The organism is Aeromonas sp. 2MA4, assembly GCF_029237305.1.
Lineage (GTDB): Bacteria > Pseudomonadota > Gammaproteobacteria > Enterobacterales > Aeromonadaceae > Aeromonas > Aeromonas salmonicida.
Genome location: NZ_JAACFY010000022.1, coordinates 1 through 57,232 on the forward strand (window position 1 = coordinate 1; position 57,232 = coordinate 57,232).

General features: G+C 59.3%; 54 protein-coding genes, 2 tRNA genes and 1 pseudogene (1 of these 57 cut by a window edge). 29 read left to right on the top strand and 28 right to left on the bottom strand.

Translation table 11 applies throughout. The features are described from left to right. The coding region (locus GWQ31_RS18605) for an integrase core domain-containing protein (protein WP_265421721.1) at window positions 1–127 on the top strand (127 nt) is incomplete at its 5' end. A 10-nt stretch (window positions 128–137) separates the two neighbouring features. Here the strand turns inward: GWQ31_RS18605 and GWQ31_RS18610 are convergent. After that, window positions 138–644 carry a zinc ribbon-containing protein gene (locus GWQ31_RS18610; RefSeq protein WP_005317324.1) on the bottom strand — a complete coding sequence of 169 codons (507 nt, stop codon included), beginning with the start codon at window positions 642–644 and terminating at the stop codon, window positions 138–140. 145 nt (window positions 645–789) lie between these two features. Here GWQ31_RS18610 and leuS point away from each other — a divergent pair, with 145 nt between their 5' ends. The 17 genes from leuS (at window position 790) to GWQ31_RS18695 (ending at window position 17,241) form a co-directional block, all read left to right on the top strand. Then, entirely contained in the window at window positions 790–3,588 is a 2,799-nt protein-coding gene (gene leuS, locus GWQ31_RS18615) for a leucine--tRNA ligase (protein ID WP_275909994.1), read from the top strand. 166 nt (window positions 3,589–3,754) lie between these two features. Next, complete coding sequence (gene lptE / locus GWQ31_RS18620) at window positions 3,755–4,237, top strand: LPS assembly lipoprotein LptE (protein WP_275909995.1); 483 nt, start codon at window positions 3,755–3,757, stop codon at window positions 4,235–4,237. Between the two features lie 13 nt (window positions 4,238–4,250). After that, a complete protein-coding gene (locus GWQ31_RS18625; RefSeq protein ID WP_275909996.1) occupies window positions 4,251–4,397 on the top strand; it encodes a DNA polymerase III subunit delta in 147 nt (48 codons plus the stop codon). Next, the gene (holA, locus tag GWQ31_RS18630; RefSeq protein ID WP_005317335.1) at window positions 4,397–5,428 is read left to right on the top strand and encodes a DNA polymerase III subunit delta; all 1,032 of its coding nucleotides are present in this window, start codon (window positions 4,397–4,399) and stop codon (window positions 5,426–5,428) included. Before GWQ31_RS18625 ends, holA begins: the two co-directional genes overlap by 1 nt. A 76-nt stretch (window positions 5,429–5,504) precedes the next feature. After that, window positions 5,505–6,149, top strand: a complete 645-nt coding sequence (gene nadD / locus GWQ31_RS18635) for a nicotinate-nucleotide adenylyltransferase (RefSeq protein WP_275909997.1) — start codon at window positions 5,505–5,507, stop codon at window positions 6,147–6,149. Window positions 6,150–6,334: 185 nt separating this feature from the next. Further along, window positions 6,335–6,676: a ribosome silencing factor gene (gene rsfS, locus GWQ31_RS18640; protein ID WP_005317340.1), complete on the top strand. Its 342-nt coding sequence runs from the start codon at window positions 6,335–6,337 to the stop codon at window positions 6,674–6,676. 19 nt (window positions 6,677–6,695) lie between these two features. Further along, on the top strand, window positions 6,696–7,163 hold the full coding sequence (gene rlmH / locus GWQ31_RS18645; protein ID WP_017411988.1) for a 23S rRNA (pseudouridine(1915)-N(3))-methyltransferase RlmH: 468 nt from the start codon (window positions 6,696–6,698) through the stop codon (window positions 7,161–7,163). Between the two features lie 101 nt (window positions 7,164–7,264). Beyond that, window positions 7,265–9,181 (top strand): penicillin-binding protein 2, encoded by a 1,917-nt coding sequence (gene mrdA, locus GWQ31_RS18650; protein ID WP_021138173.1) that lies wholly within the window; start codon window positions 7,265–7,267, stop codon window positions 9,179–9,181. Beyond that, entirely contained in the window at window positions 9,174–10,277 is a 1,104-nt protein-coding gene (gene rodA, locus GWQ31_RS18655) for a rod shape-determining protein RodA (RefSeq protein WP_021138172.1), read from the top strand. The genes mrdA and rodA overlap by 8 nt, the downstream gene beginning before the upstream one ends. Then, window positions 10,277–11,275 (top strand): lytic murein transglycosylase B, encoded by a 999-nt coding sequence (mltB, locus tag GWQ31_RS18660; RefSeq protein WP_275909998.1) that lies wholly within the window; start codon window positions 10,277–10,279, stop codon window positions 11,273–11,275. Before rodA ends, mltB begins: the two co-directional genes overlap by 1 nt. Beyond that, a complete protein-coding gene (locus GWQ31_RS18665) occupies window positions 11,217–12,176 on the top strand; it encodes a septal ring lytic transglycosylase RlpA family protein (RefSeq protein WP_275909999.1) in 960 nt (319 codons plus the stop codon). Before mltB ends, GWQ31_RS18665 begins: the two co-directional genes overlap by 59 nt. Window positions 12,177–12,371: 195 nt before the next feature. After that, complete coding sequence (locus GWQ31_RS18670) at window positions 12,372–13,562, top strand: serine hydrolase (RefSeq protein WP_059111444.1); 1,191 nt, start codon at window positions 12,372–12,374, stop codon at window positions 13,560–13,562. A 279-nt stretch (window positions 13,563–13,841) separates the two neighbouring features. Then, on the top strand, window positions 13,842–14,105 hold the full coding sequence (gene ybeD / locus GWQ31_RS18675; RefSeq protein WP_005317360.1) for a DUF493 family protein YbeD: 264 nt from the start codon (window positions 13,842–13,844) through the stop codon (window positions 14,103–14,105). Between the two features lie 81 nt (window positions 14,106–14,186). Continuing rightward, a complete protein-coding gene (gene lipB / locus GWQ31_RS18680; protein WP_005317363.1) occupies window positions 14,187–14,864 on the top strand; it encodes a lipoyl(octanoyl) transferase LipB in 678 nt (225 codons plus the stop codon). Window positions 14,865–14,949: 85 nt separating this feature from the next. Continuing rightward, window positions 14,950–15,915 (top strand): lipoyl synthase, encoded by a 966-nt coding sequence (gene lipA, locus GWQ31_RS18685; RefSeq protein WP_017412924.1) that lies wholly within the window; start codon window positions 14,950–14,952, stop codon window positions 15,913–15,915. A 120-nt stretch (window positions 15,916–16,035) separates the two neighbouring features. After that, a complete protein-coding gene (locus GWQ31_RS18690; protein ID WP_275910000.1) occupies window positions 16,036–16,527 on the top strand; it encodes a GNAT family N-acetyltransferase in 492 nt (163 codons plus the stop codon). A gap of 141 nt (window positions 16,528–16,668) precedes the next feature. Continuing rightward, window positions 16,669–17,241: an alpha/beta fold hydrolase gene (locus GWQ31_RS18695; protein WP_275910001.1), complete on the top strand. Its 573-nt coding sequence runs from the start codon at window positions 16,669–16,671 to the stop codon at window positions 17,239–17,241. A 41-nt stretch (window positions 17,242–17,282) separates the two neighbouring features. On the opposite strand, the gene nqrE is transcribed toward GWQ31_RS18695, so the two are convergent. The 4 genes from nqrE to GWQ31_RS18715 form a co-directional block, all read right to left on the bottom strand. Further along, window positions 17,283–17,882 (bottom strand): NADH:ubiquinone reductase (Na(+)-transporting) subunit E, encoded by a 600-nt coding sequence (gene nqrE / locus GWQ31_RS18700; RefSeq protein ID WP_169045550.1) that lies wholly within the window; start codon window positions 17,880–17,882, stop codon window positions 17,283–17,285. A gap of 166 nt (window positions 17,883–18,048) precedes the next feature. Continuing rightward, window positions 18,049–18,360 carry a hypothetical protein gene (locus tag GWQ31_RS18705; protein ID WP_275910002.1) on the bottom strand — a complete coding sequence of 104 codons (312 nt, stop codon included), beginning with the start codon at window positions 18,358–18,360 and terminating at the stop codon, window positions 18,049–18,051. A 409-nt stretch (window positions 18,361–18,769) separates the two neighbouring features. Further along, a complete protein-coding gene (recJ, locus tag GWQ31_RS18710; RefSeq protein WP_087755072.1) occupies window positions 18,770–20,500 on the bottom strand; it encodes a single-stranded-DNA-specific exonuclease RecJ in 1,731 nt (576 codons plus the stop codon). After that, window positions 20,466–21,182 (bottom strand): disulfide isomerase DsbC N-terminal domain-containing protein, encoded by a 717-nt coding sequence (locus tag GWQ31_RS18715; RefSeq protein WP_265420950.1) that lies wholly within the window; start codon window positions 21,180–21,182, stop codon window positions 20,466–20,468. The genes recJ and GWQ31_RS18715 overlap by 35 nt, the downstream gene beginning before the upstream one ends. Before the next feature lie 257 nt (window positions 21,183–21,439). Between GWQ31_RS18715 and mscL the strand changes: the two genes are divergently transcribed. Both mscL and GWQ31_RS18725 read left to right on the top strand, forming a co-directional pair. Then, the gene (gene mscL, locus GWQ31_RS18720) at window positions 21,440–21,847 is read left to right on the top strand and encodes a large-conductance mechanosensitive channel protein MscL (RefSeq protein ID WP_021138161.1); all 408 of its coding nucleotides are present in this window, start codon (window positions 21,440–21,442) and stop codon (window positions 21,845–21,847) included. Window positions 21,848–21,932: 85 nt separating this feature from the next. Next, a pseudogene (locus GWQ31_RS18725) lies at window positions 21,933–23,467 on the top strand (diguanylate cyclase). Here the strand turns inward: GWQ31_RS18725 and xerD are convergent. Next, window positions 23,464–24,375, bottom strand: coding sequence for a site-specific tyrosine recombinase XerD (gene xerD / locus GWQ31_RS18730; protein WP_099994119.1), 912 nt, complete (start codon window positions 24,373–24,375; stop codon window positions 23,464–23,466). The pseudogene GWQ31_RS18725 and the gene xerD sit on opposite strands and share 4 nt — an antisense overlap. Before the next feature lie 205 nt (window positions 24,376–24,580). Between xerD and fldB the strand changes: the two genes are divergently transcribed. The 4 genes from fldB (at window position 24,581) to GWQ31_RS18750 (ending at window position 28,559) form a co-directional block, all read left to right on the top strand. Further along, complete coding sequence (gene fldB, locus GWQ31_RS18735; protein WP_169045544.1) at window positions 24,581–25,099, top strand: flavodoxin FldB; 519 nt, start codon at window positions 24,581–24,583, stop codon at window positions 25,097–25,099. A gap of 196 nt (window positions 25,100–25,295) precedes the next feature. Further along, window positions 25,296–26,696 (top strand): TldD/PmbA family protein, encoded by a 1,401-nt coding sequence (locus tag GWQ31_RS18740; RefSeq protein WP_125607204.1) that lies wholly within the window; start codon window positions 25,296–25,298, stop codon window positions 26,694–26,696. Further along, window positions 26,696–28,036: a TldD/PmbA family protein gene (locus GWQ31_RS18745; RefSeq protein ID WP_275910003.1), complete on the top strand. Its 1,341-nt coding sequence runs from the start codon at window positions 26,696–26,698 to the stop codon at window positions 28,034–28,036. Before GWQ31_RS18740 ends, GWQ31_RS18745 begins: the two co-directional genes overlap by 1 nt. A gap of 217 nt (window positions 28,037–28,253) precedes the next feature. Further along, on the top strand, window positions 28,254–28,559 hold the full coding sequence (locus GWQ31_RS18750; RefSeq protein WP_265462843.1) for a type 1 fimbrial protein: 306 nt from the start codon (window positions 28,254–28,256) through the stop codon (window positions 28,557–28,559). Window positions 28,560–28,642: 83 nt separating this feature from the next. Here GWQ31_RS18750 and GWQ31_RS18755 read toward each other — a convergent pair whose 3' ends face one another. From GWQ31_RS18755 to GWQ31_RS18775, 5 genes are all read right to left on the bottom strand, one after another. Next, complete coding sequence (locus tag GWQ31_RS18755; protein ID WP_021138156.1) at window positions 28,643–29,563, bottom strand: L,D-transpeptidase family protein; 921 nt, start codon at window positions 29,561–29,563, stop codon at window positions 28,643–28,645. A 265-nt stretch (window positions 29,564–29,828) separates the two neighbouring features. Continuing rightward, the gene (locus GWQ31_RS18760; protein ID WP_275910004.1) at window positions 29,829–31,112 is read right to left on the bottom strand and encodes a nucleotide disphospho-sugar-binding domain-containing protein; all 1,284 of its coding nucleotides are present in this window, start codon (window positions 31,110–31,112) and stop codon (window positions 29,829–29,831) included. Further along, complete coding sequence (locus GWQ31_RS18765) at window positions 31,112–31,987, bottom strand: TauD/TfdA family dioxygenase (protein ID WP_275910005.1); 876 nt, start codon at window positions 31,985–31,987, stop codon at window positions 31,112–31,114. Before GWQ31_RS18765 ends, GWQ31_RS18760 begins: the two co-directional genes overlap by 1 nt. Before the next feature lie 10 nt (window positions 31,988–31,997). Next, window positions 31,998–32,972: an isocyanide synthase family protein gene (locus GWQ31_RS18770; RefSeq protein WP_042867512.1), complete on the bottom strand. Its 975-nt coding sequence runs from the start codon at window positions 32,970–32,972 to the stop codon at window positions 31,998–32,000. 544 nt (window positions 32,973–33,516) lie between these two features. Continuing rightward, window positions 33,517–34,365 carry a patatin family protein gene (locus tag GWQ31_RS18775; protein WP_275910006.1) on the bottom strand — a complete coding sequence of 283 codons (849 nt, stop codon included), beginning with the start codon at window positions 34,363–34,365 and terminating at the stop codon, window positions 33,517–33,519. A 143-nt stretch (window positions 34,366–34,508) separates the two neighbouring features. On the opposite strand from GWQ31_RS18775, the gene GWQ31_RS18780 reads away from it, so the two are divergent. The 3 genes from GWQ31_RS18780 (at window position 34,509) to fumC (ending at window position 38,368) form a co-directional block, all read left to right on the top strand. Next, window positions 34,509–35,879 (top strand): endonuclease/exonuclease/phosphatase family protein, encoded by a 1,371-nt coding sequence (locus GWQ31_RS18780; protein WP_275910007.1) that lies wholly within the window; start codon window positions 34,509–34,511, stop codon window positions 35,877–35,879. Window positions 35,880–36,108: 229 nt separating this feature from the next. Further along, window positions 36,109–36,849, top strand: a complete 741-nt coding sequence (gene pepE / locus GWQ31_RS18785) for a dipeptidase PepE (protein ID WP_058393769.1) — start codon at window positions 36,109–36,111, stop codon at window positions 36,847–36,849. 124 nt (window positions 36,850–36,973) lie between these two features. Next, the gene (gene fumC / locus GWQ31_RS18790; protein WP_275910008.1) at window positions 36,974–38,368 is read left to right on the top strand and encodes a class II fumarate hydratase; all 1,395 of its coding nucleotides are present in this window, start codon (window positions 36,974–36,976) and stop codon (window positions 38,366–38,368) included. Between the two features lie 66 nt (window positions 38,369–38,434). Here fumC and GWQ31_RS18795 read toward each other — a convergent pair whose 3' ends face one another. Continuing rightward, complete coding sequence (locus GWQ31_RS18795) at window positions 38,435–38,827, bottom strand: DUF1090 domain-containing protein (protein ID WP_058393767.1); 393 nt, start codon at window positions 38,825–38,827, stop codon at window positions 38,435–38,437. 159 nt (window positions 38,828–38,986) lie between these two features. Between GWQ31_RS18795 and GWQ31_RS18800 the strand changes: the two genes are divergently transcribed. Together GWQ31_RS18800 and GWQ31_RS18805 are read left to right on the top strand one after the other, a co-directional pair. Next, complete coding sequence (locus GWQ31_RS18800) at window positions 38,987–39,340, top strand: DsrE/DsrF/TusD sulfur relay family protein (protein WP_265432782.1); 354 nt, start codon at window positions 38,987–38,989, stop codon at window positions 39,338–39,340. A 138-nt stretch (window positions 39,341–39,478) separates the two neighbouring features. After that, window positions 39,479–40,561, top strand: coding sequence for a protoglobin domain-containing protein (locus GWQ31_RS18805; protein WP_169045531.1), 1,083 nt, complete (start codon window positions 39,479–39,481; stop codon window positions 40,559–40,561). Here the strand turns inward: GWQ31_RS18805 and GWQ31_RS18810 are convergent. The 16 genes from GWQ31_RS18810 to rlmE form a co-directional block, all read right to left on the bottom strand. Next, window positions 40,558–41,868 carry an MFS transporter gene (locus GWQ31_RS18810; protein ID WP_345893590.1) on the bottom strand — a complete coding sequence of 437 codons (1,311 nt, stop codon included), beginning with the start codon at window positions 41,866–41,868 and terminating at the stop codon, window positions 40,558–40,560. The two genes, GWQ31_RS18805 and GWQ31_RS18810, sit on opposite strands and share 4 nt — an antisense overlap. Window positions 41,869–41,909: 41 nt before the next feature. Beyond that, window positions 41,910–44,051, bottom strand: coding sequence for a polyribonucleotide nucleotidyltransferase (pnp, locus tag GWQ31_RS18815; protein ID WP_265463002.1), 2,142 nt, complete (start codon window positions 44,049–44,051; stop codon window positions 41,910–41,912). Window positions 44,052–44,218: 167 nt separating this feature from the next. Beyond that, window positions 44,219–44,488, bottom strand: coding sequence for a 30S ribosomal protein S15 (gene rpsO / locus GWQ31_RS18820; RefSeq protein WP_265463003.1), 270 nt, complete (start codon window positions 44,486–44,488; stop codon window positions 44,219–44,221). Between the two features lie 144 nt (window positions 44,489–44,632). Then, window positions 44,633–45,592: a tRNA pseudouridine(55) synthase TruB gene (gene truB, locus GWQ31_RS18825; RefSeq protein ID WP_005317516.1), complete on the bottom strand. Its 960-nt coding sequence runs from the start codon at window positions 45,590–45,592 to the stop codon at window positions 44,633–44,635. Window position 45,593: 1 nt separating this feature from the next. Beyond that, window positions 45,594–46,028 carry a 30S ribosome-binding factor RbfA gene (rbfA, locus tag GWQ31_RS18830; protein WP_005317518.1) on the bottom strand — a complete coding sequence of 145 codons (435 nt, stop codon included), beginning with the start codon at window positions 46,026–46,028 and terminating at the stop codon, window positions 45,594–45,596. 55 nt (window positions 46,029–46,083) lie between these two features. After that, window positions 46,084–48,780 carry a translation initiation factor IF-2 gene (infB, locus tag GWQ31_RS18835; protein ID WP_005317521.1) on the bottom strand — a complete coding sequence of 899 codons (2,697 nt, stop codon included), beginning with the start codon at window positions 48,778–48,780 and terminating at the stop codon, window positions 46,084–46,086. A 20-nt stretch (window positions 48,781–48,800) separates the two neighbouring features. Further along, a complete protein-coding gene (gene nusA / locus GWQ31_RS18840; RefSeq protein ID WP_005317524.1) occupies window positions 48,801–50,303 on the bottom strand; it encodes a transcription termination factor NusA in 1,503 nt (500 codons plus the stop codon). A gap of 14 nt (window positions 50,304–50,317) precedes the next feature. Further along, window positions 50,318–50,776 carry a ribosome maturation factor RimP gene (rimP, locus tag GWQ31_RS18845; RefSeq protein ID WP_005317527.1) on the bottom strand — a complete coding sequence of 153 codons (459 nt, stop codon included), beginning with the start codon at window positions 50,774–50,776 and terminating at the stop codon, window positions 50,318–50,320. A 166-nt stretch (window positions 50,777–50,942) separates the two neighbouring features. Then, a tRNA-Met gene (locus GWQ31_RS18850) sits at window positions 50,943–51,019 on the bottom strand. 92 nt (window positions 51,020–51,111) lie between these two features. Further along, window positions 51,112–51,196: transfer RNA gene (locus GWQ31_RS18855), tRNA-Leu, on the bottom strand. Between the two features lie 9 nt (window positions 51,197–51,205). Continuing rightward, a complete protein-coding gene (gene secG / locus GWQ31_RS18860) occupies window positions 51,206–51,532 on the bottom strand; it encodes a preprotein translocase subunit SecG (RefSeq protein WP_021138145.1) in 327 nt (108 codons plus the stop codon). Then, complete coding sequence (tpiA, locus tag GWQ31_RS18865; RefSeq protein ID WP_021138144.1) at window positions 51,533–52,297, bottom strand: triose-phosphate isomerase; 765 nt, start codon at window positions 52,295–52,297, stop codon at window positions 51,533–51,535. It lies immediately after the preceding gene. A gap of 131 nt (window positions 52,298–52,428) precedes the next feature. Continuing rightward, window positions 52,429–53,763 (bottom strand): phosphoglucosamine mutase, encoded by a 1,335-nt coding sequence (gene glmM, locus GWQ31_RS18870; protein WP_005317535.1) that lies wholly within the window; start codon window positions 53,761–53,763, stop codon window positions 52,429–52,431. A 17-nt stretch (window positions 53,764–53,780) separates the two neighbouring features. Further along, on the bottom strand, window positions 53,781–54,626 hold the full coding sequence (gene folP / locus GWQ31_RS18875; RefSeq protein ID WP_275910010.1) for a dihydropteroate synthase: 846 nt from the start codon (window positions 54,624–54,626) through the stop codon (window positions 53,781–53,783). A gap of 62 nt (window positions 54,627–54,688) precedes the next feature. Then, window positions 54,689–56,638, bottom strand: coding sequence for an ATP-dependent zinc metalloprotease FtsH (gene ftsH / locus GWQ31_RS18880; protein ID WP_005317541.1), 1,950 nt, complete (start codon window positions 56,636–56,638; stop codon window positions 54,689–54,691). 45 nt (window positions 56,639–56,683) lie between these two features. Next, a protein-coding gene (gene rlmE / locus GWQ31_RS18885; protein ID WP_005317545.1) for a 23S rRNA (uridine(2552)-2'-O)-methyltransferase RlmE crosses the window boundary here: on the bottom strand, window positions 56,684–57,232 show its 3' portion. It continues 81 nt past the right edge of the window; only the last 549 of its 630 coding nucleotides appear in the window; the start codon falls outside the window, past its right edge; the stop codon is at window positions 56,684–56,686.

Below are 57,232 nucleotides of genomic sequence, written 5' to 3' on the forward strand. Positions count from 1 at the left end.
ACGGGCAGAACACTTGCAACCGTGGCTGCATGAGTACAACTGGCATCGTCCTCATGCAAGTCTGGGCTATAAGCCCCCCATCAGTCGTCTTCAATCTGTGAACAACCTGGTGGGTTTACACAGCTAGTTGATGGTATTCAGGGCGAGAGCGGCTCGCGGTGATATTCGTGGCCGCCACATTCGGGGCAGGTATCGAGTGGTTGAGGGTGCAGCACTGTATGGCGCCAGCCGCACTGCTCGCACACCATGACGCCCAGTCCCACCCAGTCTCCCGCTTCGTACACCCCTTTGTGTTCCAGCTCGTCGGCCAGCTCGCGCCACTCCACCTGGGCGCGGTCGGTCACATCCGCCAGCCAGGACCAGGCGGTGTCTTTGAGGGCCAGCATGAAGGCGGACTCCTCCACGGCCTCATCGCTGCGGGCTTTATCATCGTTGCGGCTCAGCTCATAGTTGCCCAGATCCCGCTTCACGTATTCGGCGATCAACGCCAGCTCATCCTGGGTCAGGTCGCTGGCGGCCTCCAGATAGGCCTGCACCTTGGCGATCATCCGGTTGAGGCGCTCCCCCTGGAACTGTTCGGTCTCCTGCCACTGCTTTTGCAACTCTGCAATGAAGGCTTCGTACCCTTTTTGACGTTTGTCCATGGTCGTTACTCCTCTACTGAACCCTGATCATGCCCGGCATAAGGCCTGACGGATGCTGGCGGTTGTTGCCGCCGCTGGATATGGGTATTCTATTGCGATTTCCCAGCTGATTTATCTATTCATTTCACAGATCCGGATGTCACCAATGCAAGAGCAATACGTTCCCCAATCGATCGAACCAGCAGTGCAAAAGCACTGGGATGCCAAGAAAACCTTCAAGGCCGTGGAGAAAGTAGACAAGGAGAAATTCTACTGCCTGTCCATGTTCCCCTATCCGTCTGGTCGTCTACACATGGGGCACGTTCGTAACTACACCATAGGTGATGTGATCTCCCGTTATCAACGCCTCAATGGCAAGAACGTGCTGCAACCCATAGGTTGGGATGCATTCGGTCTGCCGGCGGAGAACGCCGCGGTCAAGAATAATACCGCACCGGCCCCCTGGACCTACGAAAACATCGAATACATGAAGAACCAGCTGAAGATGCTGGGGCTGGGTTATGACTGGGATCGCGAGCTGGCGACCTGCAAGCCGGATTACTACCGCTGGGAGCAGTGGTTCTTTACCAAGCTGTACGAAAAGGGTCTGGTCTACAAGAAGACTTCCTCCGTCAACTGGTGTCCGAACGACATGACGGTGCTGGCCAACGAGCAGGTGGTCGACAACTGCTGCTGGCGCTGTGACACCCCGGTGGAGCAAAAAGAGATCCCCCAGTGGTTCATCAAGATCACCGACTATGCCGAAGAGCTGTTGAACGACATCGACAATCTGGAAGGCTGGCCGGAGATGGTCAAGACCATGCAGCGCAACTGGATTGGCCGCTCCGAAGGGGTGACAGTACAGTTCGATATCGACATAGATTTCGCAATGTCGAAACTGAACAAACTTTCGAACAAGTCTTTGATGGAGCTGACTTTAGAAAAAGGTAAAGCGTGTATCGACATATACACGACCCGACCCGATACCCTGATGGGCGTCACCTATGTCGGTATCGCCGCCGCTCATCCGCTGGCACTGCTAGTTGCCAAAAGCAATCCGAAGCTGGCCGCCTTTATCGAAGAGTGCAAGAACACCAAGGTGGCTGAAGCCGAGCTCGCCACCATGGAGAAGAAGGGCATGGCCACCGGCCTCTACGCCATTCACCCGCTGAATGGCCGCAGGGTACCGGTCTGGGTCGCCAACTTCGTGCTGATGAACTACGGCACCGGCGCCGTGATGGCGGTACCGGCCCACGATCAGCGTGACTTCGAATTCGCCACCAAATATGACCTCGATATCAAGGCTGTAATCCAACCCTGTGAAGTTGAGGAGGCTAAACGTGCTCTTAAGCATGGCGTGATGTCACAGGCTGATGCAGATCGAGCATACAAGGAATGTTGGACTGAAGCGGAAAAACAGGCAGTAATGGCACCTTTGCCTCATGACCGCAGAGCAGAACAGGAAGCTGTTATTGCAAAATATGAATCAGCTCTAACCATAAGTGCTTACACCGAGAAGGGTGTGCTGTTCAACTCCGGCGAATTCGATGGCTGCAATTTTGATAATGCCTTTAAGAAGATCACCAACAAGCTGGAAGGGCTCGGCCACGGCAAACGCACCGTCAACTTCCGTCTGCGTGACTGGGGCGTCTCCCGTCAGCGTTACTGGGGTGCCCCCATCCCCATGCTGACCCTGGCTGACGGCACAGTTGTGCCGACTCCGGAAGATCAGCTGCCGGTACTGCTGCCGGAAGATGTGGTGATGGATGGCATCCAGAGCCCGATCAAGGCCGATGCCGAGTGGGCCAAGACCACTTACAACGGCCAGGAAGCGTTCCGGGAAACTGACACTTTTGACACCTTTATGGAGTCCTCCTGGTACTACGCCCGCTACTGCTCTCCGGACTACGACAAGGGTATGCTGGATCCGGCTGCTGCCAACCACTGGCTGCCGGTGGATCAGTACATAGGCGGCATCGAGCACGCCTGTATGCACCTGCTCTACGCCCGCTTCTTCCACAAGCTGCTGCGTGATGCAGGGCTGGTGAACAGCGACGAGCCGTTCAAGCGCCTGCTCTGCCAGGGCATGGTGCTGGCCGACGCCTTCTACTACAAAGACGAGAAGGGCGGCAACGTCTGGGTCAGCCCGACCGACGTCAAGGTAGAGCGTGACGACAAGGGTCGCATCACCAAAGCCATCGACCTTGAGGGTCGCGAAGTGATTCACTCCGGCATGACCAAGATGTCCAAGTCCAAGAACAACGGCATAGACCCTCAGCTGATGGTGGAGCGTTACGGCGCCGATACCGTTCGTCTGTTCATGATGTTCGCCTCCCCGGCCGAGATGACCCTGGAGTGGTCCGACTCCGGTGTAGAAGGCGCCCAGCGCTTCCTGCGTCGCCTGTGGCGTCTGACCTTCGAGCACGTCTCTGCGGGTGCCGTTCCGGCACTGGATGTGGCAGCCCTCACCAGCGAACAGAAAGCCGTTCGCCGCGAGCTGCACAAGACCATCGCCAAGGTGAGCGATGACGTGGGTCGCCGTCAGACTTTCAACACCGCCATCGCCGCCATCATGGAACTGATGAACAATCTGGCCAAGCTGGGCACCGACGAGCAGGACCGCGCCCTGATGCAGGAAGCGCTGGAAGCCGTTGTGGTCATGCTCTCCCCCATCACGCCGCACATCGGCTTCGAGCTGTGGAAGATGCTGGGCAAGGGCGACGACGTGGATCACGCCGTCTGGCCGGTGGCCGATGAAGCTGCCATGGTCGAGACCGAGAAGCTGGTCGTGGTGCAGATCAACGGCAAGATGCGTGGCAAACTGACAGTGCCGGCCGAAGTAAGCCAAGCTGATGTCGAGAAGCTCGCCATGGCCGATGCCTCTGTGCAGAAGTTCACCGACGGTCTGACAGTGCGCAAAGTTATCTATGTACCGGGCAAGCTGCTCAACATTGTCGCTAGCTAATGGTGGCAAGGCCCCTCCCCTGCACTCCTTTTGTCATGGGAGGGAGCGTCTTGCTCCTTCCCCCTTGCAAACAAGCAGGTCGGGAAGGAGTCTGCTGACCGTTGCCAATCATGATGACGGCGGGCAGACGCCCGCCGCTCTTCACTTCACGCAAAGAGGATTTCATATGGGCACCACCCTCACTCGCTGGATGGCCATCACACTGATGGGCTTGCTGTTGCAGGCCTGCGGTTTTCAGATGCGGGGCACCGCCATCCCGCCCGAGCTGATGACCATGAAGGTGGTCGGTGACAACAAGAGCGACTTCTACCGTCTGGTGACCACTCGTCTCAAGGCCGCGGGCGTACAGCTCGCAGACAAGGAGGGCATCCCTGTACTCACCCTGGCTGGCGTGCGCAGCACCAGCCAGGTCGCCTCGGTTGACGCCATCGGCCAGGATCGTGAGTATTTGCTGGGCTACAGCACCCAGTTCACCGTCTCCATGCCGGGCAAACCGACTCAGGTGTTTCCCATCACCTTCAACCGCAGTTTCCTGAACAAACCGGACGCGGCACTGGCCTCCTCCCGTGAGCAGGAGCAGCTGGGCAAGGAGATGCAAGAGCAGGCCGCCAGTCTGGTCATCCGCCAGCTGAGTCAGGTCAAGTTCTGATGCGAGCATCTTGATGAGAGTCGACCCCGAGCAGTTCGTGGACCATCTCAAAGCAGGGCTCAAGCCCTGCTATCTCATTTTTGGTGACGAGCCTCAGCGCAATTTGCAAGAGCAGGCCATCGCCCCTGCGCCCCACCGACTCAACCAGGCCAAGTTCTGATGCGGATCTATCCCGAGCAGTTTGCGGATCATCTCAAAACAGGGCTCAAGCCCTGTTACCTCATCTTTGGTGACGAGCCTCTACTCAAACTGGAGGCTATCGACGCCATCCGTCAGGTCGCCCGCAAGCAGGGTTTCGACGAGCGTCATACCTTTGTGGTCGAGGCGGGGCTGGACTGGAATCAGGTCTACGATGCCTGCCAGGCCATGAGCCTCTTCTCCGCCCGCCAGATCATAGAGCTGGAGCTGCCGGCCAAGGTCGACAAGGATCTCGCCGCCCGCATCAGCGAGATTGGCAAGCAACTGCATCCGGATCTGCTGCTGGTGCTCAGCGGTGGTCGCCTCAACCAGACCCAGATGAAGGCAGCCTGGTTCGACAAGCTCAGCCAGGGCGGCACCTATGTGCCGGTCAATCACCCCGAACCCCGCTTCTTTCCACGCTGGATGGGGGCCCGTTTCCAGCGTTTCGGCCTCAAGGCGCTGCCCGATGCCATCAACTTCATGTGCCACTCTTACGAGGGCAACCTGCTGGCCGCGAGCCAGGAGATAGAAAAACTGACCCTGCTGGCGCCGCCCCAGCCCATCAGCGTCGCCTATCTGCAAGAGACCATCATACGGCACGCCCACTTCACGCCATTCCAGCTCATCGATACCCTGCTGGAAGGCAAGGTAAACCGGGCCCAGCGTATTCTGCTGGCCCTGCGCGCCGAGGGCACAGAGCCCGGCATGCTCTCCTGGGCCCTGTGCCGGGAGCTGGAACAGCTCACCGAGCTGGCCCTGGCTGCCAGAGCCGGCCAGCCGCTGGTGGAGCACTTCTCACGCCTGCGCATCTGGCAGAGCCGCCAGCAATTGATCCAGCAGGCGCTGACCCGGTTGCCCTTCACCAAGTTGCAGCAGTTGTGGCAACTGATGGCCCAGCTTGACGACGCCTTGCGTCGCTTCGACACCGAACGGGCCTGGCTGATGTTGCAGACCCTCGCCCTCGGTTTTCGCGATGGCACTCCCCTGCCTTTGCTCGAGCCAGCATCATGATGAGCTCGCCGCCAGACCTGAAGAACCGAAGTGGCCCTGTTGACACCAAACCATTTGACGACGCGGGGGCATGGTCATGCTGAAAACCCCCATCGGCCTGCTGGGCGGCACCTTCGACCCCATCCATATCGGCCATTTGCGGCCGGCCATCGACGCGCGCGACGCGCTTGGGCTGGCCGAAATCCGCCTGATCCCGAACCATATACCGCCCCACAAGGCCAATCCCTTCTGTTCGAGCGAGCAGCGCCTCGCCATGGTCAGACTGGCGGCGGCGGAAAATCCGGGGTTTGTGGTGGATGAGCGGGAGCTCAAGCGGGACAAGCCGTCTTACACCATAGATACCCTGATGGCGCTGCGGGAAGAACTGCCCGATACCCCGCTCTGCTTCCTGATGGGGATGGATTCATTGCTCACGCTGCCGAGCTGGCATCGCTGGCAGGCACTGCTCGATTACGCCCACCTGGTGGTGAGCGTGCGCCCCGGCTGGCAACCTGACTACCCGACCGAGGTGGCCGACCTGCTGGCACACCATCACACCACGGATGCCACCGCGCTGCACCGGCGCCTTGCCGGCCATATCTGGCTGGCAGACAATCTGCCCATAGCGCTGTCGGCAACCCGGCTAAGAGAGCTGCTGGCGGCGGGACAGGATCCCCGCTATCTGCTGCCAGCCTCTGTGGCCGATTACATCCGGCAACAGGGCCTCTACCAGGCGGACTGAATGCAACTAGTGCCGACTATTGTCCGGGCCGGTTGCGCACTATATTGATCAACAGGGGCCTGGTTTGCCGACCTGGCATGGCCCCCGCTCCACTCCCCTTCACCAGACTGGGAAACGGGAGTGACCATGATATAATCCGCCGCCCTGACGTAAGTAGCAGGGCGCCGGAATACAGGAGAGAATCATTGCAAGGCCAAGAACTGCAAGCCTTTATCGTCGACAAGATCGATGACATGAAAGGCCGCGACATCATCACCCTCGATGTGCGCGGTCAATCCAGCATCACGGACACCATGATCGTCTGTTCCGGCAACTCCAGCCGCCACGTCAGCGCCATCGCTCACAATCTGGCCAGCGAAGCCCGCCATGCGGGGCTCGACCTGCTGAGCGTGGAAGGCCAGCTCACGGGTGAATGGGTACTGGTGGACCTGGGGTCCGTAATAGTGCACGTGATGCAGGATGAGTATCGCGATTTCTACCAACTGGAAAAACTCTGGAGCGGTGCCGCTCAAGTGAATGCGCAATAGGGCACAAGTGTAACAAACGATGAAGATCCAGTTGATTGCAGTGGGCACCAAGATGCCTGCCTGGGTAGAGCGTGGCTTCGAAGAGTACCGTCGCCGTTTTCCCAAAGACATGCCATTCGAACTCGTCGAAATTGGCGCCGGAAAGCGCGGTAAAAATGCCGACATTCCCCGCATCTTGCAAAAAGAAGGGGAAGCCATGCTGGCCGCGGCCGGCCGCTCGCGCCTTGTGACCCTGGATATCCCCGGCAAGCCCTGGACCACGGAACAACTCGCCGTGCAGCTGGAAGCCTGGAAACTGGATGGCCGCGATGTGGCCCTGCTGGTGGGAGGCCCGGAGGGCTTGTCGCCGGAGTGCAAGGCCGCCGCCGAACAGAGCTGGTCGCTGTCGCCGCTGACCCTGCCCCATCCGCTGGTACGGGTGCTGGTGGCCGAGAGCCTCTATCGCGCCTGGAGCATTACCACCAATCATCCGTATCACAGGGAATGAACCATGCACATCTGGCGCATCACCCCCTTATATCACCCGTATCACAGGGAATAACCCATGGGGTTTTTGTCTTCTCCCTTCGTCTGTCATAAGGTAGCGGCATGCTGAAGAATCGCATCGAAATGCGCGACCACAGCGCCGAAGGCCGCCTCTTCTTCCGACGCACCCTGGTCGCCTACATCGGCATGGTCGTGCTGATGCTGGTGTTGCTGGGCAATCTCTATTATCTGCAGGTAGAGTCCTTCGAAACCTATCAGACCCGATCCAACGACAACCGGATCCGGGTTGTGCCTGTGGCGCCGCCGCGGGGCCTCATCTATGACGCCAATGGCGTGCTGCTGGCGGAAAACCGCCCGGTTTACAGCCTGGAAATCGTGCCGGAAGAGACCCGGGATCTGGACAAGACCGCCGACGAGCTGATCACCCTGCTGGCGCTGCCAGAGGGGACCAAGGAGAAGTTCCTGGCCGAGGTCAAGCGTCAGCGCCGCTTCAAGCCGGTCCCCCTGTTCGAGAAGCTGACCGAGTATCAGGTCGCCCTCTTCTCGGTCAACCAGCACAACTTCCCGGGCGCCAGCATCGAGGCTTACCTCAAGCGTTACTATCCGTTTGGTGACACCCTCACCCATGCGCTGGGCTATGTGGCCAAGATCAACACCCAGGATGAGGCTCGCCTCAAGAAAGAGGAAAAATTCGCCAACTATGCCGCCACCAAAGACATCGGCAAGCAGGGGGTGGAGAAATTCTACGAGGATCAGCTGCACGGGGTAGCCGGTTATCAGGAGGTCGAGGTGAACAACCGCGGCCGGGTGGTGCGTACCCTCAAATTCCAGCCGCCCGAGCCTGGCAAGGACATCTACCTCAACATCGACATCCGCCTGCAACTGAAGGCTCAGGAACTGCTGGCCGGTCGCCGGGGCGCCATCGTCATGATGGATCCCAATACGGGCGCCATCCTGGCCATGGAGTCGAGCCCCAGCTATGACCCCAACCTGTTCGTGACCGGCATCTCCAACACCAATTATTCGGCGCTGCTCAACGATCCGGCCCGCCCGCTGGTGAACCGCACCACCCAGGGCATCTATGCCCCCGCCTCCACCGTCAAGCCCATGATGGCGGTAATGGGGCTGAACGAAGGGGCCATCACCGCCAACTACCGCTACTTCGGCGGCCCCAGCTTCTCCATTCCGGGCACTACCAAGAAGTTTCGTGACTGGCGCAAATGGGGTCACGGCTGGCTCGATGTCTATCGCGCCATCGAGGTGTCGGCGGATACCTATTTCTACGATCTCGCCTATCGGGTCGGTATCGACAAGATCCACAGCTACATGACCAAGTTCGGCTTCGGCCAGTACAGTGGCGTGGATCTGTATGAAGAGACCCGAGGCGTCATGCCGTCCCGCGACTGGAAGATGGCACGCTGGCGCCAGCCCTGGTATCAGGGGGACACCATCTCCATCGGCATAGGTCAGGGCTACTGGAGTTCCACACCGATCCAGCTGGCCAAGGCCACCAGCATTCTGACCCAGAACGGCCACGACGTGACGCCACACCTGCTCAAGAGCACCGCCTCGCAAGAGGGCGTGGTCAACGCCCCCGTCAACCCCAATATCGCCCTTCAGGCCAAGAGCGACAGCTACTGGCAAGTGGCCAGGGATGGCATGTGGCGCGTCATCAACGGCCATGAAGGAACCGGGCGGCGCGCTTTTGCCAACACCCCCTACAAGGCTGCAGGCAAGTCGGGTACCGCCCAGGTGGTGGGCATGAAAGAGAATCAGGTCTACAACGCCAGCACCATGAAGGTGGAGCATCGCGACAACGCACTGTTCGTCGCCTTTGCCCCCTTTGATGCGCCCAAGGCCGTGGTGGCCCTGGTGCTGGAAAACGCCGGTGGTGGCAGTAGCATGGCAGCGCCCGTGGCGCGCCAGATGCTGGATGCCTATCTGGTACCACCTGAGCCCCAGTTGCCACCAGCGCCCAAGCCGTCGTCCCCACCAAGCGAGGTCGTTCCCAATGAGTAATTCCTCACGGCAGCAGAGTCTCTGGTACAAACTGCACATCGACCTGCCGCTGTTGCTCGGCCTGCTGGCCCTGATGTCCCTCTCCATGGTGGTGCTCTACTCCGCCTCCGGTCAGGATGTGGATTCCATAGTGCGCCAGTTGGTACGCGGCGGCTTGGCCTTCGGCCTGATGATAGGCCTGGCCCAGTTGCCTCCCTCACTCTATGCGCGCTGGGCTGTCCCCCTGTTTGTGGTCGTGGTCTTGCTGCTGATCGCGGTGGACGTGTTTGGCCACATCGGCAAGGGGGCACAGCGCTGGCTTGATCTCGGCTTCATGAAGTTCCAGCCCTCTGAGGTGATGAAGCTCTCCATGCCCGTCATGGTGGCAGCCTGGCTCAGTCGCCACTCCCTGCCTCCCAAATTCAGCCATGTGATCATTGCGCTGCTGATGGTGTTGCTGCCGACCCTGCTGATCGCGGCCCAGCCCGATCTCGGCACCTCCATACTGGTGGCCGCTTCCGGCTTCTTCGTCATCTTCCTGGCGGGGATCAGCTGGTGGCTGATTGCTCTGGCGGTGATGCTGATCTGCGCCTTCATGCCGGTACTCTGGTTCTTCCTGATGCACGACTACCAGCGCCAGCGGGTGCTGATGCTGCTAGACCCCGAGAAAGACCCCCTGGGTCGCGGCTATCACATCATTCAGTCCAAGATAGCGATCGGTTCGGGTGGCGTGTTTGGCAAAGGCTGGCTGCAAGGCACCCAGTCCCAGCTGGAGTTTCTGCCCGAACGCCACACCGACTTTATCTTTGCGGTCTTCAGTGAAGAGTTCGGACTGGTGGGCGTGGCTCTGCTGCTGGTCATCTATCTCTACATCATCAGCCGCTGCCTGTTTATCTCCATGCAGGCCCAGAACAGCTTCGAGCGTCTGCTGGGTGGTGCCCTGACCCTCACCTTCTTCGTCTATGTGTTCGTCAACATGGGCATGGTGAGCGGCATACTGCCTGTGGTGGGGGTGCCACTGCCCCTGGTGAGCTATGGTGGTACCTCAATGGTGACCCTGATGGCGGGCTTCGGCATTCTGATGTCCATTCAAACTCATAGAAGGCTGCTGGCCTGATGAAATCATGGTGGCTGGCACTAGCACTGTGCTCGCTGGCAACGGACGCGACCGTTTCGCCCGAGCGACTGAGCCAGCTGGCGGAGCAGCAACAGGTGCCGCTGGCGGCGTTGCAGGATGCCGCCGCCAAGGCACAGTTGCGCCAGGAGATCCTCGACACCATCAGCCGCCCTTGGGAAGCCAAACCCTGGTATCGCTATCGGCCGCTGTTTGTGACGCCAAGCCGCATTCAGGACGGAGTCAGCTTCTGGCAACGCCATGCCGATGTCCTGGCGCGGGCCGAGCAGACCTATAGCGTGCCCGCCGCCCTCATCGTCGCCATCATAGGCATCGAAACCTTCTATGGCCGCCAGATGGGCCGCCACTCGGTGCTCGACAGTCTCTACACCCTGGGCTTCCACTATCCGGAACGCAGCGACTTCTTTGCCAAGGAGTTTGCCCAGCTGGTGCTGCTGGCCGAGGAAGAACAGTGGCCCCTCACTACGCTCAAGGGATCCTATGCCGGTGCCATGGGAATGGGGCAGTTCATGCCCTCCAGTTATCGCCACTACGCGGTCGACTTTGACGGCGATGGTCGGCGGGATCTGTTTCGCAACCCTGTGGATGCCATCGGCAGCGTCGCCAACTATTTCGCCGAGCATCAATGGCGCTGGGGCGAGTCCGCCGTCGAGCCCGCCTTGATCGGTCTGGCCCCCGTCAGTACCCTGCTCAGACCCGAGCCTGAACTCAAGCAGCAGTGGGCAGAGCTGGCTGCCGCCGGCATTGAAGTTGCCACACCGCTGGCGCCACAGACGCCTGTGAAGTTGCTGGCATTGGAACAGGCCGATGGACCGGAATACTGGGTCGCGCGCCACAATTTTTACGTGATCACCCGCTATAACCGCAGCCCTCTCTATGCGATGGCGGTGCATCAACTCAGTCAAGCAATCCAGGAAGCGTATGTATCAGAGCCACAAATTTCTCCCGCTCAGCCTGACCTTGTTGTTGGCCGCCTGTAGCAGCCAGCCGGAACAACGCCCCCTGCCGCAGGCGCCCATGCCCCAGGAAAAACCCCAGGTCATAGAGATACCACAAGCCACAGGGGCCATTCCGCGCCCCGAGCCCCTGAGTGCCAGCGGCAACCGTGACTACTGGATTGGCAAGCAGAAGAACGAGGTGTGGCGCGACATCAAGCACTATACCGAAGAGGGTACCGCCAGCTGGCTGGCCCCGGATCTGGACGGCCAGAAGACCGCCAACGGCGACGTGCTGGACAGCAAACTGTTCAGCGCCGCCCACCGCAACCTGCCGCTGCCCAGCTATGTGCGGGTCACCAACCTGAGCAACGGGCTGGAAACCATAGTGCGAGTCAACGATAGAGGTCCCTTTGGCAGTGATCGTCTCATCGATCTCTCCTACACTGCCGCAGAGCAGCTGGATATGGTAGCGAGTGGCGAGGCCCGCGTGCGACTGGAGCTTATCAACGACACGCCGGATCAGATGATGATCATTGAGCCGATGAAGCCCATCCCAATGACCCCGACGACTGCGGCCGCAGCAGCGCCCAAGACGATATCGCAAGACGGCTTCCTGGGTGAACCGACCGCGCTGGCGATGGCAACCCCTGCCGCTGCTGCCGCGCCCGTCAAAACCACGGCAGCCAAACCGGCACCGGCCAAGGCTGCTGCCCCCGCCAGTAGCGGCGACGGCAAGATGATCCAGGTGCTGGCCAGTGGCTCCAAAGAGAGAGCCGAAGCCATGGGCAAGGTGATGACCCAGCGCTACGGCGTGCCGTATCAAGTGGTGACACACAATGCCCTCTTCCGTGTCCTGCTGGGCCCGGTCGCCGCCGATCAGCAGGCCACCCTGCTGGCACAGATCCGTCAGGGGGGGCTGGAGCAAGCCTTTATCGTCCCCTGAGCCGTGTGGCTCATATGAAGGTGGCCACCGCCATCTTGATGGGTATCACGTCGTTTCCCGGCGTGATACCCACTACTGATGGATAAAAAACCAGGCCAGATGGCACGTCGGACTATGACCAACGGGCGCTTCTGGTATAGTTAAGCCCGCATTTTAACTTGGGTTACCCCCCATCCAGGCTCCAGGAATTTCAAGATGTCCAAATTTGCCCGTTCAGTTATTCTGGCCTCCCTGATAAGCGCCACCGCCCAGGCCAACACACCTGTACCCACACCGAACGCCGCCCCCATGGTCGTTCCCGCCGCGCCGGAGATCTCCGCCAAGGCCCATATTCTGATCGACTACTACTCGGGCCAGGTGCTGGCAGAAGACAATGCCGATGAACGCCTGCCGCCCGCCAGCCTGACCAAGATGATGACCTCCTACATCATTGGTCACGAGCTGCTGGAAGGAAACATCAAGAACACCGACATGGTGACCATCAGCAAGAACGCCTGGTCCAAAAACTACACCGACTCCTCCAAGATGTTTATCGAGGTGGGCAAACAGGTCTCCGTCGATGATCTGAACAAGGGCATCATCATCCAGTCCGGCAACGACGCCTGCGTCGCCATGGCCGAATTCCTGGCGGGCAGCACTGACTCCTTCGCCAGTCTGATGAATGCCTGGTCCGCCAAGCTGGGGATGAAAGATACCCAATTCAAAAACCCCCACGGACTGGATGAAGAAGGTCACTACAGTACTGCTCGCGACATGGCTCGTCTGGGTCAGGCCCTGATCCACGATCAGCCGGAGGAGTACAAGATCTACGCCCAGAAATCCTTCGTGTTCAACGGCATCACCCAGCACAACCGCAACCGCCTGCTGTGGGATCAGTCCCTGCAAGTGGACGGCATCAAGACAGGCCACGTCAGCCAGGTTGGTTACAATCTGGTTTCCTCCGCCACCAACAATGAAGGCATGCGCCTGATCGCCGTTGTGCTGGGCGCCAGCAGCGAAGGTTCCCGCGCCGCCGAGAGCAAGAAACTGCTCACCTACGGCTTCCGTTTCTTCCAGAGCCTGACCCCGTACAAGGCCGGCACCGAGCTGGTCACCCAGAAGATCTGGATGGGTGACAAGCCGGAAGTGAAACTGGGCGTCGACAAGGATGTGTCTGTGCTGGTCACCCGTGGTCAGGGCAACAACCTGAAGGCGGACTTCCAGCTTGAAAGCGAACTGAAAGCACCGCTGGCCAAGGGTCAGCGAGTGGGCACAGTGTTCCTGAAGCAGGGCGACAAGGAGATCAAGCAGGTTCCCCTGGTTGCGCTGGAAGAAGTGCAGGAAGGCGGTCTGATGAGCCGTCTGTGGGATTACCTGGTACTGCTGGTCACCAGCTGGTTCAAGTAAGCCACAGGATAAAATAGTGATAAAAGAGCGGCGCCAATAGGCGCCGCTCTCCAGTTAGGGTCTCTGTGAGCGAATAACCCTGCAATCTGCAGGTTCCGCCGCCAGCTGATTTGTGGTAAAAAGCAGCACCTCCATGTCTTGTCGATCAGTCTGGGCCTTGATCCCGGCCCGGGCAATGCCCATATAGACTTGTACTGGCGGCCCTGATGGGCCATAGGCCACTTGGCCACACAAGATGAAAGATAAGGTCATCCCGTGATGACGCCAAAAGGTGAGTAGATGAATACCAAGTTTGATGAACTGCTGGAGTTCCCCTGCAAGTTCCCGTTCAAGGTGCTCGGCGTAGCCGATCCGGCACTGCCTGATCTGGTGGTAGAAGTGCTGCAGCAGCACGCCCCAGGCACTTACAGCCCGACCGTTCAACCCAGCACCAAGGGTAACTACCACTCGGTGCGGGTCACTGTGACGGCCCAGAGCAAGGAACATATCGAAGCCATGTACACAGCTCTCGGCAAGATCGAGCTGGTTCGCTACGTTCTGTAAGCCACCTCTCTCGCCCCGCCAGGGGCGATTGATTTTGTGCAATCCTGTTTTGCCGACTCAAGCGCCTGTCAGTGAGGAACCATGTCACTCCAGATCCCCGCCCAACCACAGCTGTTAGTCAGACAGTTGGGTCGCCGCCCCTACCAGCCGGTATGGGATGCCATGAAGGCCTTCACCGATAACCGCACCAGCGATACCCCGGATGAGTTCTGGGTGGTGGAGCACGATCCAGTCTACACCCAGGGCCAGGCTGGCAAGGCCGAGCATCTGCTCGCTCCCGGTGACATCCCCGTGGTGCAGAGCGATCGTGGCGGTCAGGTGACCTATCACGGCCCCGGCCAACTGGTGCTCTATGTACTGGTGGATGTGCGCCGCAGCAAGCTGTCGGTACGCGAGCTGGTGACCTGCCTGGAAACCGCCATCATCAATACCCTGGCAAAAAGCGATATCCAGGCCTATGCCAAGGCCGATGCCCCCGGCGTCTATGTGACCAACGAGCTGGGCATGGAGGCCAAACTCGCCTCCCTGGGCCTGCGGATCCGCAAGGGTTGCTCGTTTCACGGCCTGGCACTCAACATCAACATGGACATGACCCCCTTCCTGCGCATCAACCCGTGCGGCTATGCGGGCATGGCCATGACCCAGACCAGCGCCCTGGGCGGCCCGCAAAGCGTGGCCGAGGCGCAAGCCATTCTGGTGGCCGAACTGGCCAGCCTGATTGGCTATCAAACGATCACGAATGCCGACGATACCCCATGAGCAAGCCCATGCCGGGCGTCCATGAGGGCATGAAAATGGCCCAAACGGCTATCAACCAGACAATAACAAACACCGAGAGTGAATCATGAGCAAACCCGTTCGTATGGAGCCGGGCGTCAAGCTGCGCGATGGCGACAAGATGGCCCTGATCCCGGTGAAATTCATGCCGGATCCCAACGAGGAAGTGCTGCGCAAGCCGGACTGGATGCGGATCAAGCTGCCGCCGTCGAGCCAGAAGATCGAGCACATCAAGAGCACGCTGCGCAAGAACAAGCTGCACTCAGTGTGTGAAGAGGCCTCCTGCCCCAACCTGGCCGAGTGCTTCAACCACGGCACCGCCACCTTCATGATCATGGGGGCCATCTGCACCCGTCGTTGCCCCTTCTGCGACGTGGCCCACGGCCGCCCGCTGGCGCTGGATCCCGACGAGCCGCAGAAGCTGGCACTCACCATCAAGGAGATGGGGCTGAAATACGTGGTCATCACCTCGGTGGACCGCGACGATCTGCGCGACGGCGGTGCCCAGCACTTCGCCGACTGCATCAAGCAGATCCGCGAACACAGCCCCCAGACCCGCATCGAGATCCTGACCCCGGACTTCCGTGGCCGCATGGAGCAGGCGCTGGAGGTGTTCCGCGAAACGCCGCCGGACGTGTTCAACCACAACCTGGAAACCGCACCGCGCATGTACCGTGTCGCCCGCCCCGGTGCCGACTACAAGTGGTCCCTTGAACTGCTGCGCCGCATCAAGGAGATGCACCCCCATGTGCCGACCAAATCCGGTGTCATGATGGGCCTTGGCGAGACCAACGAGGAGATAGTGCAGGTGCTCAAAGATCTGCGCGAGCACGGTGTCAACATGCTGACCCTGGGTCAGTACCTGCAGCCAAGCCGCCACCACCTGCCGGTGAAGCGCTACGTGCCGCCCGCAGAGTTTGACGAGCTGAAAGATGTCGCCATGGGGCTGGGCTTCTCCCACGCCGCCTGCGGCCCCTTCGTGCGCTCCTCCTACCATGCGGACCTGCAAGCCAAGGGGGAAGAGGTCAAGTAATCTCTTCCCTCCTTTACTTAAGAAGAGCGCCCAAGGGCGCTCTTCTTATAGATCAGTCGTTTGCGATCGCCCCGCCATAGCGTTAACGTAATCGCTCCTTTTTCAGGAGTGATACCCAAGATGCCAACCCCCCTCGTTCGTCTGCTCCCCATGAGCGCTGCCTATTATTCCGTCTTCTACGACCGCTCCCTCGAGGACTACGCACAAGATCTGGCCAGCAACCATGGCTATGATCTCGCCACCGCTCGCCGCAAGTCAGAGGCCTCCCTGCTGCAGTACCTGCCCCAGGGGATCGCCACCCCGGGTCACTGTTTGCTCTGCATCATGCCGGGCGAGGTGACGGGAGAAGAGGCAGAGCCACTGGGCTATCTCTGGCACGCCATCAATGCCGATGATGACGCCACCTTTATCTACGACTTCTATATCGACCCGGCCCTGCGCAGCCAGGGCTATGGCAAGGCCGCCATAGCGGCACTGGAAGCCAGTCTCAGGGCCAGTGGCATCAGCCAGATCAAGCTGCGGGTCGCGTACGACAACCCGCGGGCCCTGGCGCTCTATCAGGAGGCAGGCTTCATCATCACAGGGCACAACATGGCCAAGCTGCTGGGTTAGTTTTGTTGAGCCTCATCTTGCCCCCATCCCGCCAGGGGCGTGTTGCGGTCAGGCGGGGGCTGCTATGATGTGGCCGCCCCGGCCAGTTGCCGCAGCGGCACGGTTTTTCATTCCCTGTTGCCCCGTTTCAGGATCATGCTCATGTCACACACCCGCGTCTTTATCGTGCACGGCTACACTGCCTCCCCCCAGTCCCACTGGTTCCCCTGGCTCAAGGAGAAACTCGAGTCTCGCGGTATTCATGTCGAGGTGCTGGCCATGCCAAACCCGCACCATCCCGAGCCTGATGCCTGGGATCAAGCCATGGACCGCCTTGTCCAGGATCACGACGAGCATACCTTCCTGCTGGGCCACAGCCTTGGTTGCATCACCATACTGCGCCAGCTCAGCCGCCAGCCCGCCTCCCGCCGGGTGGGCGGTATCCTGCTGGTATCCGGTTTCGACCAGCCGCTGCATACCCTGCCGGAGCTGGATGCCTTCATGACCCAGCGTTACGACCCGGCGCACATCATGACATTGGCACCACAACGGGTTGTCGTTGCCTCCCGGAACGATGCCATAGTGCCCTATCGCTACTGCCAGCACCTTAGCGAGCAGCTGGCCGCGCCACTCTACAGCCTGGAGCAGGGTGGCCACTTCCTCGATCGGGACGGTTTCCTGACACTGCCGCTGGTCCACGACCGGCTGCTGGGGATGATAGCCCCCGCCGAATAGTAAAACGGCCACACAAGTGGCCGTTTTCACAGGCTGCGTGTCTAGAGCGACATGCCGGAGAAGGACATGAAGCCGAGCGACATCAGCCCTGCCACTATGAAGGTAATGCCAATGCCGCGCAGCCCCTCGGGCACATTCGAATACTTCATCTTCTGGCGCAGGCCGGCGATGGCGACGATGGCCAGCAACCAGCCAAGTCCGGAGCCCGCTCCATACACCACGGATTCGATGAAATCGTAATCCCGCTGGGCCATGAACATGACACCGCCGAAGATGGCGCAGTGCACCGTCAGGAGCGGCAGATAGATGCCCAGGGCGTGATGGAGCGCCGGGAAATGCTTGTCGAGCACCATCTCCATCACTTGCACCAGCGCGGCAAGCACCCCGATATAGATGATGAAATCGAGAAAGCCGAGATCAAACTCCCCGAGGAAGGTGCTGCCCGGGCGCAGGATATGGCGGTAGATCAGATTGTTGAGGGGAATGGCGATCACCATGACCACCAGCACCGTCATGCCCAGGCCAAATGCAGTGTTGATGTTCTTGGAAACGGCCAGAAAGGTACACATGCCCAGAAAGAAGGCCAGCGCCAGGTTTTCGACAAAAATCGACTGAATAAACAGGTTTACATAATAATCCATCGGATCGGCTCACAGCTTGTGCAGGGAACAACCCTGCCACGGCACCCGACCAACAGGTCAGAGCAAACAGGCAGGGGCAACAAGGCGCGGCAGCAGACCCCGGCATCAGCCAGCAGGCGGGTGCCAGTTGTCTATCGACGAGAAGAAGCCGGGATCCGGTGCGCGCTCAGCGGCAAGCCGGACACGAGTCACCGTGGCAGAAGCGAAATTGCAGATGCTGGCCGAACAGCAGCCGTTTATGAAGGTCCCCCAAGTAGCTGGACAGCTGCCTGAGGTAGATGAGGGGCAGGAAGAACAACAAACCACAGAGCAAACCCAGGATGTCGTGCTGGAACCAGGCCAGCAGCATCTGGTCGAAATGGGGGTGATTGGCTCCCTCCAGCCGGCGCCCCTGCTCGACGCCGAGCCGCCAATGAGCGGCAGGTGGCAGACTGACACTGTTTGCCAACCCTTGATCGGACGCCCCGTGCAATTGCATAGGGGCCGCAGACACAACAGATGCCGGCAGATCGGACGCAGTGACCCCTGCCGCGGTAAACGCAGCAAGCCACAGTAAGCAGGCGATGGCGAGAGCCATCCATCCCGGCTGTGATCGGCCAAGGGGTGGCAAGGGTCAGGCTCCTTGAAAAGGCAAGGGATTGAACGGGGGCGAATATATCACAGGCATGCTCTTTATTGAATTCTTGCATCCAGTACGAAGCGAAACTTGATGTAAAACACCCACTTTACCCACAAAACCGGCATTTAAAAGCTGGGATAAAAATGGGGGCGTACCGGCCCCTCTCGTTGGCACTCGAGTCCATCAGGCGTGATGAGCGCCGTCTCCGATAACAAAACGGCCACCCGAGGGTGGCCGTTGTCATCAACGGAGCGCTATTGCTGCCGGACTAGAGACCGGCCGCTTCCAGATGCTCCACCAGCAGCTGCACGCTGCGGTTGCCGCGCCACTCGTTGACATCGAGCCGGTAGACCAACCGCACACGCTTTACCGAGGCATCCGGCCAGCGCTTGAGATCGACCCCGAAGGCGATGGCATCCACCGCATGGCCGGAATCCGTGGTCAGCATCATCTTGAGGTGTTTCTCCCCCACCAGCCGCTGCTGCACCAGCACGAATTCGCCGTCAAACAGCGGCTCGGGGAAGGCCTGGCCCCAGGGGCCGGAGGCGCGAATAAGCTCAGCCAGCTCAAGGCTGAGCTCATCCGGCAGCAGTTCGCCGTCGGTGAGCAGTACCCCGGTCAGCAGCTCAGGGGTCACCAGCTCGCCGATCACCGTCTCGAAGGCGCGGCCAAAGGCCTCGATATTGGCCTTGGGCAGGGTCAGCCCCGCCGCCATGGCGTGGCCGCCAAATTTGCCCATCAGGCCCGGATGGCGGGTATCGAGCAGTTCGAGGGCATCGCGCAGATGCACGCCGGGAATGGAGCGCCCCGAGCCCTTGAGCTCGGTCTCGCTGCTCTCGGCAAACGCGATCACAGGCCTGTAGTACTTCTCCTTCACCTTGGAGGCCACCAGCCCCACTACCCCCTGATGCCACTCGTCTCTGTGCAGCACTATGCCGGAAGGCACCTCGCCATCGCGAAACCGGATCTGCTCCAGGGTGGCGAGTGCCTCCTGCTGCATCCCCTGTTCTATCTCCTTGCGCTCCTGATTGAGGCTGTCCATCTCGGAGGCGAGCTGGCGCGCCAGATTGAGATCGTCGCTGAGCAGACAGGCGACCCCGAGGGACATGTCATCGAGCCGGCCCACCGCATTGAGGCGCGGCCCCAGCGCAAAACCAAGGTCGGCGGCGGTGAGACGGCGGCCATCGCGGCCCGACACATCCACCAGCGCCTGAATGCCGGGACGGCAGCGACCGGCCCGGATCCGCTGCAACCCCTGATGCACCAGGATGCGGTTGTTGCCATCCAGCGCCACCACGTCGGCGACAGTGCCGAGGGCCACCAGATCCAGGTAATCCGCCACATTGGGGGCACGAATGCCCTGGCGCTCATACCAGCCCAATTGGCGCAGATGGGTGTTGAGGGCCGCCATCAGATAGAAGGCCACCCCCACCCCGGCCAGGGACTTGGAGGGGAAGTCGCAGCCGTGCTGGTTAGGGTTCACTATCGCGTCGGCAGCAGGCAGCTCCTGGCCCGGCAGGTGATGATCGGTAACCAGTACCTGCATGCCGGCCGCCTTGGCCGCCGCCACCCCGGCGATGCTGGAGATGCCATTGTCCACCGTGATGAGGAACTCGGCGCCGCGCGCTACCGCCAGCTCGACTATCTCCGGGGTCAGGCCATAGCCGAATTCGAAACGGTTGGGCACCAGAAAATCGATGTGGTGGCCCCCCATTGCTCGCAACGCCAGCACGCACAGGGCCGAGCTGGTGGCGCCATCGCAGTCAAAATCACCGACGATGAGGATGCGCTGCTGGGCGGTCAGCGCAGCTGCCAACAGGGGCACTGCCTGCTCCATGCCGAACAGGCGCTGGGGCGGCAACAGCTGGCTGGCGCTGCGCTCGAGCAGGGCAGGATCCTCTACCCCCCGGCTGGCAAAGACTTGACGAAGCAGTGGGTGCAAAGTAGCGGGCAGATGGGAATCATCAACTCGCGGACGACGACGGATTTGCAGGGGCATTGATGTGATCCAGTATCTTGAGCAGTTGTTCAGGGCTCTGATAACCCCGCACCAGATCCCCGTTTGGCAGGACCCAGCTCGGCAGCGCCTTGATCCCGAGCCACTGGCTCAGGCCGATATGATGGGCAAGGATCTCATTACAGCCGGTCGCAGGCAAACGATCACTGAGCTCAAGTTCGCGCAGCAGCTCGGGATCGCACCAGAGCGCCTGTGCCTCTGCCACATCGGCGAAGGTACCCAGCGCTGGCAGTAACTGCACACTCACCCCCTGTGCCTGCAAAATGGGCAACTCATCCAGCGCGGTACGGCAGTTGCGGCAGGTCAGATCGGTAAACAGGGTGACGCTGTGACGCTCGGGCTCGGCCTTGAGCTGCATACGCCGTTCGCCAATCTGGGCCAGCGCCCGCTGACGTTGCTGACGCTGACCCAGCATGGTGAGGTTTTTCATGTCGTGGCCCAGATCCAGCATGATGCCCTGAAGCACATAGTCGCCCCCTGCATCGGCATAGAGCGGCCCCTGACTGGTGCCCAGCATGAAGAGGCCGGGCATGGGGGTCGCATCCACCAGATAGACCTGAACCCCGAGTCGCTGCTCTATACGCTGTTTCAATAATTGGGGATCCATCCCCGCGCTGGCAGCAAAGGTGCACAGCAGCATCATTCCCAGTAGTAAATGCTTCACTCTTTTACTCACTTGGCATGAACGAATGGACTCACAAGGTAACTCAGGCCATGTCCTGGCCTCAACTTGTTAATTACTGATTGATTAATAGAGAGACCTGCAAAAAAATCCCTCCCTGACAGGTTGCCAATTGGGCAGCGGCCCAGCAAGCTAACCGTGGCGACAGGAAAAAGCGGCCATCCTCTGTTTTCCTGATGCTTGATTATTCAAATTTTGATGCGGCGACGGCTGCAATTTACCCATTTTTGGAGGGAAACATGAGTCTGATTCAAGAGTTCAAGGCCTTTGCCGCCCGAGGCAACGTCATCGACATGGCAGTCGGTATCATCATTGGCGCCGCTTTCGGCAAAATCGTCTCCTCCTTCGTGGGCGACGTCATCATGCCACCCATCGGCCTGATCCTGGGTGGTGTGGACTTCAGCGATCTGGCCGTGACCCTGAAGGCCGCCGAGGGTGCAACCCCGGCCGTGGTCATCGCCTACGGCAAATTTATCCAGACCATCATCGATTTTCTGATCATCTCCTTCGCTATCTTCATGGGGCTCAAAGCCATCAATACTCTCAAGCGCAAGCAGGAAGAGGCCGCAGCCCCCGCCGGTCCCACCAAGGATCAGGAGCTGCTGAGCGAAATTCGCGATCTGCTCAAGTCACAACAAGGCAAGTAAACAGCTCATATAAGCAGCGACCACATATCACGATGCCCATCAGCTATGGTTATACCTATTCCATCGCTAGATAGGCATCGTGATTATGTCAGTGACCCCCTCATCCAGCTCCAATCACAGTTTTATTCTTCGCTTTCTATTTTTGCTGGCGCTGCCTCTTGTTTTGACAACGCTGGGCAGCGCATATCTTTTTTCTGTGATGCAAAAAAACACTCTGCTTAATACAATGCGGTTTTTTAATGACAGCACTGGCCAGCAATGGGACAACTCGCTGTCTTCTGTCGAACGACAAATAAACATCATCATCGATGACATTAAAAAAACGATGGTCAATTGCCGATTTCCTTGCGCACCAGATATCACGACATTTGGCAATATCTTCTTTATCCTGAAGGGCCGATAAAGACGGTTTATTATGTATTGAAAAATAATGAGCAAACCAACTTCTCGCTGGCATCCATGCCACAGGATATCAATGTAACCCAACGAACCTGGTACCAGAATGCGATGGGAAAGCCAGGTACCAGTATCTGGAGCTCACCTTATATTGATGCCGTTCAAAAAACACCTGTCGTGACGCTTTCTCACGCAGTACTGAATAATCAAGGCAATTTTCTGGGAGTAATCGGAATAGATCTCAACTTGAAGGTTTTTTCAGCCCGAATTGGCAGGCTGCTGGAGAGCGGTGACAAGGTCGGCTATATGCTTTACGACCGAGGCAGCAGACTGGTTATCGCCCACAGTGATCCGCTTGAAAACGGCATGCCATTGGTCACATCCTGGACTGATGAACTGAAAGGTCGCAATGGCTCATTCATGAATACGGATGGAGAGCTCATCGCTTACCATGCATTGCATAATAATCCATCCTGGCTGGTCATCACAGTGTTCCCTTTTACCAACAGTTTTTTGATTGGTGAAATGTTGCCAACCACATTAATCAGCCTGATATTGTCGCTCTCTATCTTTACGCTGGTCGCTATTATTTTCAGACAGCGACTGGAGCATACAATAAGCACATTGGTTCAAGTGGTGCGCCAATTAAGGGTCACACCAGCAGGACAACAAATTGTGATCCCGAAACTGGCCGGCATTGAAGAACTGGAAGATGAAATAGTAATGATTTCAGATAAAATGCAGGCTGAGACAGAGAAATCTTTGCGTGATGCTTTAACCAGCTTATACAACCGCCGTCATCTGGAAGAGACCCTGGCCACGCTACACAAAGATAATCGCCAATACATATTGGCGATTATCGACATTGATAACTTCAAACGAATCAATGATACCTATGGCCATCCAATCGGCGATGCCGTTTTAAAGCGCACCGCTCAGCTCGGTAACCAATTGCTGGAGGAACACGCAACCCTTTGCCGCTTTGGGGGAGAAGAGTTTGTCGCTATTTTTGAACAAACTGACATTGCCAGCGCGCAGCAGTTGATGGAGCTGTGGCGCGTCAGCATGGGTCAGCAGGATTGGCGTGAACCAGGCTTGAGCGTCTCCTTTAGCGGTGGCATTGCCGAATCCCTCGATACCCCACCGGACAGTGTGATGGCCCGCGCGGATGCTGCCCTCTATCAGGCAAAGCAAACGGGCAAGAATCGCTTGCAGCGCGCTTAAGCACGTGGATGGTGCTCGCCGTGCAGCGCCTTGAGTCGCTCATTGGCCACATGGGTGTAAATCTGAGTAGTGGAGAGATCCGCATGGCCCAGCAGCATCTGCACCACCCGCAGATCGGCGCCATGATTGAGCAGATGGGTGGCAAAGGCGTGGCGCAGGGTATGGGGAGACAACTCCCCGCGGATACCGGCACGCTGGGCATAGAGCTTGATCCTGTGCCAGAAGGTTTGACGGGTCATCATGCGGGCCTGCTTGGAGGGAAATACCACGTCCGAGCTGGTGCCCCCCAGCAGCAGGGTGCGGGCCTCCCGGTAGTAACGCTCCAGCCAGTGCACCGCTTCCTCCCCCATGGGTACCAGTCGCTCCTTGTTGCCCTTGCCCACCACCCTCACTAGCCCCTGACGCAGGCTGACATGCTCGGCGGTGAGCCCCACCAGCTCGGATACCCGCAGCCCTGTGGCGTAGAGCAGCTCCAGCATCGCCTTGTCCCTCAGCTCCAGCGGGTCGTCCACCAACGGTGATTGCAACAGTGCTTCCACCTCGGCTTCACTCAAGTCAGAGGGCAGCTTCTTGGGCAGTTTGGGCCCCTCCAGCAGCACGGTCGGATCATCGCTGCGCAGCTTTTCGCGGTTCAGATACTGATAAAAGCGGCGCAGGGCAGACAGAAAGCGAGCCGTGCTGCTGGCGGCAAACTGGTGGTCCACCCGCCAGGCGAGATAGTGCTGTATGTCATCCATCCCCGCCAGCAACAAAGAGCCCCCCTGCCCGTCGAGCCAGAAAGCAAATTTCTCCAGATCGCTGCGATAGGAGCTGACAGTGTTGTCAGAGAGTCCCCGCTCCAGCCAGAGGGCATCGAGAAAAGGTTCGATCAGGGGGTGATTGTGCACGGCGGAGGCTGGCTTGGTCATGGTACTGGGTCTTGGGCAAACGGTGGCTCATTGTAGCGCGCCCGGCGCCGGACGACAGCGGGATCTGAGGGCCTGCGCCACGCTTGCCCCGTGAAGGGCGTCGGTCTATCTGCTAAACTGGCGCCCCTCCCTGTTGCCTCCGGGCGCGTACGCCCCACGCGCCGCCAGGATGAAGAGCGATCTGTTTTACGGTAAGGACAGTGCGATGAAGATAGGTTTGTTTTACGGTTCCACCACCTGTTACACCGAGATGGCCGCCGAGAAGATCCGCGCCCTCATTGGCCCCGAGCTGGTCGATATCCATAACATCAAGGATGTGCCCCTTGTCCGCATGCAGGAGTACGACATCCTGATCCTGGGCATCTCCACCTGGGATTTCGGCGAACTGCAGGAAGATTGGGAATCCCATTGGGAAGACATAGCCGATGTCAATCTGGAGGGGCGCATCATAGCCCTGTTTGGCATGGGCGATCAGCTGGGATATGGCGAATGGTATCAGGATGCCCTGGGCCTCCTGCACGATCAGCTGGTGCCCAAGGGGGTCAAACTGGTGGGTTACTGGCCAAACGAAGGGTACGAGTTCGACGCCTCCAAGGCGCTGATCGACGATGGCCGGCATTTCGTCGGGCTGGCCCTCGATGACGCCAACCAGTATGACCAGACCGAATCTCGCATCGAGCAGTGGGTCGACCAGATCCTCGGCGAGATCCACGAACTGTTGTGAGCCCCTGACCGGCGGCCAGTGTCCCGATGCATTGGCCATCCGGGCGCAGTTATAGCACCGATTTTCTCAATCGGTATCATCGCTTGACGCTATAGCGACTTTTTTGTGCTGGTCTGCAACAATGCAATCGACACCCCATAACCCAATCAAAATGGGTGTCGGAAGCAAACAGGAACAGACCAGAAAAGGATATTCTATGACCCCATTCTCCCTGTTGGCCCCCGCCATTGCCCGCGATGTACTCGATCACGCGCTGGCGCTTGGGGCTGACTTCGCCGAGCTGTTTGTGGAGCGCAAACGCCGCAGCCAGCTCAGCCTGCTCTCCAGCCAGATAGAGAACATCAGTGGCGGCCTCGATTTCGGCATAGGCGTGCGCCTGTGCTACGGCCACAAGGTGCTCTACGGCTACACCAATCTGGCCAGCCGCGACGAGCTGCTGCGCATCGTCACTCTGCTGGCGGCCAAAGACAGACGCGACCCAGTGGTGACCGCCACCGCCTTCGATTTCACCCGATTGACCGATCGCAACCCGGTGGCGTTGCCGCTGTCAGCCGACAAGCAGCTGGAGCAGAAGATCGCCTATCTGCACGCCATGGATGCGGTGGCACGCGCCGAAAGCAGCAAGGTGAGCCAGTTCTCCGGCAATGTACTGGGCTGGGAGCAGGAGGTGGAGATCTTCAACAGCGAAGGGTTGCAGGTGAGTGATCGCCGCCACTACAACCGCATCATGGCCCAGACCATCGCCGTTGAGGGGAGCGAGCAGAGCGTAGGCTATGAGGCGCCCGGCGCCCTGATGGGCTGGGAACACGCGGATCGTATCGATCCGCGCGAGCTGGCCCTCACCGCCACTCGGCAAGCGCTGGTGAAACTCGGTGCAGCCCCCTGCCCGAGCGGCACCCTGCCGGTCATCATGGAGAGCGGCTTTGGCGGCGTCATCTTCCACGAGGCCTGCGGCCACCTGCTGGAGACCACCTCGGTCGCCAAGAAGGCCTCGGTATTCCACGACAAGATGGGCCAGCTGATCGCCAATCCGGCAGTCAGCGCTGTGGATGAAGGCTTGCAGAGCAACGCCTGGGGTTCCATCAACGTCGATGACGAAGGGATGGCTACCCAGCACACCCAGCTCATCAAAGACGGCGTGCTGACCGGTTTTCTGGTGGACAGAATGGGCGCCCTCAAGACTGGCTACGCCCGCACCGGCTCGGGAAGGCGCGAATCCTACAAATACGCCCCCACCTCGCGCATGCGCAACACCTATATCGAACCGGGCAACCACAGCCTCGACGATATGCTGGCCACCGTCGAGCACGGCATCTATGCCAAGAAGATGGGGGGCGGCTCGGTGCAGCCGGGTACCGGCGAGTTCAACTTCAACGTGCAGGAGGCCTATCTCATCGAGCACGGCAAGATCACCCGCCCGCTCAAATCAGCGACCCTGATCGGCACGGGCCCGCAAGTGCTCAAAGAGATCTCCATGGTCGGGAGCAATCTGGCGCTGGCCGCCGGCATGTGCGGCTCCGTCTCGGGCTCGGTACCCACGTCTGTCGGCCAACCCGCCTTGAAAGTTGACAAGATCCTGGTAGGAGGGAACGCCTGATGAGCACACTCGACATGAACAACCTGCTCACCCGCCTGCTGGAGAAGGTCGCCGATCTGGGCGCCGAGGCGGATATCATCGCCAATCGGGACAAAGCCTTCTCCCTCAAGGCCGACAAGGGGGAGCTCGGGGAATACAAGGTCACCAGCAGTCAGCAGCTCGGCATTCGTCTCATCAAGGATGGCCGGGTCGGCATCGCCTACTCGGAATCCCTCGATGAGGCGGCGCTGGATGCCATGTTGCAGGATGCGCTGGATGCCAGCCGCTTTGCCAAGGTGGACCCGGATCAGCACATCTCGGTTGCCGGCAGCCGCATCAGCACCGACTGCGCCGAGATAAACCAGCCCGATACCACGGCGGTGGAGGAGAAGATCGCCCTAGCCCTGCGCCTCGAGGCGGATATGCTGGCGCAACCTGATGTGACCGGTGCCCCCTACAACAGCTTCTTCGAGGGGGAGAGCCGCCTCTGGCTCGCCAACAGCCTGGGCAGCCTCTGCCAGCACAGTGAATTCAGCGTCGGCTGCTATACCTCGGCGCTGGTGGAGCGGGATGGCCGCCAGTCGATGCACTCGCAAGGGCAGTATGGCCGCCGCTTCGACGAGCTGGATAGCCAGACCCTTGTCGAACAGATCTACGCCGTGGCCCATGACCTGCTGCCAGGAGAAGCGGTACCGAGCGGTCGCTACAGCGCCATTTTCAGCACCAACTGCTTCACCAGCCTGTTTGGCTGCTTCCAGGCAGCGCTGTCGGGCAAGTGGGCCCAGCAGGGGATCAACCCCTGGCGAGACAAGGTGGGCCAGTCTGTGGCCTCTCGCTGGCTCACCCTGGAGAGCCGGACTTATATGCCGGGCGGCATGAACATCAAGGCATTCGATGGCGAGGGGACAGCCACCTCGGATCTGTTGCTGATTGGCGAGGGAGAGCTGAAAACCCTGCTCCACAACAGCGCCACCGCCCACCATTTTGGTGTGACGAGCAACGGCTCGGCCGCCCGCAGCGCCCGCAGCGCGCTGGATGTGACCACCCGCCATCTGGTGTTTGGCAAAGGCCCCCACAGCGAGGCAGAGGTCAAAAGCGGCGAGTATCTGGAGCTGGTCAAACTCGATGGTCTGCACTCAGGGGCCGATGCGGTGAGCGGTGACTTCTCGTTCGGCGCGTCAGGGTTCCTGTGCCGCGATGGCGTGCGGCTGCAGCCGGTACGCGGCATCACGGTCGCAGGCAACTTCTACCGCCTGCTCGGCGAGCTGGAAGCTGTCGGTGACCGTCTGCAGCACAACGATGGCAAGGGCTTCTACGCGCCGCTGATCCGTTTCGGTGGTTTGAACATCGCGGGCAAGTAAGCCCCGCATATAAAGACAAAACGGCACTTTGTCCCGTTCTGAACAGCAAGAGGGCAACCCCAAGGGTTGCCCTCTTTTTTATTCTGACCTGTGGCTGGGAGCTTGCCGGCTAATGGTCAAATAATGCTCATGCCCCGCCTGGCACCGTCGATACTGACAATGCAAGGCAATGAAAACGCGGTTTCCTACCAAAGTGCAAGACAATATGGAGGTCTGCATGAAGACAATCGCAATGGCGATCACCCTCGCCACACTGGGCATATCGATGGCACAGGCCGCTCAGGCAAGCAGCACAGGACGCATCACCTTCAGCGGCGCCATCGTGGAAGATGCCTGCCGCGTCAACCAGCAAGAGAAGCAGATGCAGGTCACCTGCCTCTCCGGCCCCTCACAAACAACCGAGACAGTTGATCTGCAACAGCTGGCAAGAGAGGCGTCAATGAGCCTCTCCCACAGTCAGGTTTCCTACCAGTGGGTCGATGAAGGCCGCACAATGGCGATCGTCACCATCAGCCACAAATAATCCCACTGCCGAGGACAGAAACAACAACGGCGACCATAAGGTCGCCGTTGTCATTACCGAGTCTCACATTCAAGCCATCAGGCTCAGGGGTTGAGACGCGTCGGCATACCGGTGCGCTGTTCCAGCACCTGTTTGACCACATTGGAGTCGCTGTCGGCATGAGCGATGAAGCGAGTAATGGCAGGAGTCATGGGAAGCGGCACGGACGCCGAGGAGTTGAACTCTTCCTCGTTGCGTGACAGTGGCTCATGGACTTCCATGTAGCGACCGCCATCGGGCTCGACCGTGGACTTGACCGGCTGGTTGACGAACTGGACGCGGGTGCCGACCGGCACGTTGTCGAACAGATACTTGATGTCGTCGGCGCGCAGGCGCACGCAGCCGCTGCTCACTCGCAGACCGATGCCGAAGGTGGCGTTGGTACCGTGGATGGCATACAGGTTGCCGATATAGAGGGCATGCAGACCCATGGGGTTGTCCGGACCCGCAGGCCAGACCGCAGGCAGTGTCTTGCCCTGGGCCGCATAACGGCGACGGATGTTCTCGGTCGGAGTCCAGGTCGGGTTGGCACGCTTGCGTTCAACCTTGGTGATCCAGTTTTCCGGGGTATTCACACCCAGCTGGCCGATACCGATGGGCAGCACTTCGACGACATTCTTGCCTTTCGGGTAGTAATAGAGGCGCATCTCGGCCACGTTGATGACGATCCCTTCACGGGGCGCATTTGGCAGGATCAGCTGATGAGGAATGATCAGCTTGCTGCCCGGTGTCGGCAGATAGGGGTCGACCCCGGGGTTGGCCTCCATGATGTTGGTCAGGCCCAACTGGAAGTCGGAGGCGATCTGCTCCAGCGGGCGATTGTCCGCGGGTACCACATACTCCAGGTTCTCACCGATCAGGCGGCTATTGGCAGCGGGCAGCTGGTATTCAACGGCAGCAGCCTGATAGCTGACCAGCGTCAGCGTAAATAAAAGGGCCGAAGCGGCAGTGCGAAAAGGATTCATAAAATTCCTGTGTGGTTTCCTGTACCAAGTTGGCCGGGGGCCGTGTCATCCTCGGTCTGACCTGTGACGAGTCACCTTGCGCCCGAGGCCAATCACCGAGCGCGCATTCTTCCCTGAGTCGGACAAAATTTCAACGTCAGGATGGCTCTTTTTGCATGAACAGTCTATTCACTGCCCCTGACTTGTCATTTTTACCCTTGCCAAGCTAACAATCAGCAAATGAGTAGTGCATGAACAAAAGGGAGACCCATGGGTCTCCCTCTCTTCAGCAGGCTCTGGCAAGCAGGCGGGTCACAGCCTCCCTGATGGCGGCCCTGGCATCCAGCCTCCCCATCTCGTCGGCCAGCAGGCGCGCCCGTGCCCGATAGCGGGGCTCGTGCACCACCTTGCGCACTGCCGCAGCCACGGCCTCTGCCGTCGGCTCGTTGCTGTGCAGATTGATGCCCACGCCACTCCATGCCACCCGGGTGGCCACCTCGGCCTTGTCCTCCCCTGTGCCAGCCACCACCAATGGCACACTGTGGGCCAGTGCGGCCTGCACAGAACCATAGCCGCCGTTGGTCACCAGCACGGCGGCACGGGGCAGCGCCAGCTCGAACGGCACATGGTCGGTGACGATGGCATTGGCGGGGATGGATGGCCCCAGCAGCGCAGGATCCCGCCCGCCCGTGGTCAGCAGCAACTGCACTTCGTCACCCGCCAGCCCCTGCATGGCCGGGATCAGCAGTTGCCCCAGATCCACGTTGGCCAGGGTACCCTGGCTGACAATGACCAGCGGCCGACCATCCAGCCGTTCCCACCAGGGCGGCGGCGTCAACGCAATCCTGGGTGGCAACAGGGGGCCGATATGACGGATCAGCCCCTCAAGCTCCGGCCGCTCATATTCAAAGCCGGCGCAGGAGAGCTGCAGAAAGGCATCCGGCGCCGTCACCATCACATCGGTGAAGGGGGCCGCCAGCGGCGGCGCCCCCGCCTCGGCCAGGGCAGCATCGAAGCTCTGCTGCACCTCGGCCTGCAGTTGCCGGGTCTGTTCATCCAGCCAGGGCAGCTCGCCAAGGGAGCGGCGCAGCTCGGGGGCGATGCGCGGGCCGTAGAAGATGGCATCCGGGCTCGAGAAAGAGACGGGGTTCACCCCCAGCATCAGGATGGGAAGGCGCTGGCTGCGGGCCTGTTGCAGCAGCGGCAGCACGCCGTAGAAACCGTTCTCCACCAGCAGCAGATCCACCCTCTCCGCCGCGATCAGCGCCCGCAGATGGCGGTCGTGTTGCGCCATGGGGGCGGCGAAGAAACGCCTGAGTGCCAGCGCCATCTGGGCTGTGCCGCTCAACTCGGCACGCTCGGGGAAGTGCTGCTCCAGCGCCCGGTAGTCAAAATCCACCTCGGGGGAGAAGGACACAAATTCTGCGCCGCTCTGGCGGATCCCTTTCTCGAACAGAGCGCCGCACAGCATCAACACCCTGTGCCCCTCCCCCACCAGCAGGCGGGCCACCGCCAGCATGGGGTTGACGTGGCCAGGGGTGGCGGTGGCCGCCAGCAAAATGGTCGCCATCACGCAGCCCCTTGCGGCGCCAGCGCCGGGTTGAGGCAGAGCGGACTGGCTTGGATATGGACCCGCTGGATATGGCGTGCCGAGCGGGCGGTGAAGCCTTCCCGCCCGTGCAGCAGGCCGAAGTTATCGGCAATCACCACATCCCCCGGCTGCCACTGGTGAGCATAGAAGTAGCGGGGATCATAGAGTCGCTCGTGCAGATCCTGCAGGAAGGCGCCCTGATCCTCGGGCGGGATCCCCTCGATCTGCAGCGCATGCTGGTTGAGGAAGCGAACCCCCTCGCGCGGCGGCTCGTTGTAGCGCATGACGGTTTCACCGCTCACCGGATGAGGCACCAGCAGGGGCGAGCTCACCTCGCCACCGTAGTGAACCACCTGCTTGATGCGATAGGTGATCCGCACTCGCTCCCAGCGGGCCAGCCGCTCGCCATCGAGATCCACCAGCAGCTGGCGGGTATTGATGAAGGTGGTGCGTCCGCCCTCATCGGCGGCCGGTGCATGCACGCAGTGAAACAGCTGGAACTCCGGCACGGTTGGCTTGTACATGCCATCCCAGTGCAGCGGCACATAGCTGGAGTCGAAAATATGATCGGTGGCGTTCTCGTGCTCTTTCACATCCAGCACGGCGCCGAAGGGCCACATCATGATCTCGCCCCAGCGCTCGGCGTAATGGGTCAGCCGCTCGGGGTCGACAAAACCCGAACCAAACCCACGCAGGATCAGCACGCCGTGGCGACGGGCCAGTTCGCGCAGCGACCCGACCGGCAGAGCCTGTACCGGCTGCTCGCTCCTGGCCGGTTCGATCAGCAGGCCGAAGGGGGAATGGGGCTGAATGCGGCAGTGCTCACCGCCGAGGGGAATGATGGATGCTGTCATGGTGAACTCCTCAGGCGGCGGCCTGCTTGCTGCGGATCAGGTAGTGACTGGGACGGCCATGGATATGGACCAGTTCGTGCTCCAGGGCCAGCACGTCGCGCCGCTTCATCAGCACGAACTGGCCATCCAGATTGGCCGCCACCCCGTGCCAGGGGGTGAGCCAGTCATCCCGGGTCGGCAACATGTGAATGCCCATCTTCAGGCTGTGGCTGGCCTGGGGGTGGATGGAAAGACGGATGGCCTCGGGGAAGCGCTCCGCCAGCAGCTTGCCCCAGGCGCGGCTGCGCTGGATCACGCCGTGGGTGCGCGACTTGGCATCCCGCTGCAGCGCCGTGTTGGAGAGTGGCGTGTCCGGCAGCTGGCTGTCTTCATAGAGGAAGCGGGTCATGGCACGATAGAGACGAACCCCCTCCTCCGTAGTTTTCACCTCCTCGCTTATCTGCGCCAGCGGCTCGGCATAACGCTCAACCAGCTGTTCACGCAGGGTGTCGAAGTCGCGGCTGGCGCAAAACTCGGCCATGCCCGCCACCATCCCCAGGTGAAAGACCCCAAGGTGGGTCGCCCCCAGCTCCAGGATCAGCTGCTCTATGTGGGCCTGATAGGCATCGATGGCCGGGTCCGATACCCGGATCAGATCGCCAAAGACGTGGCCATCCGAGCAGATCAGGATCCGCATGCCGGGCCGGTAGTGCAGCTGGATGCGCTGGCAGAGGTGATTGAGAAAGCTGAGGGAGAGGCGCTCCGCCATGTCCGGCAGGGTGCCCAGCACCTTGTTCGGGTTCGGCGACTTGGTGGGGAAGGCGGGCAAGACGCAGGTGATGGTCTCGCCCCGCTCGATGAAGGCTTGCAACCGGGGGATCTGGATGGCGGCCACCTCCTGCTCTTCGCTGTGCCGATCCAGGATGGGATCGGGGAAGCGACGACGATAGGGCAACAGCTCGGCAAATATCTCACGGGCAATTTGATGGGAAGATAAACCACTCATTATTCCGGCTCCTTTAGGCAGGATAAAATCAATAAAGATGACTCTTTATCAATGCGTCCAGTCTCTGTCGTTATTATGGATGTATCCGTTTGCTACCCAAACGAATCGAGAGGGGACAGTAGCCGAGATGAAGTCAGGCTATCAATTCGCCATTAATGTAAAGAGATTCAACCCAGCGCTAACAATCTATTTCACATAAGCTAACTCACCCTATGCATATGAATAAAAACAGATTTAATGAATATTGAAACGTATTGAAAAACACCAGTCAGGAAAGTTCCCCACCGGCTTTATTATTCCGTCACAATTTGACTCGTGGATTATTTAGCTCCACTTAACAGTGATATTTCTTCATGCTGGCAATGCTGACCATTTCGCTTTAAATATCGCAAACTATTATCCAGCAGCATATTAAGCGGACGAACAAACGCTGGCTCTGGCAATCAAGACGGGGAGTGGCAGGTGGGATGATTCATCCCTGACCCGCAGCGGCATCGCCATGGTTTTTCATGGTGGCGGCCCCGGGCGGAGCCGCCAAGACGATTCAAGGCTGGGCCGGGTTGGCCGCCAGATAGTCCAGGGCCGCCTGCCAGCCCATTTGGTAGCCCTGCTCCAGCCGCCCCTTGTCTGTGGTCATGCGGCCGACCCGAAAACCCGCCGGCGGCACTATGACCCGGATGTGGCAATCCGCCGGTGGCTGGCGGATGAAGTCGATGGCGTCGTTGTAACTTTGATGACGCGCCAGGCTGGCGCGAGCCAGGGCCGGGGTCTGGCGCAGCAGATATCGGTGCAGGGCCGGCAGACGTGGCGCCCGCTTGCGATAGCCGAGGGGGCGGGAGAGCACCACAGTTATATCGCGCGCCCCCTGCTCGTAGGCATGACGCACCGGAATGGAGTCAGCCACCCCGCCATCCGTCATGGCTTCCCCGCCGATGCGCACGAAGTCGCGATAGACCAAGGGCACAGAACAGGAGGCCTTGATCTGCTGCTCCAGCTCGGCCGCGTTCCCCTTGAGGTAGGCGGCCTGGCCGTCCGAGACCCGGGTGGTCACTACTGTCAGCGGTACCGGATTGACGGCAAAGCGGGCTAGATCGAGTCGGCACTCGCGGATGGTGATCGCCCACAGCCAGTCGAGATCGAGCCAGTGGCCACCGCGCACGAACCTGGCCAGACTGATGAACTCGGGGCGGCAGGAGTAGTCCGTGATGACGCTGTGGTTGCGTCCCCGCTGACCGGCCAGAAAAGCCGCCAGATTGACCGCCCCCGCCGAGACCCCGATACAGTGATCAAACGCCGTCCTGCCCTGTGCCAGAAAAGCATCCAGCACACCGGCGGCAAAAATGCCGCGCATGGCGCCCCCCTCGACCACCAGGGCCGTTTGCCGCCGACTCATCTCACCTCCCGCTGAACTTGCTCTGTGAATGGACTCACACTTTGACCCATCCGGTGCCCATCCCCACGTTGCGCTCCCTATAATGGGCGCGCCTCTGCTCTGGTGCCATGAGGTATAACTTATTGATGCTACGGAATATTACAATGAAAAAAATCAGCAAGTCCCTACTCGCCGCTGCCATTTCCCTCGGATTGATGGCAGGCTGTCACAGCAACAATGACTCCGAGACTCCAGATACCATGGTTCGCTTCGCTACCTTCAACCTCTCCTTTGATCGCACCGCTCCCGGCATGCTGAGCGGGGAACTGGCCCTGACCCACGCCGAGCAGGACACCCTGCTGGCACGCTATCAGGCCGGTGATGCCAGTCTGGGTCAGGCCGAGATCACCCGGGCCAAAAATGTGCAGCAGATCCGCAATGTCGCCGAAATCATCCAGCGCACACGGCCGGATGTGTTCCTGCTCAACGAGTTCGACAACGACGGCAAAGGCGAAAATACCGCCGACCTGAAGGCGTTCAACGACAACTACCTGGCCCACGCCCAGCACACCGAAGTGACCGCCATCAGCTACCCTGTGCTGCAGAATTTTGCCACCAATACCGGCCTGATGAGCGGCCATGATCTCAACCTGGATGGCAAGGTCAACACAGGGCCGGACGACGCCTGGGGCTTTGGCAACTACCACGGCCAGTACGCCTTTGCCGTCATGTCCCAATACCCCATCGACACCAAGCAGATCCGCACCTTCCAGCACTTCAAGTGGAAGGACATGCCCGGCGAATCGAACCCAGTCATCGACGACTGCAACAACCCCAAGGCGCCGATCCCGGCGGGCCGCCAGTGCGGTGATGCCTGGTATGACGACGCCGCCTGGCAGCAGTTTCCACTCTCTTCCAAGAACCACGCCGACGTGCCGGTGCGCATCAAGCGCGGCGACAAGGAGGAGGTGATCCACTTCCTCATCTCCCACCCGACCCCACCCATCTTCGGCAACGCGGCGCGCCACAACGTCAAGCACAATCGCGCCGAAGTCGCCTTCTGGCAGGACTACGTGGAGACCGCCAGCTACATGGTGGATGACGCGGGCAAGGCCGGCGGCCTGGCCGAGGGCGCCAAGTTCGTCATCGCCGGGGATCTCAACGCCGATCCCCAGATTGGCGACGGGGATCTCACCGCCATTCAAGATCTGCACAACCATGTACTGGTCAATCAGGCGGTCACCAACGGCGCCATCATACCGGTCAGCCAGGGTGGCCCCGAGTGCCTCGCCAGCCAGCCGGATCAGTGCAAACGCAACAACAAGCGCCCCACCCCGGAGCGCATCACCAGCAGCAGCGGCCTGCAGCTCGATCACCTGCTGCCCTCCGCCAACCTGAACGCTGTCGCCTCCGGCGTGTTCTGGCCCGCCAGCTTCGAGCCCGGCTATCACCTGGTGTACGACGCCAAGCTGGGTATCGCCAAGGGAGTGAGCTCGGATCACCGGCTGGTGTGGGTCGACTTCAAGCTCGACTAACTTGATGGTGTTATCAACAATCAGGGGGCCCGCGGGCCCCCTGATTGTTTTCAAACAAAGTGAACTGCCCTTGGTCACGGCAAGCGCCAAGGGGCACAGCAATGGGTGTCATTACCAAGGTGGGGCGACGGGATCACAGAACACGGGCACCAATGAGGCTAGAATGGGAACTCTTGTCGCCAGGCTCTGGCGATGATGCCTCCGCTTTCACTCATCGAGGACACGCTTCATGGAACTGCTTCTTCTCAGCAATGGTAAAGCCACCGAATTTCCGGGTCTGCTCGGTTGGGCCCGGGATAGGGTGCAAACCCTGCTCGCCCGCAAACAGGTCAAACGCATACTGCTGATCCCCTACGCCGTGATCCGCAGCGACTGGGATGCCCGCGCCCGCGATCTCACCGAGAGTCTGGGGGTGGAAGCCATCAGTATTCATCAGTTTGATGACCCTGTGGATGCCATCAATCAGGCAGATGCCATCTTCATCAGCGGTGGCAATACCTGGCGCCTGAACCAGCTACTGCACGAATATGGTCTGGTCGTGCCAATCCAGCGCGCGGTGCGCGAGCGGGGCGTGCCCTATGTGGGCTGGAGCGCCGGCTGCAACGTGGCAACTCCCAGCATTCGCACCACCAACGACATGCCGGTGTGCAATGCCGCCGTGCTGCCTGCACTGGGTCTGTTCCCGTTGCAGATCAACCCTCATTATCTGGATGCCAGCATCAGCGGTCACATGGGCGAAACCCGCGACGAACGTCTGGCGGAGTTCTGCGCTATCAACCCGAGCGAATACGTGGTGGCCCTGCGCGAAGCCAGCCTGCTGCAGATAAGCGGTGAGAGCAGCGGCGACACCCTCGAATACTGGAGCGCCCGCGGCGAGAGCTACAAGATCTTCAAACACGGCGAGGAGGTGCAGGAATTCATGGATGCCACCCCGCTGGCGAAGTTGACCCCCTTTAGCCCTCGCGGCTGACTGCCCATGAAAAAGGGGGCATAGAGGTGAGGTGCTGATCTGAGCCGCCGAACCGGCGGTTTGTCATGCTGTAAGGGGCAAGGGATCTTCCCTCGCCCCTTGTTTTGTTAGACGGGAGTATGCGATGACGACACGGATCGAACACGACAGCTTCGGGGAGATAGAGGTGCCAGCCGAACGGCTGTGGGGGGCCCAGACCCAGCGCTCCCTGCACCATTTCGACATCTCGGGGGAGCGCCAACCCGCCGAGCTCATCTGCGCCCTGGCCCGCATCAAGTCTGCTTGCGCCCGGGTCAATCACGCCAAGGGGTTGCTGCCCGCCCGCACGGCCCAGGCCATCATGAGCGCCGCCGATGAAGTCCTGTGCGGCCTGCATGAGGAAGAGTTTCCACTGCGCGTCTGGCAGACAGGCTCGGGCACCCAGACCAACATGAATGTCAACGAGGTACTGGCCAACCGGGCCAGCGAACTGCTCGGCGGTCCGCGGGGGCAGGGCTGTCTCGTCCATCCCAACGATCAGGTCAACCTCAGCCAGTCGAGCAATGATGTCTTCCCGAGCGCCATGAACCTGGCGGCCGTCACTGCCATTACCTTGCAACTGCTGCCCGCCCTGATAACCCTGAGCGCGACGCTGGCCCGCAAGGCCCACGCCTTCGACGACATCGTCAAGATTGGCCGCACCCACTTGCAGGATGCCACCCCGCTCACCCTGGGGCAGGAGTTCTCCGGTTGGGTTGCCCAGCTGGAACAGGGGGAGCGCCACATTCGAGCCGCCCTGCCCCATCTTTGCGAGCTGGCACTGGGGGGCACGGCCGTCGGCACCGGCCTGAACACGCCACCCGGTTTTGCCGATGCCGTGGCGGCCACCCTGGCAGAGCAGACGGGCCTGCCGCTGGTTAGCGCCCCCAACAAATTCGAGGCGCTAGCGAGCAGCGATGCCCTGGTTCATGCTCACGGCGCCCTCAAGACGCTGGCCGCGTCGCTCATGAAGATCGCCAACGACGTGCGCTGGCTGGCCAGCGGCCCCCGCAGCGGGCTCGGTGAGCTGCTCATTCCGGAAAATGAACCCGGATCCTCCATCATGCCCGGCAAGGTCAACCCGACCCAGTGCGAGGCGCTCACCATGCTGTGTGCCCAGGTGATGGGCAACGACGTGGCGATCAACATAGGTGGCGCCAGCGGCAACTTCGAGCTGAACGTCTTCCGCCCACTGATTGCCCATAACTTTTTACAGAGCGTGCGTCTGCTGGCCGACGGCATGCAGAGCTTCCACGATCACTGCGCCACCGGCATCACACCGAACCGGGCCCGCATAGACGAGCTGCTGGCCGGCTCCCTGATGCTGGTCACGGCACTCAACCCTCACATCGGTTACGACAAGGCGGCCGAGATAGCCAAGCGAGCCCACAATGAGGGGCTCAGCCTGCGGGAAGCCGCCATCGCCTCCGGCCACCTCACGGCGCAGGAGTTCGATGCCTGGGTAGTGCCAGCCAACATGGTGGGTCGACGGGGGCTCTGACATGAGTGTCTGCTGAAAAATGAAAAAGCCGGGCATGCCCGGCTTTTTCATTGTGCAATTCGTCGTTCAGGGTTTGATCAGCTTGCTCAGGGCATCCAGCTCGCTCTGGGCGGCCAGCAACTTGGCCTGGGCCTCTTCCAGCTTGGCCTGCTTCTTGGCGATCTTGTCCGGCTTGCCCGACACTCGGGCATTTTGCAACTCGAGCAGCCGCTCATTCACCTGCTCTTTCAGCTTGGCTACCCGTTGCTGCTGCTCCTTGAACAGACCGTCATCGGTACAGTGGGCCTCTATGTTGCGCAGCGCCTGCTCCAGCCCGGCTATCTGATCCGCATTATTGTGCGCCTTGGCGAAGACCAGCTGGTCCGCCACTGCCTGTTGCCGAGCCTTGCAGCCTACCTGCTGGCTGCCATAAGCCTGACCGGCCAACAGCAGCATACTTATTCCGAAAACCTTCCACATAACGACCTCATTCCTCTGTCATGTTTGATGGGCGCCTATCAGACCGTACTCGGCCAACCGGGTCAAGTCATGCGCAAACCGGTACGACAGAGTTTGTGCAACATCACGCCAATACAGGCCGGCCAGGACTACAATGGTGTTTTCGTGATGGAGTCTCTTATGAATCAACATATTGTCATCATTGCCAACGGTGCCCCCTATGGCAGCGAGTCCCTGTTCAATACCCTGCGTCTGGCCATTGCCCTGGGCGAGCAGGGTGGCGCCAACCTGCAGCTGTTCCTGATGTCCGACGCTGTCAGTGCCGCCCTGGCGGGGCAAGCCCCGGCCGAGGGTTACAACCTGCGCCAGATGCTGGAGATACTGCTGGCACAGGGCACCGCCATCCGTCTGTGCAAGACCTGCACCGATGCCCGCGGCATCACGGCACTGCCCCTCATTGAAGGGATCGAGATCGGTACCCTGCCACTGCTGGCCCAATGGACACTGGCGGCCGACAAGGTGCTGACCTTCTAGCCAGCGCACAGCCTCACAGGCGCAAGTCTTGATCAGCGGGGAGCCTGCGCCATTTGAAAACCATTACCCTGTTTTTACTGTCTACACTGTCAGTTAGATAACAATGTGCGCCCCCTCATATTCGTTCAGGGAACTACCATGAATCCAACCGAACAGACCCTGCTGGAGCAGATGCGGATCACCGAGTTTGAGATCGCCCATCGCAAGGAGCTGCTGCTGCTGGACGAGGACGACTTCACCCGGCTCGCCAGCTATCGCACCAAGATAGAACCCCATATCGATTTGCTGGTCGACAAGTTTTATATACTGCAGACCGGGATCACCGAAATTGCCCTGCTGATCGGCGATGCCGATACGCTGACACGACTCAGAGCGGCTCAGCGCCGTTACATACTCGATCTGTTCAGCGGCCTGTATGACCTGGAGTACGTCAACAACCGGCTGCGGATCGGGCTGGTGCACAAGCGGATCGGGGTGGAACCCAAGCTCTATCTGGCGGCCATCAACACCCTCAAGGGGCTGCTCATCGAGGATATCTTCCTCCAGATAGCCCATGAGCCCGAGCGCATCGCCATGCTGACCGCCCTCGACAAACTGTTTCTGTTCGACATTACCCTGGTATTCGAAACCTACATCCGCAGCCTGGTCTCGGAGATAGAGTCATCCAAGGAGAAGTCGGAGATCTATGCCAAAGCGCTGGAGGAGAAGGTCCGGGAACGTACCCAGCAACTGGAGGAGATGAGCCGCACCGATGCCCTCACCGGCCTGCTCAGCGTGCGCCACCTGCAGGAGAACCTGACCCGCACCCTGCGCACCTGCCAGCGCCGGGCCGAGCCAGTGGTCATCGCCTACCTCGATATCGACGACTTCAAACAGATCAATGACACCCAGGGGCACCAGCGGGGAGACGAGATACTGCGCCTAGTGGGTGCGTCCATCCGCAAGGTGTCACGGGCAGAGGATTGCTGCTTTCGTTACGGCGGAGACGAGTTCTGTCTGATCCTGCCCAACTGCAGCGAGGATCAGGCCAGAGACGTCTATCTGCAACGGCTGACCCACACACTGGCAGAACAGATAGGCGATGTGACCCTCAGCATCGGCCTGGTGCAGACAGGGCCATTGCAGTTCGACGAGGGCAACAGCCTGATCCGGCTGGCCGACGAGCGCATGTATGCCGCCAAGAAGGCACTGAAAGAGGTAAATCCGAAAGAGACCCACTAGCCTTGGCGGGCACAGGATTTCGCCGCCTCGGGGCGCGGGATCCGGGCCCCCCATTCGTACAACAGAAACGTCAGCACGCAGAGCAGCGTCATCAGTATGTAGAGCCACTGGCCACTCCACTGCTCGATAATCCAGCCTCCCAGCACGGCGCCGATGGCCCCACCCAGCCCTGCCAGCGCACCGGCGCCGAAATAGCTCCCCTTAAGATGAGGGGGCGACATCTGGTCGATCAGCACATTGAGCAGCGGAAACAGAATGGTCTCCCCCACGCTCAGCAACAGCACGGCCCCGATCCAGTGTGACCACTGCTGGGGATCCCCCAGCGCGAACAGCACCTGAGCCCCCAGAAACAACATGATGCCGACCTGCAGCCGCACCTTGTGCGGCCAGCGGGTGAGCAGATGCAGCAGCGGGAATTGCAGTACAACCACGGTCAGTGCATTGGTGGTCACCAGGATGGCGACCAGTTTCGCCACCTCTGGCGTCTGGGCCCGAGTCAGGTATTGCACCAGCGGTGAATGAAACTGGGAGTAGACCAGCACCATCAGCAGATTGGCCATCACCAGCAACAGAAAACCCAAATCCAGCCACAGCACCTTGATGGCGGCGCGCAGACCCAGGCCGCCGCTGCGCTGCTCGCCCTCAATCAGCTGGCGAAAACCCCAGACGAAGGCGGCCCCCAGCAGCAGATAGCTGTCGGAGAGCAGCAAAAAAGTGTGCTGCTGGGCACTGATCCCCAGCGTCACCCCAAGCAGGGGCCCGATCGCCGCCCCCAGGTTGAGCAAGAAGTAACGCAGGTGGAGTGCCAGCTCGCGGGCCTTGGCAGAGATGAGGCTGTCGGCCATCAGCGCCTTGCCGGGCGCATCGATCAAGCCGGAAGAGAGGCCGCTGCCAAGCACCCCGACCCCTAACCAGAATGCAGAGTGGGCAAATCCCAACAGGCCGTAGCAGAGCAGCGCGACCAGACAACCGGCCAGCAAGATGTTGCGCCGCCCCAGCTTGTCCGACAGCCAGCCGCCATAGAAGCTGACTAGGGTCGAGATGGCCGCGGTCGCCCCCAGCATGGCACCGATACTGGTGGCCGAAAGGGCATACTCCCGATAGAGCAAGATGGAGAGAAACGGCCAGACCATGTAATAGCTGGTGCGCACCATGAAGGTACCCAGGATCACGGTCCAGACCAGAGGGGGAAACTGCCTGAGGAGGGCCCACGACATCATACTGCTCCTTGTTGCCCGTCGCGCGGGGAGCTCTCCGTTGTAGCAGAGGGTCTCATAGGAAACAAGCGTGGTGGATATCGGACACAAAAAAGCCGACCCTGAGGTCGGCTCTTCACAGCGCAGCAGCCTTATTCGGCAGCCGGCTCTTCGACAGCGGCTACGTCAGCAGCAGGAGCAACGGCTTCGGTCGGTGCATTCGCTTCCTTGATGGAGAGACGCACACGGCCTTGACGGTCCACTTCCAGTACCTTCACCTTCACAACATCACCGAGCTTCAGGAAGTCGGCCACGTTCTGCACGCGGGCGTCGGTGATCTGGGAGATGTGCACCAGACCATCTTTACCCGGCAGGATATTGACGAAAGCGCCGAAATCGGCCAGACGCACAACCTTGCCTTCATAGATGCGGTTCACTTCGATCTCGGCGGTGATGGCTTCGATACGACGGATCGCTTCCATGGCCGCTTCGTTGGCCACGGCGGAGATGCGGACGGTACCGTCATCATCCAGCTCGATGTTGGTGCCAGTCTCTTCGGTCAGCGCACGGATCACGGAACCACCCTTGCCGATCACGTCCTTGATCTTCTCGGGATTGATCTTGATGGTATGGATACGCGGCGCGAAATCGGAAATCTCGGCACGCGGCGCCTGGATGGCTTCGTCCATCACTTTCAGGATGTGCAGGCGAGCACCACGGGCTTGCTTGAGGGCAATCTCCATGATCTCTTTGGTGATGCCTTCGATCTTGATGTCCATCTGCAGCGCAGTGATACCTTGAGTAGTACCGGCCACTTTGAAGTCCATGTCGCCCAGGTGATCTTCGTCACCCAGGATGTCGGACAACACGACGAAACCTTCTTCTTCCTTCACCAGACCCATGGCGATACCGGCAACGGAGGCCTTGATCGGCACACCCGCATCCATCAGCGCCAGGGAGGAACCACAAACGGACGCCATGGAGGAGGAGCCGTTGGATTCGGTGATTTCAGACACCACGCGCACCACGTACGGGAATTCGGCGGCGCTCGGCATCACGGCAGCAACGCCGCGCTTGGCCAGACGACCGTGACCGATTTCACGACGCTTGGGGCTACCCATCATGCCGGTTTCACCGACGCAATACGGCGGGAAGTTGTAGTGCAGCATGAAGCGGTCGGCGCGGTGGCCAGCCAGCTCGTCGATGTTCTGGGCGTCACGCTCGGTACCCAGGGTCGCAACGACGATGGCCTGAGTCTCACCACGGGTGAACAGGGCAGAGCCGTGAGCGCGGGGCAGGATGCCGGTGCCGACGGACAGGGCACGGATCATTTCCGGATCGCGACCGTCGATGCGCGGCTCGCCACGGACCACACGGCCACGAACGATGCGGCTTTCCAGGCTGTGGAACTCTTCGCCAATCTTCTTGGCATCGTCTTCCACACCGGCGGCGATCACTTGCTCAACCACACGCTGCTTGATGGCACCGATGGCGGCGTAACGCACGGCCTTCTCGGTGATGCGGTAGGCTTCACCCAGTTCAGCTGTAGCCAGCTCGGCAATCTTGGCCTTGAGGGCTTCGTTGGTCGCAGGCGGGGTCCAATCCCATGGCTGGGTACCCACATCGGCGGCAAATTCGTTGATGGCGTTGATCACGACCTGCATCTGCTCGTGGCCATACACAACGGCGCCCAGCATCACCTCTTCAGAGAGGATGGCCGCTTCGGATTCCACCATCAGCACGGCGTTGGCGGTACCGGCAACCACCAGATCCAGATCGCTCTGGGGCAGTTCGGCGGTAGTCGGGTTCAGCACATACTGACCGTTCATGTAACCCACGCGAGCAGCCGCAATCGGGCCACCAAACGGGATGCCGGAGATGGCCAGTGCAGCAGAGGCACCGATCATGGCAACGATGTCCGGGGAAACCAGCGGGTTCACGGACATAACGGTGGCAACCACCTGAACCTCATTGAGGAAGCCTTCCGGGAACAGCGGACGAATAGGACGGTCGATCAGGCGGGAGGTGAGGGTTTCGCCTTCGCTAGGACGGCCTTCACGACGGAAGAAACCACCCGGGATACGACCAGCAGCATAGGTACGCTCCTGGTAGTTGACGGTCAGCGGGAAGAAATCGCGACCGTGATCGGCCTCTTTCTTGCCGACGACGGTCACAAATACGCAGGTATCGTCCATGCTGACCATAACGGCCGCAGTGGCTTGACGGGCCATCACACCGGTTTCCAGAGTGACGGTGTGTTGACCGTACTGGAATGACTTTACAATAGGATTCACGTGAATTTCCTTTTTACAATTTGGCTCTTTAAATTCGCGTGCAAGTATACTTGATTCGAACCAAAAGGTAAGCAGTGACACACATTCTGTGAGGATGGCAACAGCCTGACGGACAATAAAAAAGGGGAACCCTGAGGTTCCCCTTTTTCGCGAAATCTGATGGTCGATTAACGACGCAGACCCAGCTTGGCGATAAGAGCAGCATAACGCTGAACATCTTTACGCTTCAGGTAGTCCAGCAGCTTGCGACGCTGGGAAACCATGCGCAGCAGACCACGACGACCGTGGTGATCTTTAGCGTGCTGTTTGAAGTGACCTTGCAGATGGTTGATCTGGGCAGTCAGCAGGGCAACCTGCACTTCGGGGGAGCCAGTGTCGTTGGCGCAACGAGCGTTGTCAGCAACGATGGAAGCTTTGATCTCAGCATTTAGAGACATGGTATTACTCCAGTAGAGTGTTTAAAGGTTCACAGCCAATCTCTAATTCAGCCGTGAAATGAGGGCGGTATCATAATCGTCCCCGTCACTTTTCGCAACGAGAAAGAGGCGCAGCGGGAAAGACGCCCTGATACCGCCTAAGGATCACTCCTCGTCGTGTTCATCGTGGTAGCGAACCAGACGCTTGGGGGCAACCCGCCCTTCATCGTCGATCTCGCCCACACCGATGAACTCACGCTCCGGGCCCACCGTCATGCGAACCTGGCCGCTTTGCGGCGCGCCAGCTACCTGCACGGCTTGACCCTGGTTCACATAGGCGGCGACTGCCGCCAGCATGTTCACCTCGGGCAGTGCGGCCACGGCGGTATCCATCGGCAGCAACAAGGGGTCGAGCTGCTCCCGTGGCGGGATACTCTCGGCCTTGGCCTGTTCGAAGATGCACTCGAGCTGTTCCAGGGTCAGCATCCGCTCATAGGGATACGTGGCCACCTGGGTACGGCGCAGCTGGGTAACGTGTGCGCCACAACCCAGCACTTCACCCAGATCGTCCACCAGGGAGCGAATGTAGGTGCCTTTGCTGCAGTGCACTTCCAGCTTGACCTCATCCCCTTCAAAGCTGATGAGCTTGAGCTCAAACACAGTGATGGGGCGGGCTTCCCGCTCAATCTCTATGCCTTCACGGGCATATTCGTAGAGCGGGCGACCGTTGTGCTTGAGTGCCGAGTACATGGACGGCACCTGCATGATGGGGCCGCGGAACTGGTCCAGCGACTCGATCAGGGTACCCAGGGCCACGTTCACCGGACGGGTGGAAACCACCTCGCCGTCGGAGTCGCTGGTGTTGGTGCGCTCGCCCAGCTTGGCGGTCACCTCATAGCGCTTGTCCGCCTCCAGCAGATACTGGGAGAACTTGGTGGCCTCGCCGAGACAGATCGGCAGCATGCCGGTCGCCAGCGGATCCAGGGCGCCGGTGTGACCGGCCTTGGCTGCATTGTAGATACGCTTGACCTTCTGCAACACATCGTTGGAGGTCAGACCGGTCGGCTTGTCCAGCAGCAGGATGCCGTGTACGTCACGACCCTTGAAACGGCGTCTACGAGACATCTCAGGCTTTATCCTCAGTTGTATCATCCGGTGCGGCTTCGTCTTCTTCACGGCCGGCTTCGGCCATGCGACGCTTGTCGTCACGCACTGTGTTGGACACCAGGTTGGAGATGCGCATCCCCTCGACCAGGGTCTGGTCGTAGTAGAAGCGCAGCTCGGGCACCACCCGCAGGCGCATGGCGCTGCCAAGCAGGCTGCGGATGTAGCCGGCCGCTTCGGTCAGGCCCTTGAGCCCTTCCGCGATGCGCTCGGCATCGATATCCAGCTGCAAGAAGGTGACATAAACCTTGGCATAGTTGAGGTCCTTGGACACTTCCACGTCCGAGACGGTTACCATGCCGATGCGCGGGTCCTTGACCTCACGCTGCAAGATCAGCGCGATTTCGCGCTGGATCTGCTGGCCGACCCTGTTGGTCCGGCTGAATTCTCTGGCCATATTCTATCCTGCGATAAAAGGGGGCCGCAGCCCCCTATTTTGTCTAACTGTCGGCTTACAGAGTCCGTTGAATTTCAATGGTCTCGTAAACTTCGATCTGGTCGCCTTCGCGTACGTCGTTGTAGTTCTTGACCGCGATACCACACTCGTAACCGTTGCGGACTTCGTTGACGTCATCCTTGAAGCGACGCAGGGATTCCAGCTCGCCTTCATAGATAACCACGTTGTCACGCAGAACACGGATACGGTTGGAACGCTTGACCACACCTTCGGTAACCATACAGCCGGCAACGGCGCCGAACTTCGGTGACTTGAAGACGCTACGCACCTCAGCCAGACCGATGATTTCCTGACGATACTCAGGAGCCAGCTTGCCGCTCATGGCCTGCTTCACTTCGTCGATCAAATCATAGATGACGGAGTAATAACGCAGATCCAGGCTCTCGGATTCGATGACCTTGCGCGCAGAAGCGTCGGCACGGACGTTAAAGCCCACCAGGATGGCGCTGGAAGCCGCAGCCAGAGTGGCGTCGGTTTCGGTGATGCCACCAACACCCGAGCCCACGATCTTGACTTTGACTTCGTCGGTAGAGAGCTGGACCAGCGCATCGCAAATTGCTTGCACCGAACCCTGTACGTCGGCCTTGATCACCACGTTCACTTCGGACACTTCGCCCTCTGTCATGTTGGCGAACATGTTTTCCAGCTTGGCCTTCTGCTGGCGAGCCAGCTTGACGTCGCGGAACTTGCCCTGACGATAGAGCGCCACTTCACGGGCTTTCTTCTCGTCACGTACAACAGTGGCTTCGTCACCGGCAGACGGCACCCCGGACAGACCCAGGATTTCCACCGGCAGGGACGGACCCGCTTCCTTGATTTCACGACCCAGTTCGTCACGCATGGCACGGATACGACCGTATTCCAGACCACACAGTACGATGTCGCCCTGGCGCAGAGTACCTTCTTGTACCAGCACGGTGGCAACCGGACCACGACCTTTGTCCAGGAAGGATTCGATCACGACGCCGCTGGCCATGCCATCGACTACCGCTTTCAGTTCCAGTACTTCGGACTGGATCAGGATGGCTTCCAGCAGGTCGTCGATACCTTCGCCAGACTTGGCAGAGACATGAACGAACTGGCTATCGCCACCCCAGTCTTCTGACATGACGTTGTAACGGGCCAGCTCGGTCTTGACGCGATCCGGATCCGCTTCAGGCTTGTCGATCTTGTTGACCGCAACCACGATGGGTACTTCAGCCGCCTTGGCGTGCTGGATGGCTTCGATGGTCTGCGGCATGACGCCGTCATCGGCAGCAACAACCAGAACGACGATATCGGTCGACTTGGCACCACGAGCACGCATGGAGGTAAACGCAGCGTGACCCGGAGTATCCAGGAAGGTGATCATGCCACTGTCGGTTTCGACGTGGTAAGCACCGATGTGCTGGGTAATACCACCGGCTTCGCCAGCAGCAACCTTGGCTTTACGGATGTAGTCGAGCAGCGAGGTCTTGCCGTGGTCGACGTGGCCCATGATGGTCACGACAGGGGCACGGGACTTGGCTTCGGAGGTCTCGTCACGATCGGACAATACCGCCTCTTCCAGTTCGTTCTCACGGCGCAACACCACCTTGTGACCCATCTCTTCGGCGACCAGCTGAGCTGTCTCCTGATCGATCACCTGGTTGATGGTGGCCATGGCGCCCATCTTCATCATCGCCTTGATGACTTCAACACCCTTGACGGCCATCTTGTTGGCCAGTTCGGCTACAGTGATGGTTTCGCCGATGACAACGTCACGGTTAACCACAGCTGCGGGCTTGTTGAAGCCGTGCTTCATGGCGTTGGGCATGGCCATCTTGCCGCGCTTGCCTTTGCGGGCACGCGGGTTGCGGGAGTCGCGATCGTCTTCACGACGACCGGCCTTCTTCGGGGCCTTGACCGCTGCAGCAGCCGTGCGACGACTGGTCTCTTCCTTCCGGTCCAACTCGTCTTCTGCGGCTTGCGCATGCTTGTTGGTGGTCAGATGATAGTCACTGCTCTCTTTGGCGCGAGCAGCTTCTTCTTCAGCCCAGCGAGGGCCGTTCTGTTCCGCCATGAGACGAGCCTCTTCGGCTTTCTTGGCGGCGAGTTCTTCTGCTTTTTGCAAAGCTGTTTGTTCCTGTTGGCGCTTCAGTTCTTCTGCTTCGCGCTTGGCCATCTTTTCTGCCTCTTGCTGAGCTGTGCTACTGGCTGCTTTGGCGGGCTGTGGAGCCTGTCGAGCCTTTGATTGTGCCTCGATCCGCGCCTTTTCCTCAGCTTCACGACGAGCCTGCTCAGCCTCACGGCGAGCCTTCTCTTCAGCATCGAGACGAACCTTGTTCTCGGCCTCGCTACGAGCTTTTTCTTCTGCTTCCAAACGCGCTGTTTCCTCGGCTTCCGCCTGGCGCTGTTCATCTTCCAGCGCCGAGCGTTTTACATAGGTGCGAGTCTTGCGCACTTCAACCTGCACTTCCTTGTTCTTGCCGCCAGTCCCCTGAACACTGATGGTGCTCTTGGTCTTGCGCTGCAAAGTCATGCGGGCTGGTGCGGTGAGCTCGTCACCTCCATGCTGTTTTTTCAAGTGAGCCAGCAGAGTCTGTTTTTCAGACTCGCTGACGAGGTCGTCGGCCTTGCTCTTGCTGATACCGGCATCGACAAACTGCTGGAGAAGACGATCAACCGGCGTGTCGATGTCAGTGGCAAGTTGTTTGACTGATACTTCTGCCATTCATTTTCCTCCGTTTGATCTTATTCAGACTGCTCTTCTCCGAACCAACAGATATTGCGAGCAGCCATAATCAGCTCACCGGCTTTCTCAGCGGTCAGCTCTTCAATGTCGGCAAGGTCGTCGATACCTTGCTCTGCCAAATCTTCCAGGGTGCCGACACCACGCGCGGCCAGGGCATATGCCATGTCGCGACCGAGGCCAGCCAGATTGAGCAGGTCTTCGGAAGGCTCTACGCCGTCCAAGGATTCTTCTTTGGCCAGGGCCTTGGTGGTCAGGACATCCTTGGCACGCTTGCGCAGCTCTTCCACCATGTCTTCGTCCAGACCGTCGATGGCCAGCAGCTCATTGACGGGTACGAAGGCGATCTCTTCCAGAGTCGAGAAGCCTTCTTCCATCAGCAGACCGGCGAAATCGTCGTCGATGTCCAGGGCGCTGGTGAACAGGGTCAGGATGCGATCGTTCTCGGCCTGGTGCTTGGAGCGCATGTCCTCGACGGTCATGACGTTCAGCTCCCAACCGGTCAGCTGGGAAGCCAGACGCACGTTCTGACCGTTGCGACCGATGGCCTGGGCCAGGTTGGCGGCTTCCACGGCGATATCCATGGTGTGGTTGTCTTCATCCACTATGATGGAGGCCACATCGGCCGGCGCCATGGCATTGATCACGTATTGTGCGGGGTTGTCATCGTACAACACTATGTCGGCACGCTCACCGCTCAGCTCTGCAGAGACGGCTTGCACACGAGCACCACGCATGCCTATACAGGCACCGATCGGGTCGATACGACGATCATTGGTTTTGACGGAGATCTTGGCGCGGGAGCCCGGGTCACGGGCGGCGCCCATGATTTCGATCATCTCTTCACCGATTTCCGGTACTTCGATGCGGAACAGCTCTTTCAGGAAATCCGGGCTGGAGCGGCTGACGAACAGCTGGGAACCACGGGCTTCGGGACGCACGGCGTAGAGCAGACCACGAATACGGTCGCCCGGACGGAAGGTCTCGCGCGGCAGCATGTCGTCACGGAAGATCACGGCCTCGGCATTGCTGCCCAGATCCAGTATCACGTTGTCACGATTGCTCTTCTTGACCACACCGCTGATGATGGTGCCTTCCTTGTCCTTGAACTGGTCAACGACTTGGGAACGCTCGGCTTCGCGCACTTTCTGCACGATAACCTGCTTGGCGGTCTGGGTGGTGATACGGTCGAAGGTAACAGAATCAATCTGATCTTCTACATAGTCACCGAGCTGGATCTCGGGCTGCTCGATCTGAGCGGCTTCGAGGGTGATTTCACCGTACGGGTTCTCCATTGCAGCCTGATCGGCTACAACAACCCAGCGACGATAGGTTTCGTAGTCACCGGTCTTGCGATCGATTTCAACCCGAACTTCAATCTCGCCTTCATATTTTTTCTTGGTCGCAGTCGCCAGCGCAGTCTCCAGAGCCTGGAAAATCTTCTCGCGGGGTACCGCCTTCTCGTTGGATACAGCGTCAACGACCAGCAAAATCTCTTTATTCATATCCGATAGCCTCGTTAACCAAAGTTCGGCACTATGTTCGCTTTTTGGATATTGGTGAAAGCCAACACGTCGTCCTTACCATCTACTGTCAGGGTGATCATGTCGCCTTGCACAGCTTTGATTACGCCTTTGAACTTGCGGCGGTTATTTGTTGCCATCCGCAGCTGCACTGCCGCCTCTTGGCCAACGTATTTTTCGAACTGGGCAACCTTGAACAGCGGACGATCCAGACCAGGGGAGGATACTTCCAGGAAGTATTCTTCTGTGATGGGATCTTCGACATCCATGATGGCGCCAACCTGATGGCTGACTTCAGCACAGTTTTCGACAGTCACACCATTCTCGCCGTCGATAAAGACACGCAAAGTGGAGTGGTTACCCGCGCGGATAAACTCAATACCCCAAAGTTCAAAACCCAAGGCAACGACCGGAGCCTCGAGCAGATCGGTCAAACGTTGTTCCAACGTAGCCAAAGTCACCCTCCGAAAAACAAAAAAAGGGCATAAAGCCCAGATAAATATCGATTCAGAGTAAATCGCACATAACAAAAAGCCCCGATGTCAAATCGGGGCTTGGCGCTTTACCCTGATTGTCGCCTCGCAGCGACCGCCTTCCTGAGCGTAGGAAATGCGTGAAATTTGGTTGCGGGGGCCGGATTTGAACCGACGACCTTCGGGTTATGAGCCCGACGAGCTACCATGCTGCTCCACCCCGCGTCCGAAATCGTGCGAGATTATAGCCAGTTCATTCTCTTCATACAAGACTGAGTGACTATAATACACCCGGTTACCCGAGTTCACTGCTTAATTGGTGCCGTGGGCGGGACTCGAACCCGCACACCCTAGAGCACTACCCCCTCAAGATAGCGTGTCTACCAATTCCACCACCACGGCAAAACTCACTTATTGGGGAACATCAGTATCTTTGTTTACTGGCGCTTTGGTCTGCTCAACCTGTTCGGTTTGTTGCAGATTTTCCCATTCACTACCCTGTTTTACCTTGTGGCTGGACATAGAGCCAAGCACCAAACTAATCAGAAAGAACAGAGTAGCCAAAACTGCTGTTGTTCGGGTCAGGAAACTGCCTGAACCACCGGAGCCGAATACGGTATTCGATGCCCCTGCGCCGAAGGAGGCGCCCATGTCAGCCCCTTTACCTTGCTGAATCATCACCAGACCAATCAGAGCCAGTGAAACCAGCAGATAAACGACTAAAAGAATTTCGTACATTTAACTTGCACCCTTTGCCGCTTCAACAATTCCTAAAAACGTCTTGTCATCGAGGCTTGCTCCACCAATCAGACCGCCGTCAACGTCGGGCTGGGCAAACAAATCTCTCGCATTGGTCGGTGTCACGCTCCCACCATAGATGATTCTAACTTTCTCACCTATTACCGGAGTATCCTCCGCCAAGCGACCGCGTATAAAGGAATGAACCTCTTGTGCCTGCTCGGGTGTGGCGCATTTACCTGTACCTACAGCCCAAATCGGCTCGTAGGCGATGATAGCATTATCGAAAGCCATCGCGCCATTTTTCTCTATGACGATGTCCAGCTCTTCAGCGATCACCTCGAAGGCTCTTCTCGCTTGCCTCGCTGCACCTGACTCCCCCAAACATAAGATGGGGATCAAGCCTGCCGCTCTGGCTGCCGCAAACTTCTCTGCGACGATAAAGCTGGTCTCACCAAAGAGACGCCTGCGCTCGGAGTGCCCTACCAGTACGTAACGACACCCTGCCTCAACCAGCATCTCACACGAGACTTCACCCGTATAAGCGCCTTGTCGGTGCTGACTCACATTCTGAGCCCCCAACTTCATTACCTTTTGCTCGTTGAGCAGTGCGGCGGTGAAGTCGAGATGCACATGGGATGGACACAAGACCACATCTACTTGCTCATCAATACCTTTCAGGCATTGGCCAGTAAACTGCTCTAACTGCGACCTACTACCGTGTAACTTCCAGTTGGCTGCTACAAACGGCTTTCGATGTCCCATCGGCAACTCCCTTGCGAAAGCGGGGCTGATAATATCCAGAGGATTGTCAGCTGACAAGTGCTATTTTTAAATTTTCGAATCGTTTGAACAAGATACAACCAGGGCGGCTAAAAAGCCGCCCTTTTTGTTCATTAAAACGCCGATTCAACCTGTTGTGCAATGCGCTGGGCCATGTCGCGCACCTGTTGCTCATGTTCACCTTCCACCATGACCCGGATCAGGGGTTCGGTGCCGGATTTACGCAGCAATACGCGACCACGGCCGGCCAGCTCCTGTTCCACCTTGGCGACTTCCTGGTTGACGGCGTCAGCCGCCAGCGGATCCTTGCCCTCGGCGAAACGGACGTTCACCAGCACCTGCGGGAACTTGCTCATGCCGGAGCGCAGCTTGGCCAGCGGCATCTCGGCGGTGCAGATGGCCATCAGCACCTGCAGGGCGGCGACTATGCCATCCCCTGTCGTGGTCTGATCCAGGCAGATGATGTGACCTGAGTTTTCACCCCCGATACGCCAGCCCTTCTCATTCATCATCTCCAGCACATAGCGGTCACCCACTTTGGCCCGGGCAAACGGGATCCCCAGGGTCTGCAACGCCAGCTCCAGGCCCATGTTGGCCATCAGAGTACCGACCACACCGCCTTTGAGACGGCCGTTGCGCAGGGCATCGCGGGCAATGATGTAAAGGATCTCGTCGCCGTCGATGATGTAACCGGTGTGATCAACCATGACCAGACGATCGCCGTCACCATCGAATGCCACGCCCAGGTCTGCCTTGCACTCCAGCACCTTGGCCGCCAGCGCGTCGGGAGCGGTAGAACCGACCCCGTCGTTGATGTTGAGACCATCCGGGCTGCAGCCGATGGCAATCACCTCGGCGCCCAGCTCGCGGAAGACGGAAGGAGCTATGTGGTAGGTTGCGCCATTGCCGCAGTCGACCACCATTTTCAACCCTTCCAGACTCAGGTTGGATGGGAAGGTGCTCTTGCAGAACTCGATATAGCGGCCAGCAGCATCCTCGATACGCACGGCTTTGCCCAAATCGGCGGACTCGACACACTTGATCTCGTGATCCAGCTCGGCCTCGATAGCCATTTCCACATCATCCGGCAACTTGGTACCGTCAGCGGAGAAAAACTTGATGCCGTTGTCATAGAAGGGATTGTGTGAGGCGCTGATTACGATACCGGCCTCGGCACGGAAGGTGCGGGTCAGGTAGGCAACGGCCGGGGTGGGCATGGGGCCCATCAGAATAGCCTTGAGGCCGGCAGCGGAGAGGCCGGCTTCCAGTGCGGATTCCAGCATGTAGCCAGAGATGCGGGTATCTTTGCCGATCAGCACCTTCTTGGTGCCCTTCTTGGAGAGCACCTTGCCTGCTGCCCAACCCAGCTTCATCACGAAATCAGGGGTGATCGGAAATTCGCCAACCTTGCCGCGGACACCATCGGTGCCGAAATACTTTCTTGCCATTATCTGTTCTCGTTTTTTTATTTGGATATGAAATCTTGTCCCGTCATTACCATCCAGCCGGCGCGCAGGGCATCCATGGTCTCTCGCACATCGTGCACCCGGATGATCCGGGCGCCATGTTGCATCCCGATCAGCGCGCAGGCCAGGCTGCCAGCCAACCGATCATCAACCGGTCGGCCAAGCAGGTTGCCTATCATAGACTTTCGCGACATCCCGACCAAGAGCGGAAGCTGGTAATCGAGCAACTTGCTCTGCTGTGCCAGTAGTTGATAGTTGTGTGCCAGCGTCTTGCCAAAGCCGTAGCCCGGGTCCAGCAACAACTGCTGGCGCCGGATCCCGGCTGCCAGACAGGCGGCAATACGCTCATCGAAGAAAGCCCTCACCTCCCCCAGCAGGTCATCATAAAGGGGTTCCGCCTGCATGGTTCTCGGCTGGCCTTGCATGTGCATCAGACACACTGGTACGTCAGCTTCTGCGGCAACCGCCAGGGCGCCGGGCTCAAGCAGCGCCCTGACATCATTGATGAGATGGGCTCCCGCCTTGCAACCTTCGCGCATCACGGCAGCCTTGGAGGTATCGAGGGATATCATCACATCCAGCTCGGCGACCAGCCGTTCGACCACGGGGATCACCCTGTCCAGCTCTTCTTGTTCGCTCACGTCAGGGGCGCCAGGACGGGTCGACTCGCCACCAATATCGATAAGTGTTGCCCCGTCAGAGACCATCTGACGCGCATGGACCATCGCCCGTTCAATCTGATTGAAATGACCGCCATCGGAGAAGGAGTCTGGGGTGACATTGAGGATCCCCATGACATGGGGGCGTTCGAGGGAGAGGCTGAGCCCTTTGCTGATTAACTGCATCTTCACTTCCATTTGCACAAAGAAAAACCCCGGGACCAGCCCGGGGTTTGCATCATTACAATTTATTTGGCCGGGAGATCATTGGCCTTGTCGATATCGACATCAGCCACCTGCTCGACCTCGGTCACAGCCGGTTTGGCATCCTCTGCGACAGTGGCACCACCTGACGGGGTATCGCTGTGCTCATCATGCCAGTTGCTCGGAGCACGCACCTCGCGACGGGCCATCAGATCATCGATCTGCTTGGCGTCGATGGTTTCGTACTTCATCAGCGCATCTTTCATGGTGTGCAGTACGTCCATGTTGTCCAGCAAGATCTGCTTGGAGCGGGCGTAGTTGCGATCGATAACCTGCTTGACCTCTGCATCAATGACTCGCGCGGTGTCGTCGGACATGTGCTTGGCCTTGGCCATGCTGCGACCGAGGAACACTTCGCCGTCTTCTTCTGCATAGAGCATAGGGCCGAGACGCTCGGACATGCCCCACTGGGTCACCATCTTGCGGGCGATATCGGTCGCACGCTCGATGTCGTTGGACGCACCGGTCGATACCTTCTCGGCACCGTAGATCAGCTCTTCCGCCAGACGACCACCGTAGAGGCTGGAGATCATGGACTCCAGGTGCTGCTTGGAGTGGCTCCAGCGATCCTGCTCGGGCAGGTACATGGTCACACCCAGCGCACGACCGCGCGGTATGATGGAAACCTTGTAGACAGGGTCATGATCCGGCACAAGACGACCTATGATGGCGTGACCCGCCTCATGGTAAGCCGTCATTTCCTTCTCGGACTCCTTCATCACCATGGAACGGCGTTCCGCCCCCATCATGATCTTGTCCTTCGCCTTCTCGAACTCGGCCATGGAAACCACACGGCGGCTCTCACGGGCAGAGAAGAGCGCAGCTTCGTTGACCAGGTTGGCGAGATCAGCACCGGAGAAACCCGGAGTACCACGTGCAATCACGGCTGCATTGACATCATCTGCCAATGGCACCTTGCGCATGTGCACTTTCAGGATCTGCTCGCGACCACGCACATCCGGCAGACCGACCACAACCTGACGGTCGAAGCGACCCGGACGCAGCAAGGCCGGATCCAGTACGTCAGGGCGGTTGGTGGCAGCGATGACGATGACGCCTTCATTGCCTTCAAAACCATCCATCTCGACCAGCATCTGGTTCAGGGTTTGCTCGCGCTCATCGTGACCACCGCCGAGACCCGCGCCACGCTGGCGACCGACCGCATCGATTTCATCGATGAAGATGATGCAGGGGGACGACTTCTTGGCCTGTTCGAACATGTCACGTACCCGGGAGGCACCGACACCCACAAACATTTCGACGAAATCAGAACCCGATATGGTGAAGAAAGGCACCTTGGCCTCACCCGCAATGGCCTTGGCCAGCAGGGTCTTACCGGTACCGGGAGGACCTACCAGCAGTACGCCGGTCGGGATCTTGCCACCCAGTTTCTGGAACTTGCTCGGATCGCGCAGATAGTCGACCAGCTCTTTCACCTCATCTTTGGCTTCATCGCAGCCTGCGACGTCAGCAAAAGTAGTCTTGATCTGATCTTCGCTCATCAGGCGAGCCTTGCTCTTGCCAAACGACATGGCACCCTTGCCACCGCCGCCCTGCATCTGACGCATGAAGAAGACCCAGACACCGATCAGCAGCAGCATCGGGAACCAGGAGATGAAGATAGAGGTCAGCAAAGACGGCTCTTCCGGCTTCTCACCCATCACTTTGACATTGTGATTGAGCATGTCGTTGAGCAGCTGGGGATCCGGCGCCGGTATGATGGTGGTGAAACGTTCACCAGTGCGCTTGACGCCATTAATGACCTTGCCATCCATCCGCACTTCACGGATCTGCTCTTGGGTCACTTCTTTAACGAAGCTGGAATAGTCCAGCTGGCGACTGGTGGTATCGCTGGGGCTGAAGCTATTGAACACCGACATCAACACGACGGCGATGACCAGCCACAGGATTAGGTTTTTCGCCATGTCACTCAAATCAATGACCTCGCAGACTGACAGTTAACGATGAAGGTTAGGGTACTACAGTTTAAAACCGGTAGCCACAATGTAGACTTCTCGTGAACGAGCACGAGACGAGTCTGGTTTACGAATCTTGACAGCAGAGAAAAGCTTACGAATTTCATTGAGATAGGCATCGAACCCCTCTCCCTGGAATACCTTCACCACGAAGCTGCCATTAGTGCGTAACACTTGATTGCACATGTCGAGCGCAAGCTCGATCAGGTACATGGCGCGGGCCTGATCCACCTGTTGGGTGCCACTCATATTGGGCGCCATATCAGACATGACCACATCCACCTTGTCCGGACCAACACGGTCCAGCAAAGCGCCGAGTACAGTCTCCTCCCGAAAGTCCCCTTGCAGGAAATCGACACCGGCAATGGGATCCATCGGCAAAATATCACAGGCAATGACTCGCCCATTGTCACCCACCTGCTCAACGGCGAACTGGGACCAGCCACCCGGGGCGGCCCCCAGATCCACGACCGTCATGCCGGTGCGAAGCAATTTGTCCTTGCCCTGGATTTCATCAATTTTGAAAACAGCGCGGGAACGCAGCCCCAATTT

What these genes read in the sequence shown, in the direction of transcription:
- GWQ31_RS18610 (WP_005317324.1), bottom strand. Translation starts at nt 644, where the DNA reads ATGGACAAACGTCAAAAAGGGTACGAAGCCTTCATTGCAGAGTTGCAA.
- leuS (WP_275909994.1), top strand. Translation starts at nt 790, where the DNA reads ATGCAAGAGCAATACGTTCCCCAATCGATCGAACCAGCAGTGCAAAAG.
- lptE (WP_275909995.1), top strand. Translation starts at nt 3,755, where the DNA reads ATGGGCACCACCCTCACTCGCTGGATGGCCATCACACTGATGGGCTTG.
- GWQ31_RS18625 (WP_275909996.1), top strand. Translation starts at nt 4,251, where the DNA reads ATGAGAGTCGACCCCGAGCAGTTCGTGGACCATCTCAAAGCAGGGCTC.
- holA (WP_005317335.1), top strand. Translation starts at nt 4,397, where the DNA reads ATGCGGATCTATCCCGAGCAGTTTGCGGATCATCTCAAAACAGGGCTC.
- nadD (WP_275909997.1), top strand. Translation starts at nt 5,505, where the DNA reads ATGCTGAAAACCCCCATCGGCCTGCTGGGCGGCACCTTCGACCCCATC.
- rlmH (WP_017411988.1), top strand. Translation starts at nt 6,696, where the DNA reads ATGAAGATCCAGTTGATTGCAGTGGGCACCAAGATGCCTGCCTGGGTA.
- mrdA (WP_021138173.1), top strand. Translation starts at nt 7,265, where the DNA reads ATGCTGAAGAATCGCATCGAAATGCGCGACCACAGCGCCGAAGGCCGC.
- rodA (WP_021138172.1), top strand. Translation starts at nt 9,174, where the DNA reads ATGAGTAATTCCTCACGGCAGCAGAGTCTCTGGTACAAACTGCACATC.
- mltB (WP_275909998.1), top strand. Translation starts at nt 10,277, where the DNA reads ATGAAATCATGGTGGCTGGCACTAGCACTGTGCTCGCTGGCAACGGAC.
- GWQ31_RS18665 (WP_275909999.1), top strand. Translation starts at nt 11,217, where the DNA reads ATGTATCAGAGCCACAAATTTCTCCCGCTCAGCCTGACCTTGTTGTTG.
- GWQ31_RS18670 (WP_059111444.1), top strand. Translation starts at nt 12,372, where the DNA reads ATGTCCAAATTTGCCCGTTCAGTTATTCTGGCCTCCCTGATAAGCGCC.
- ybeD (WP_005317360.1), top strand. Translation starts at nt 13,842, where the DNA reads ATGAATACCAAGTTTGATGAACTGCTGGAGTTCCCCTGCAAGTTCCCG.
- lipB (WP_005317363.1), top strand. Translation starts at nt 14,187, where the DNA reads ATGTCACTCCAGATCCCCGCCCAACCACAGCTGTTAGTCAGACAGTTG.
- lipA (WP_017412924.1), top strand. Translation starts at nt 14,950, where the DNA reads ATGAGCAAACCCGTTCGTATGGAGCCGGGCGTCAAGCTGCGCGATGGC.
- GWQ31_RS18690 (WP_275910000.1), top strand. Translation starts at nt 16,036, where the DNA reads ATGCCAACCCCCCTCGTTCGTCTGCTCCCCATGAGCGCTGCCTATTAT.
- GWQ31_RS18695 (WP_275910001.1), top strand. Translation starts at nt 16,669, where the DNA reads ATGTCACACACCCGCGTCTTTATCGTGCACGGCTACACTGCCTCCCCC.
- nqrE (WP_169045550.1), bottom strand. Translation starts at nt 17,882, where the DNA reads ATGGATTATTATGTAAACCTGTTTATTCAGTCGATTTTTGTCGAAAAC.
- GWQ31_RS18705 (WP_275910002.1), bottom strand. Translation starts at nt 18,360, where the DNA reads ATGCAATTGCACGGGGCGTCCGATCAAGGGTTGGCAAACAGTGTCAGT.
- recJ (WP_087755072.1), bottom strand. Translation starts at nt 20,500, where the DNA reads ATGCCCCTGCAAATCCGTCGTCGTCCGCGAGTTGATGATTCCCATCTG.
- mscL (WP_021138161.1), top strand. Translation starts at nt 21,440, where the DNA reads ATGAGTCTGATTCAAGAGTTCAAGGCCTTTGCCGCCCGAGGCAACGTC.
- xerD (WP_099994119.1), bottom strand. Translation starts at nt 24,375, where the DNA reads ATGACCAAGCCAGCCTCCGCCGTGCACAATCACCCCCTGATCGAACCT.
- fldB (WP_169045544.1), top strand. Translation starts at nt 24,581, where the DNA reads ATGAAGATAGGTTTGTTTTACGGTTCCACCACCTGTTACACCGAGATG.
- GWQ31_RS18740 (WP_125607204.1), top strand. Translation starts at nt 25,296, where the DNA reads ATGACCCCATTCTCCCTGTTGGCCCCCGCCATTGCCCGCGATGTACTC.
- GWQ31_RS18745 (WP_275910003.1), top strand. Translation starts at nt 26,696, where the DNA reads ATGAGCACACTCGACATGAACAACCTGCTCACCCGCCTGCTGGAGAAG.
- GWQ31_RS18750 (WP_265462843.1), top strand. Translation starts at nt 28,254, where the DNA reads ATGAAGACAATCGCAATGGCGATCACCCTCGCCACACTGGGCATATCG.
- GWQ31_RS18755 (WP_021138156.1), bottom strand. Translation starts at nt 29,563, where the DNA reads ATGAATCCTTTTCGCACTGCCGCTTCGGCCCTTTTATTTACGCTGACG.
- GWQ31_RS18760 (WP_275910004.1), bottom strand. Translation starts at nt 31,112, where the DNA reads ATGGCGACCATTTTGCTGGCGGCCACCGCCACCCCTGGCCACGTCAAC.
- GWQ31_RS18765 (WP_275910005.1), bottom strand. Translation starts at nt 31,987, where the DNA reads ATGACAGCATCCATCATTCCCCTCGGCGGTGAGCACTGCCGCATTCAG.
- GWQ31_RS18770 (WP_042867512.1), bottom strand. Translation starts at nt 32,972, where the DNA reads ATGAGTGGTTTATCTTCCCATCAAATTGCCCGTGAGATATTTGCCGAG.
- GWQ31_RS18775 (WP_275910006.1), bottom strand. Translation starts at nt 34,365, where the DNA reads ATGAGTCGGCGGCAAACGGCCCTGGTGGTCGAGGGGGGCGCCATGCGC.
- GWQ31_RS18780 (WP_275910007.1), top strand. Translation starts at nt 34,509, where the DNA reads ATGAAAAAAATCAGCAAGTCCCTACTCGCCGCTGCCATTTCCCTCGGA.
- pepE (WP_058393769.1), top strand. Translation starts at nt 36,109, where the DNA reads ATGGAACTGCTTCTTCTCAGCAATGGTAAAGCCACCGAATTTCCGGGT.
- fumC (WP_275910008.1), top strand. Translation starts at nt 36,974, where the DNA reads ATGACGACACGGATCGAACACGACAGCTTCGGGGAGATAGAGGTGCCA.
- GWQ31_RS18795 (WP_058393767.1), bottom strand. Translation starts at nt 38,827, where the DNA reads ATGTGGAAGGTTTTCGGAATAAGTATGCTGCTGTTGGCCGGTCAGGCT.
- GWQ31_RS18800 (WP_265432782.1), top strand. Translation starts at nt 38,987, where the DNA reads ATGAATCAACATATTGTCATCATTGCCAACGGTGCCCCCTATGGCAGC.
- GWQ31_RS18805 (WP_169045531.1), top strand. Translation starts at nt 39,479, where the DNA reads ATGAATCCAACCGAACAGACCCTGCTGGAGCAGATGCGGATCACCGAG.
- rpsO (WP_265463003.1), bottom strand. Translation starts at nt 44,488, where the DNA reads ATGTCTCTAAATGCTGAGATCAAAGCTTCCATCGTTGCTGACAACGCT.
- truB (WP_005317516.1), bottom strand. Translation starts at nt 45,592, where the DNA reads ATGTCTCGTAGACGCCGTTTCAAGGGTCGTGACGTACACGGCATCCTG.
- rbfA (WP_005317518.1), bottom strand. Translation starts at nt 46,028, where the DNA reads ATGGCCAGAGAATTCAGCCGGACCAACAGGGTCGGCCAGCAGATCCAG.
- infB (WP_005317521.1), bottom strand. Translation starts at nt 48,780, where the DNA reads ATGGCAGAAGTATCAGTCAAACAACTTGCCACTGACATCGACACGCCG.
- nusA (WP_005317524.1), bottom strand. Translation starts at nt 50,303, where the DNA reads ATGAATAAAGAGATTTTGCTGGTCGTTGACGCTGTATCCAACGAGAAG.
- secG (WP_021138145.1), bottom strand. Translation starts at nt 51,532, where the DNA reads ATGTACGAAATTCTTTTAGTCGTTTATCTGCTGGTTTCACTGGCTCTG.
- tpiA (WP_021138144.1), bottom strand. Translation starts at nt 52,297, where the DNA reads ATGGGACATCGAAAGCCGTTTGTAGCAGCCAACTGGAAGTTACACGGT.
- glmM (WP_005317535.1), bottom strand. Translation starts at nt 53,763, where the DNA reads ATGGCAAGAAAGTATTTCGGCACCGATGGTGTCCGCGGCAAGGTTGGC.
- folP (WP_275910010.1), bottom strand. Translation starts at nt 54,626, where the DNA reads ATGCAGTTAATCAGCAAAGGGCTCAGCCTCTCCCTCGAACGCCCCCAT.